The sequence below is a fragment of the Scytonema sp. PRP1 genome, assembly GCF_036697665.2.
Lineage (GTDB): Bacteria > Cyanobacteriota > Cyanobacteriia > Cyanobacteriales > Nostocaceae > Kalymmatonema > Kalymmatonema gypsitolerans.
In genome coordinates this window covers 1-44,840 of record NZ_JBAHYJ020000077.1, presented here as the reverse complement: position 1 = coordinate 44,840, position 44,840 = coordinate 1, and the positions used below count along the sequence as shown (strand labels likewise).

Annotated in this window: 30 protein-coding genes and 1 pseudogene; 15 read left to right on the top strand and 16 right to left on the bottom strand. The window is 43.3% G+C overall.

The window, feature by feature from the left end:
* A partial coding sequence (locus tag V5G28_RS17670; protein ID WP_332989236.1) for a response regulator occupies window positions 1–2,771 on the bottom strand: 2,771 nt, incomplete at its 3' end.
* An 892-nt stretch (window positions 2,772–3,663) separates the two neighbouring features.
* Here V5G28_RS17670 and ppsA point away from each other — a divergent pair.
* Both ppsA and V5G28_RS17660 read left to right on the top strand, forming a co-directional pair.
* The gene (ppsA, locus tag V5G28_RS17665; RefSeq protein WP_332989235.1) at window positions 3,664–6,177 is read left to right on the top strand and encodes a phosphoenolpyruvate synthase; all 2,514 of its coding nucleotides are present in this window, start codon (window positions 3,664–3,666) and stop codon (window positions 6,175–6,177) included.
* Window positions 6,178–6,293: 116 nt separating this feature from the next.
* Complete coding sequence (locus tag V5G28_RS17660) at window positions 6,294–6,821, top strand: universal stress protein (protein WP_332989234.1); 528 nt, start codon at window positions 6,294–6,296, stop codon at window positions 6,819–6,821.
* 298 nt (window positions 6,822–7,119) lie between these two features.
* Here the strand turns inward: V5G28_RS17660 and V5G28_RS17655 are convergent, their stop codons facing one another.
* Window positions 7,120–8,934 (bottom strand): right-handed parallel beta-helix repeat-containing protein, encoded by a 1,815-nt coding sequence (locus tag V5G28_RS17655; RefSeq protein WP_332989233.1) that lies wholly within the window; start codon window positions 8,932–8,934, stop codon window positions 7,120–7,122.
* Between the two features lie 737 nt (window positions 8,935–9,671).
* Here V5G28_RS17655 and V5G28_RS17650 point away from each other — a divergent pair.
* The gene (locus V5G28_RS17650) at window positions 9,672–10,382 is read left to right on the top strand and encodes a response regulator transcription factor (protein ID WP_332989230.1); all 711 of its coding nucleotides are present in this window, start codon (window positions 9,672–9,674) and stop codon (window positions 10,380–10,382) included.
* Entirely contained in the window at window positions 10,382–11,497 is a 1,116-nt protein-coding gene (locus V5G28_RS17645; protein ID WP_332989229.1) for a sensor histidine kinase, read from the top strand. Before V5G28_RS17650 ends, V5G28_RS17645 begins: the two co-directional genes overlap by 1 nt.
* 1,759 nt (window positions 11,498–13,256) lie before the next feature.
* Here the strand turns inward: V5G28_RS17645 and V5G28_RS17640 are convergent.
* The gene (locus V5G28_RS17640) at window positions 13,257–14,510 is read right to left on the bottom strand and encodes an HhoA/HhoB/HtrA family serine endopeptidase (RefSeq protein WP_332989227.1); all 1,254 of its coding nucleotides are present in this window, start codon (window positions 14,508–14,510) and stop codon (window positions 13,257–13,259) included.
* A 581-nt stretch (window positions 14,511–15,091) separates the two neighbouring features.
* On the opposite strand from V5G28_RS17640, the gene V5G28_RS17635 reads away from it, so the two are divergent.
* On the top strand, window positions 15,092–17,242 hold the full coding sequence (locus V5G28_RS17635) for a caspase, EACC1-associated type (protein WP_332989225.1): 2,151 nt from the start codon (window positions 15,092–15,094) through the stop codon (window positions 17,240–17,242).
* Between the two features lie 587 nt (window positions 17,243–17,829).
* Here the strand turns inward: V5G28_RS17635 and V5G28_RS17630 are convergent.
* Window positions 17,830–18,624, bottom strand: coding sequence for a hypothetical protein (locus V5G28_RS17630; RefSeq protein WP_332989222.1), 795 nt, complete (start codon window positions 18,622–18,624; stop codon window positions 17,830–17,832).
* A 431-nt stretch (window positions 18,625–19,055) separates the two neighbouring features.
* Window positions 19,056–19,894, bottom strand: a pseudogene (locus V5G28_RS17625) (prephenate/arogenate dehydrogenase).
* Between the two features lie 318 nt (window positions 19,895–20,212).
* On the opposite strand from V5G28_RS17625, the gene V5G28_RS17620 reads away from it, so the two are divergent.
* The 3 genes from V5G28_RS17620 (at window position 20,213) to V5G28_RS17610 (ending at window position 23,498) form a co-directional block, all read left to right on the top strand.
* Window positions 20,213–21,445 carry an RNA-guided endonuclease InsQ/TnpB family protein gene (locus V5G28_RS17620; RefSeq protein WP_332989238.1) on the top strand — a complete coding sequence of 411 codons (1,233 nt, stop codon included), beginning with the start codon at window positions 20,213–20,215 and terminating at the stop codon, window positions 21,443–21,445.
* 484 nt (window positions 21,446–21,929) lie between these two features.
* Complete coding sequence (locus tag V5G28_RS17615; protein WP_073634501.1) at window positions 21,930–22,523, top strand: DUF1517 domain-containing protein; 594 nt, start codon at window positions 21,930–21,932, stop codon at window positions 22,521–22,523.
* A 69-nt stretch (window positions 22,524–22,592) separates the two neighbouring features.
* Window positions 22,593–23,498: a hypothetical protein gene (locus V5G28_RS17610; protein ID WP_332989218.1), complete on the top strand. Its 906-nt coding sequence runs from the start codon at window positions 22,593–22,595 to the stop codon at window positions 23,496–23,498.
* 35 nt (window positions 23,499–23,533) lie between these two features.
* On the opposite strand, the gene aroF is transcribed toward V5G28_RS17610, so the two are convergent.
* From aroF to rpsO, 3 genes are all read right to left on the bottom strand, one after another.
* Window positions 23,534–24,592, bottom strand: a complete 1,059-nt coding sequence (gene aroF / locus V5G28_RS17605; protein WP_332989216.1) for a 3-deoxy-7-phosphoheptulonate synthase — start codon at window positions 24,590–24,592, stop codon at window positions 23,534–23,536.
* Between the two features lie 604 nt (window positions 24,593–25,196).
* Window positions 25,197–25,664 carry a PAM68 family protein gene (locus tag V5G28_RS17600; protein WP_332989214.1) on the bottom strand — a complete coding sequence of 156 codons (468 nt, stop codon included), beginning with the start codon at window positions 25,662–25,664 and terminating at the stop codon, window positions 25,197–25,199.
* 12 nt (window positions 25,665–25,676) lie between these two features.
* Window positions 25,677–25,946 carry a 30S ribosomal protein S15 gene (gene rpsO / locus V5G28_RS17595; protein WP_332989212.1) on the bottom strand — a complete coding sequence of 90 codons (270 nt, stop codon included), beginning with the start codon at window positions 25,944–25,946 and terminating at the stop codon, window positions 25,677–25,679.
* 518 nt (window positions 25,947–26,464) lie between these two features.
* Between rpsO and V5G28_RS17590 the strand changes: the two genes are divergently transcribed.
* The 5 genes from V5G28_RS17590 to V5G28_RS17570 all read left to right on the top strand — a co-directional run bounded on the left by V5G28_RS17590 (window position 26,465) and on the right by V5G28_RS17570 (window position 33,695).
* Entirely contained in the window at window positions 26,465–28,960 is a 2,496-nt protein-coding gene (locus tag V5G28_RS17590) for a response regulator (protein ID WP_332989210.1), read from the top strand.
* Between the two features lie 126 nt (window positions 28,961–29,086).
* Entirely contained in the window at window positions 29,087–32,314 is a 3,228-nt protein-coding gene (locus V5G28_RS17585) for a response regulator (protein WP_332989208.1), read from the top strand.
* On the top strand, window positions 32,304–32,681 hold the full coding sequence (locus V5G28_RS17580; RefSeq protein WP_332989206.1) for a response regulator: 378 nt from the start codon (window positions 32,304–32,306) through the stop codon (window positions 32,679–32,681). The genes V5G28_RS17585 and V5G28_RS17580 overlap by 11 nt, the downstream gene beginning before the upstream one ends.
* Before the next feature lie 201 nt (window positions 32,682–32,882).
* Window positions 32,883–33,332: a hypothetical protein gene (locus tag V5G28_RS17575; protein WP_332989205.1), complete on the top strand. Its 450-nt coding sequence runs from the start codon at window positions 32,883–32,885 to the stop codon at window positions 33,330–33,332.
* Between the two features lie 75 nt (window positions 33,333–33,407).
* Window positions 33,408–33,695 carry a Mo-dependent nitrogenase C-terminal domain-containing protein gene (locus V5G28_RS17570; protein ID WP_332989202.1) on the top strand — a complete coding sequence of 96 codons (288 nt, stop codon included), beginning with the start codon at window positions 33,408–33,410 and terminating at the stop codon, window positions 33,693–33,695.
* A 92-nt stretch (window positions 33,696–33,787) separates the two neighbouring features.
* On the opposite strand, the gene V5G28_RS17565 is transcribed toward V5G28_RS17570, so the two are convergent.
* The 7 genes from V5G28_RS17565 to V5G28_RS17535 form a co-directional block, all read right to left on the bottom strand.
* Window positions 33,788–35,458, bottom strand: coding sequence for an alpha-amylase family glycosyl hydrolase (locus V5G28_RS17565; RefSeq protein WP_332989200.1), 1,671 nt, complete (start codon window positions 35,456–35,458; stop codon window positions 33,788–33,790).
* 411 nt (window positions 35,459–35,869) lie between these two features.
* Complete coding sequence (locus tag V5G28_RS17560) at window positions 35,870–36,712, bottom strand: cyanophycinase (protein ID WP_332989198.1); 843 nt, start codon at window positions 36,710–36,712, stop codon at window positions 35,870–35,872.
* A 360-nt stretch (window positions 36,713–37,072) separates the two neighbouring features.
* On the bottom strand, window positions 37,073–37,291 hold the full coding sequence (locus V5G28_RS17555) for a hypothetical protein (protein ID WP_332989196.1): 219 nt from the start codon (window positions 37,289–37,291) through the stop codon (window positions 37,073–37,075).
* A 239-nt stretch (window positions 37,292–37,530) separates the two neighbouring features.
* Complete coding sequence (locus V5G28_RS17550; protein WP_332989194.1) at window positions 37,531–37,704, bottom strand: hypothetical protein; 174 nt, start codon at window positions 37,702–37,704, stop codon at window positions 37,531–37,533.
* Between the two features lie 228 nt (window positions 37,705–37,932).
* Window positions 37,933–38,139, bottom strand: a complete 207-nt coding sequence (locus tag V5G28_RS17545) for a hypothetical protein (protein WP_073634512.1) — start codon at window positions 38,137–38,139, stop codon at window positions 37,933–37,935.
* Between the two features lie 12 nt (window positions 38,140–38,151).
* The gene (gene def, locus V5G28_RS17540; RefSeq protein WP_332989192.1) at window positions 38,152–38,715 is read right to left on the bottom strand and encodes a peptide deformylase; all 564 of its coding nucleotides are present in this window, start codon (window positions 38,713–38,715) and stop codon (window positions 38,152–38,154) included.
* A 227-nt stretch (window positions 38,716–38,942) separates the two neighbouring features.
* Entirely contained in the window at window positions 38,943–39,896 is a 954-nt protein-coding gene (locus tag V5G28_RS17535) for a polyphosphate kinase 2 family protein (RefSeq protein WP_336231097.1), read from the bottom strand.
* Window positions 39,897–40,193: 297 nt separating this feature from the next.
* Here V5G28_RS17535 and V5G28_RS17530 point away from each other — a divergent pair, with 297 nt between their 5' ends.
* Complete coding sequence (locus tag V5G28_RS17530; RefSeq protein ID WP_332989189.1) at window positions 40,194–41,039, top strand: DUF3598 family protein; 846 nt, start codon at window positions 40,194–40,196, stop codon at window positions 41,037–41,039.
* Window positions 41,040–41,197: 158 nt separating this feature from the next.
* On the top strand, window positions 41,198–43,009 hold the full coding sequence (locus V5G28_RS17525) for a sigma-70 family RNA polymerase sigma factor (RefSeq protein WP_332989186.1): 1,812 nt from the start codon (window positions 41,198–41,200) through the stop codon (window positions 43,007–43,009).
* Window positions 43,010–43,055: 46 nt separating this feature from the next.
* Here the strand turns inward: V5G28_RS17525 and V5G28_RS17520 are convergent, their stop codons facing one another.
* Window positions 43,056–44,423, bottom strand: coding sequence for a pentapeptide repeat-containing protein (locus V5G28_RS17520; RefSeq protein WP_332989184.1), 1,368 nt, complete (start codon window positions 44,421–44,423; stop codon window positions 43,056–43,058).
* Between the last annotated feature and the right edge of the window lie 417 nt (window positions 44,424–44,840).

The window sequence follows — 44,840 nt, the reverse complement described above, 5'->3', positions numbered from 1 at the left end:
TCGGCACTTAACCAAACTGTAGAACCAACGGGCGAAAATTTGATGGCATTACTCAAAAGATTAGTTAAGGTTTGGACAATACGATCCATATCTGCCCATAGCTGTTGGGATATGCTAGAAACTGATAGGGTAACTCCGGCTTTGTCGGCGAGAGGCTGCACTACATTCACTGCTTCTTCTATCACTTCAGCGACGTTGCAGGTTTGTTTTTCCATCTTCACTTTGCCGGACTCAATGCGCTCAATGTCAAGGATGTCGTTGATCAACCTGACTAAGCGTTCAGTACTGTCCACAGCAATTTGTAGCAGCCGTTTCCCCTGATCTGAGTCTGGCTTAAGTAAACCACTTGCCAGCATTCCCAGAGAACCATGAATCGAAGTTAACGGCGTGCGGAGTTCGTGGCTGACGACAGAAACGAACTCGTCTTTCATCCGTTCCACTTGCCTGCGATCGCTAATATCGTGTAAGTAAACTGTATATACAATTTCTTCCCCTAATTTTAACTTAGAGATAGAAGCCTCTGCGGGAAATTCTGTACCGTCTTTGCGACGACCATAAATCTCCCGACGTTCTCCCATCCTGCGAGCAACGTTTGCGGATTGACCAAAATCAGCGACGTGCTGGCGATGTGCCTGGGTGGATCGCAATGGCAATAGTATGTCTAAAGGTTGTCCAAGAACTTCAGCAGCCGAGTAGCCAAAAATTTTCTCGGCTCCTTGATTAAACATGGTAATGCATTGGTTGCCATCAATGGAAATAATAGCGTCATCTGCAATTGATACAATACCAGAAAACCGAGCTTGAGAGTTTCGCAGTTCTTCCTGTGTCCGCTGGTACTCATTGAGTTCTGATTTCGCCTGGTGGGTGATACGCTGTCGCAGTTTAATCCTCTCAAGACGATTAATAATCCGCGTCACTAATTCCGGACCAATAATCGGCTTGCTGACAAAGTCATCTGCACCTGCTGCAAACACCTGATTCACTATGTTGGCATCGCTGTGAACTGTTAAAAATAGAATTGGCAACTCACTCCAACGTGGATCATTACGTACCACTTGGCAAATTTCTATACCATTAATTTCATCAATTTCTACATCTAAAATCAGAAAATCTGGCTTCAAAGCTTCTAAAGTTTCCCAGAAGCGTTGCGGGTCTTGGAGATTTGTCACTTTGATTCCCCAAGGACTCAGTAAAGTTTGCAACACTGCACCTATCTTAGGATCATCGTCAACAGCCAAAACGTGAGCCTCTGCATGGGGAGCGTCTTGTAATACTTGTGTCACTGCCTCTAGTACCTGTGAAATAGGCATGGGTTTTTGTAAAAAGAAGTGCCTACCACTGCGAGCAACTTGCAATCGATTCCTAAAATCGCTTTGTTCAGTAAAAACAAGCACTGGTACGGGAGGTTTGCGTTGGTTTAATTCTGCTAATAAGCTAAAGCTGTCGTCATGATTGGGGAAAGCGCTGGGGTCAATCAGTACAACACTGGGATGTTCATGATAAAGTTGATGCCTTGCCTGTTCAATATCAGTAGCAATTGCAACTTTTAACCCCCTGTTTGCAGATTCTTTTTCAATTTGTTCAGCAAAGGTGCATAGATTCGGGGCATCTTGGTGATAGGCATTGCGGTCAACCACCAACAACAAGGGATGCTCATCACCAGTTGGTGACAAAGGTAAAGTTTCGTTATCGTTTTGCTCAATTTCTTGACGCAATTGCTTTACCAAACGAGAAAACTCTTTCGTTTCATCTAGAGTTAATGATTTACTAGATTTGAGCAGATGCTCAATTTTTCTTGCTACTTTTGACCCAACAGAAAAGCCAAAAGTACCCAATGAGCCAGCTAGTGTATGAGCTTCTTTTTGCGCTTGCTTGCGGAGTTTTTGAGTCAAAGTTTTCTGGGCTGAAGCACTTGCAGCATTCTCCAGCAGAGTCACCTGTTCATCAACCCGCCCTTTGAATTTGTTCCAAACTCCAGCGACTCCTGAAAGTATTTGCCGTTGAGTTTCATCAACAGAGGAAGAAGTGAGGGGATGAGGAGGCGAAGCTTCTCCCTTATCTCCCTTATCTTCTCTATCTCTTGGCTGTTTCGCTGGCGCTTGTTGGTTGAGCCGATAGCCAATACCATAGACTGTTTCAATCAGATCAGCGGACGCTCCTTGTGATTTTAGTTTCTGTCGTAACCCTTTAATATGAGTGCGAACGGCTTCTTCACCAGGAGTGTCCTCATAAGACCAGAGATGTTCCAAAATCATGCCACAGCTAAATACGCGGCGACTGTTTCTTAAAAAAAGTTCTAGCAGCCCATATTCCTTTGGCGTCAATGACAGAAGCTTTCCTGCATAAGTTGCTTCACAGCTTATAGGATCAAGCTGCAAATCACCCCAAGTGAGCACTGGTTGTGATGCTACACTACCGCGACGCAATAGCGCTCGTATACGAGCAACTAATTCCTCTTCATCAAAAGGTTTCACCAGATAATCATCTGCACCTGCATCTAATCCAGTGGCTTTCTCGTGACTACTACCGCACCCAGTCAATAGCATGATTGGCATCGCCAAACCTTTAGATCGGATTTGGCGGCAAAGGCTGATACCATCTATCTTTGGTAGGATGACATCAAGAAGTATTAAATCGTAGTCAAAGGTGTCAATTAAATCCCATGCTGCCTGACCATCGCAGGCAACTTCGATGGCATAGTTTTGGTTGGTGAGGACAGCAGCGAGAGCATGGGCAACAAGCTGATCATCTTCTACAACTAATATCTTCATTGTAAAATATAAAAATGGAACTTAACAGTTATCAACCTTAAGAATGTTAATACAAGTATAAACAACTATAAAAAAGCCCTATCAATGTTCATTTTAGAAGAGCTATCGTAGATGGTTAACCTGAAATCACAAATATCACAGACAAATTTACAAAACTTAAAATAAAAAACCCTCGATTTGATTCGAGGGTGTCATGCAAGGAACAATTGGAAATTTCTTTTTTAGAGAGAGAACCTAGGCAAATTACCAAAAATCCGTGGTTTTTACAACTTTACTTTATACCAAGCAATTTCTAACCACTTCGCTCGTGAACCGCTTGGTATCAGGTAAGTTTTGTTTACGCTCCTATCCACCCAGTTCTAACTCCGCGCTCATTCAAACAAAGGACATTGCTCTTTTCTCTTTTCTCAACCTTGCTAGGAAATTCTCTGACATAAACCTCTGGTAACGAAGTACACTTTTCCTGACTAAATACTGGCATTGCTTGCCAGCAGCTACGACAAAACCAGTAAACTTCCTGATGACGTATATGGCGTAAAAGTGGGCGGGAGCAGCAAGGACAATTATTCATGGTGTATTAAAATTTTTATACTAAATGTGTTTTTCGCCAAAGGGACAGTCAGTTGAGAACTAAACCTTTTCATGCTTTAAGAGTAATTTGCAATTGTGAGGAACTTGTGAGCTATACCGAAAAATTTTTGATTCTCGTAACACAAGTACACAATTTATGAGTTATACCTCCGCAGAAATATCAGATTAAAGAAGTTTTCGTTGACCAGTATCCTCACAAGATTCTCAACTTTTCTTCTTATAAACATTAAATGTGGGACAAGCGAAGCATTTGCTTACTGCATGATCCTCTCAGGTTGATGTGTCATAAGGAAGCAAAACAATGGTAGAAGTAGAAACAGCAGTTGATCAAAAAAGCGATCGCGAAGTCTCTAAAGAAAAAGCTTTTGTATTGCCTTTAGGTAAAGTTGGCATTGCAGACATTCCCTTAGTAGGTGGAAAGAATGCTTCTTTGGGAGAAATGATTCAGCAACTGCGCCGCAGAAGCGTAAAAGTCCCCAATGGATTTGCGACGACAGCATATGCATATCGCTACTTTATGCAAGCAGCAGGGTTAGAACCAAAATTACGCCAGATTTTTGCTTCTTTAGATGTGGAGGATGTCCAAAATCTCCAGCAACGAGGTAAGCTTGCTAGATCTTTATTGCTCCAAACTCCTTTTCCTATGGAATTACAGGAGGCGATCGCCTCTGCTTACCAAGCACTAGAACCACAGTACGGAGTCGCTCCCGATGTAGCCGTTCGCTCTAGTGCGACTGCTGAAGATTTACCCGATGCTAGTTTTGCGGGACAGCAAGAAACTTACTTAAATATTCACGGGTTACAAGCAGTACTGGAAGCCTGTCACAAATGCTTTGCCTCAATTTTTACAGACCGTGCGATTTCCTACCGACAAATCAAAGGTTTCGACCACTTCAACATTGCCCTCTCGGTAGGCGTGCAAAAAATGGTACGTTCCGACTTAGCAGCGTCTGGTGTTATGTTCTCCATCGACACTGAGACTGGTTTCAGAGATGCGGTATTACTGACTGCGGCTTATGGTTTGGGTGAAAACGTGGTGCAGGGAGCAGTTAACCCAGATGAATATTTAGTATTTAAACCTACTCTAAAACAAGGTTATCGCCCAGTTCTAGACAAGCGGCTAGGTACAAAAGAAATCAAGATGGTCTATGATGTAGGCGGCTTGAAACAGATAAAGAACATCCCGGTTCCACCTGCTGATCGCTCCTCATTTGCTCTCAATAATGAGGAAATTTTGCAACTTGCTCATTGGGCGTGTCTTATTGAAGAACACTATTCCCAAGTTCGTGGTGTGTATACACCAATGGATATTGAATGGGCAAAAGATGGCATCACGAATGAATTGTTTATTGTTCAAGCACGCCCAGAAACAGTGCAATCTCAGAAAGCACGCAATGTGTTGCGGAGTTATCGCCTGGTATTGGGGACTGGGGAGTTGGGACTCGGGACTGGGGAACAGTCTGCCCAATCCCCAATCCCTAATCCCCAATCCCTAGTTTCCTTAGTTACGGGACGCGCTGTTGGTAATGCAATCGGGCAGGGCAAAGCCAGAGTCATTTTGGACGCGCATCATATTCACCTGTTTCAACCAGGAGAAGTGCTGGTCACCAACCGTACAGATCCAGACTGGGAACCTATTATGAAAAAAGCCAGTGCGATCGTCACTAACTCTGGTGGACGGACCTGTCACGCGGCGATTATCGCCAGAGAAATGGGTATTCCAGCAATCGTCGGGTGTGGTAACGCTACTACTGTGTTAAAAACTGGGCAAGAAATCACTGTTTCTTGTGCAGAAGGCGAAACCGGAAAGGTTTACCAGGGTCTATTGCCTTACGAAGTCCAAGAAGTACCACTCGAGAAATTGCCCCGCCCCCGCACTAAAATTATGATGAATGTGGGCAATCCTGAAGAAGCCTTCGGCTTAAGTGCCATCCCAAATGATGGAGTTGGGTTAGCGCGGATGGAATTCATCATTGCCAACTACATCAAGGCTCACCCATTGGCATTAATTCATTTTGACGAATTAGAAGATGAGCTTGCTAGGTATAAAATTGCAGAGTTAACTGTCCAGTATGAAGACAAAGCGCAATTCTTTGTCGATAAGCTGGCGCAGGGGATTGGTACAATTGCCGCCGCTTTTTACCCCAAACCCGTCGTCGTCCGCCTGTCAGACTTCAAGAGCAATGAATATGCTAATTTGTTGGGTGGCAGACAGTTTGAACCAATAGAAGAAAACCCGATGATTGGCTTTAGGGGGGCTTCTCGCTACTATGATCAGCGCTACTGCGAAGGTTTTGCTTTGGAATGTCTAGCGATGAAGCGAGTTCGTGACGCGATGGGCTTAACCAACGTGGTTTTGATGGTTCCTTTTTGCCGTACCCCAGAAGAAGGTCAGCGAGTGCTGGCGGAAATGGCAAAGCATGGTCTTGTGCGTGGCAAAAACGGCTTGGAAGTCTACGTGATGTGCGAGTTACCCAGCAACGTGCTATTGGCTGATGAGTTTAGCCAAATCTTTGATGGATTTTCCATTGGGTCGAATGATCTGACACAATTGACTCTAGGACTCGATAGAGATTCTGAGTTGGTCGCACATTTATTTGATGAACGCAACAAGGCTGTGCAGTGGATGATAGCTAATGCGATCGCTACTGTTAAACAGTACGGACGCAAAATTGGTATCTGCGGTCAAGCCCCCAGCGACTATCCCGAATTCGTCCACTTTTTAGTGGAACAGGGAATAGACACCATTAGTCTCAACCCAGACTCTGTGTTAAAGACGTTGTTGGAAGTCGCTGCTGCGGAACAACAGAGTTAGGAGTACGGGTACAATATTGCACCCGTAGAGTGATCAGTTATTCATTCAAAATTTATAACTCATGACTGAAAGCTTCTGACTCATAACTAAAAACTAATGAATAAGGACTAATAATTATGTTTCAAAAAATTCTCGTTGCAATAGACAATTCTGAAATTGGTGAACACGTTTTCAATGAAGCTATATCTTTGGCAAAAGCAGTTCATGCAAATGTCATGTTGCTGCACGTTCTCTCTCCTTTTGATGGGGGATACTTAAACCCTGTTTTGCTGCAACCGAATGGTGTTTACCCAACTTTGCATACAGAAGCTGTCAATAAATATATGCAGCAATGGGAACAACTCAAGCAAGAAAAACTAGATATGCTGCTCTCTTTTGCCGAGAAAGCAAAGCAAGCAGGTATCATCACTGAATTTTCTGAAAATCTTGGCGATCCAGGTCGAGCAATTTGTGAAGTAGCTCGTAGTTGGCAAGCTGACTTGATTATGGTGGGTCGTCGTGGTCGCAAGGGGTTAAGTGAGTTTTTCCTAGGTAGTGTCAGCAATTACGTATTGCATAATGCTTCTTGCTCAGTTTTAACGGTACAAGGACCAATTCAAGATCATACGGAAGTTCCTGAAGCTACCAACGCAGCATCAGCTTAGTTTTACTTGCAGTTTGAGAAATAGGGGAAGGCAAGCCTTCCCCTTATTTGCAAGGAGGGCAAGGAGCGATCGCTCTTTGCCATGAGAAACTTTAGTAGGAGAGGGCAATTCCACTAAAGGTGAATCAGCTTTGCGAAATTGCTCCTTTTATGAACAACGTTTCATGGATGAGTGCAAGTCCATGTATGCATTAGAAACACACTAAATAGTCAGCACCTAGCCTACCTTCATACAAGACTTGCCTCATCTGTGAGCGTTGCTTCAATCATCAACGAAAGCGGTATTCTCAAGCACGACTTCAAGACTCATAAGCACCTATATCAACGCCAGCACCTTGAGGTCGTTGTACACCGTTTTTATCGCGCTGTGCATACTGACCAATATCTGAGGAACCAGCATTAATTGCTGCCGAACCAGATGTGAGACGGTAGTCATTGCCACCTGGGTTGACAAATCCAACTGACGCAACCTTGGTGTTGTTGTTAGCGTTCAGGTTGTCAATTCCAGTCCCACCTTCATAAAGCTTCTCATACTTGTCCGTGAACAAGTTACGATCCAAAGTCACGTTGCCCGCATCTTCGATCAACGCATTCCGATAGGTGCTATCAGCAAAGATATTGTTGCGAACTAGAACGTCAGTCGGTTTATAACCACCAGCGAAATAACCAGTGCCATCGATGTCAAGGGCTTGGACATTATTCGCAACGGTATTGTTGACAATCTCAACGTTACGAACGTTACTGGTAACGACAATTCCTCGACCAGGGTTCACTCCTTGTAGTCCATTTCCATAAACAAGGTTGTTGTAGACTCGGACATTAGATAGATCTCCTTTATCAGTCACTTCATCTGCAACGACAATTCCATCAGCAACGTTCCCAGTGACAACATTGTTGTAGACATCAATGTTAAACGAATTAGAACGGTTACCCTCTATGTAGAGAGCAGGACCACCTTGATAGCCCTGATATGTACCAGAGATCGAGGCTTGACCAGTTATATAGTTGCCATGGACAGAGCCATTGCGAGAACCAGTTTTGATGTCGATGCCTTCACGTGTGCCATCTTTAACGGTATTATTAGCCACTTCAAAACCATCGACACCCCAGATGCTTAGCGACTCTTGCGTTCCAAGTGGATCAGAGATTGAATTGTCGCCGGAGCCACCTTTCCATCTCGCATTGGCTTTTTCGACGGTGTTGTTGAGCACCTTGATATTTTTACTGGTGACCTCGGCTTCTCCACCCTCAAAATAGCTGTCAGGCATGGCAATGATACCTGAGGAACCAGTATTGTAAGTATGGTTGTTTTGAACAGTTATATCGTTGGAATCACGCAGAGAGATTCCAGCCCAAGACGTGTCCTCAATGCGGAAGCCATCAATGACCCAATGACCCTTGCCAACAGACTGGATAACCCCTTCCCGGAAACCTCCTTCAATAGGGTCAGGATCGCGCACTGTGACATTACCATTGGCTTTGAGTGTGATATTACCTTCGCTATTACCAGATTTACCAAGGGTGACTAGTTCTGTGTAAGTACCTGGTTGAACTAGAATAGTGTCACCAGGTTTGATAGCGGACTTCTCACCGACCGCGTAGTTAATGCTTTTCCAAGGTTTATCACTTGTACCTGGATTGGTATCACTACCATCTGGTGAAACATAGTACACAGTACCAGAGTTATTGCCTGTTGCAGTTGGTGCAGCTCTTCCGGCTGGTGAACCGCTACCAAGATTGCTGGAACCCTGAGTGAACTGGTCTACATCAGAGTCACCAACGAGGGTGTCTTTGCCTTGCTCTCCAATCAAAAGGTCTGCATTGCTGCCACCATTAAGCTTGTCGTTGCCATTGTTGATCAAGCTTTGATCATTACTAGAGAAACCAAACAGGGTACCGCTTTGAGTGTTACCATCAATCCCGATGTCTTTTCCGCTAAACCTGTTGTTGGTCCAACTACCGATGATATCTTGTACACCTTTCCAATCCACACTACCTTGTCCATTGCTAGTTAGAGTGGAATTTTGAGGGTTGCCCTGATGAGTAATCACATCAGGAATTTGAGTCAAGGGATTGGTTTGAAGTGCCTGAGATTGAGAGTCTGTAAAGCTCATTATTTTGCCTCCATCAAGTTCTTCGTTAACGTCGTAACCGCAGATGACCCGAAGAAAGGCAGAACCCTGAATCTTAGAGCAATTGAGTTAAGCCCTAAAAGCTTTTAGAGATTTCGTGATTATTGAACCAGAGCAGATGAAACTTTAAGCTTTAACATCAGAAGTATATGTTCTGGTGCTAAAGTTTTTTACAGTCAGATGACTGTGCGGCAAGAATTAGGTAAATGCTTGATGAGTTATGGGTCTAGCCGTTGCTTGTGAATTTATAGAGATAACCTGGCTTAAACACCCCAAAACTCGCGAGGATTTTTGCCTCTGTAAAATAGTATATCACGATTGAGGAATTTTTCCTCCTTGAATACTATATCACGAGTGAGGAATTTTTCCTCCTTGAATACTATATCAGGATTTACGCAAAGATCAGAGCAATTGAAAAATTTTTCGGTGGGTAGATCAGGCGATCGCACGGCAGACCATATTTAAAGGGACAATTTTTCTATTTCATCAGAGGTTTGCAGGGCTATAGGATCCCAGTCTCAACAGGAACAGATAGGCTCTGGGAGAGCGAAAAGACTCGTCCGCATCTCGTAAGTGTCCCGTTAACGCTTGTTCAATACCAGGCAAGTTGGTCAAATCCCTGCATCTTTCTGTAGACTCTCCGTATTCTAATCACAAAATTTCAGTTACAATGGCAAGCCAGGGAATGACTCTGTAGATTTTGCTTGCCTCCTATCAGTATGGACATTCTAATCGTTGAAGATGAACCTGAAATTGCCCAGTTAATCGAAATTTCTCTGCAAAAAGAAGGTTTTTCCTGTCGCAGTAGCAGCGACGGTTTGAATGCCTTGCAAATGTTTCAGGAGCAATCAGCAGATTTAATCATTCTAGATTTAATGATTCCTGGCTTAGATGGTTTGGAAGTCTGTGCAAGAATTCGGCAGAAACCAGGTGCCAAAGATCCATATATATTGATGCTTACGGCTAAGGGTGAAGAAATTGATCGCGTTATTGGCTTGTCTACAGGTGCAGACGATTACATGGTCAAACCCTTTAGCCCCAGAGAGTTGATTGCTAGGGTGCGGGCGCTATTGCGACGTAGTCTCCGCCATGGAGGACAAAATCAAGTATTTCGCACCAAACACTTTATCGTGGATATAGAGCAGCGGACGATAAGTCGCCAAATGAATTTTCAGCAACCAGAAATGCTAGATTTAACTGCCCTGGAATTCAACTTGTTAACCACCTTTATTAGCAATCCTGGTCGAGTTTGGAACCGCGCTCAACTCATCGACAAACTTTGGGGCGATAACTTTTTTGGTGATGAGCGCGTGGTGGATACTCATATAGCCAGGTTGCGAAAAAAAATTGAGCCAGATCCTGCTAATCCGACTTTTGTGAAAACTGTTGTTGGGGTAGGCTATAAGTTTGAAGACTCTCCTGGTGTGTGATGAGGAAGATCGACTGGCTTTGGGCAAAGTCATTACCTTTGGCATCACGCCTATTTTTCTCCCACTTGGTAGTGATGATCGTGGGGGTACTTAGTCTCGTGATTATCAGCAAAGTCTCTTCCCCCCGCTTTTTTGTTCTGCATTTGGAACGATTGGAAGAACGAGGGTACAACTTATTCGATGTTCGTGCTGAGTTAGTTGACGGATTTGAAATTGCCTGGAGACGAAGCACTGTATGGTCAGTGTTGGTAGGTGCAACGGCTGCTGGAGGATTGAGTTATTGGGTGTCCAAACTGCTCATGCAGCGGTTGATAGAGATGGAACAAATTACGCAAAAGTTTGCTGCTGGTCAATTTGATGCAAGACTGCCTTTATCAGATATTCCAGAACTGAATCGGTTAGGTGTTAGTTTCAACCGCATGGCAACAAGTATAGAGGGGGTGGAAGCGCGACGCCGGGAACTGATTGGAGATCTGACTCATGAGCTGCGGACACCACTAACAGTCGTACGTGGTTACTTGGAAGAACTGGCTGATGGAACTATTGAACCTTCTCCAGAAATTTATTTGCGGCTGACAAAAGAAACTAAGCGTTTAGAGCGGTTGGTCAATGATTTGCAAGAACTGTCTAAGGCAGAAGCTGGTTATTTACCGATCAATATACAGTCAGTAAATCTGCGTCCTTTATTAGAGTCTTTAGTAGAGAAATTTGCCGACCAACTGCTAGATGATGGACCAGTTCTGCGTTTAGAGTGTCCATCCAAACTACCTTTGGTATTGGCAGATCTTGACCGTACAGAACAGGTGCTGGTCAATCTACTTGGTAATGCAGTGCGTCATACTACTAAAGGCTCAATTACTGTCCGTACTTGGACTGAAGCTTCTCATCTATGGATTGCAGTCATTGATACAGGTGTGGGTATTGCTAAGGAAGATTTACCTTATATATTTGAGCGCTTCTGGCGAGCTGACAAATCTCGCGATCGCCATTCCGGAGGAACAGGCATTGGTTTAACTATCTCGCACCGTTTAGTGGAACTGCAAGGCGGTCAGATTCACGTGGAAAGCGAGCTAGGATTGGGCAGCACTTTCCGTTTTTTCCTGCCTTTAGCTTAAGTTTAGCTCTGAGAATTCATCTGCACTAAATATACAAGCTATTGACACAACGGGGTCACACCTGTGCCATATCCACTTGGTAGTTTAAAAGTAGCTAAAATTAAGCTTTTCTGAAAGATATTGAATTTTCATTTCAGAATTTTTATCACAAGCTGTTAGTAAATAACACTGAGATTTGGTTACATAATTATGTTTACTTTTTTCTTTGCTGCCTTTTTGGTGAGTTTACTAACTTTATTTGGTGGAGCTGCAATTGCTTACCTGTTCCCACAGAATCATTCCCAAGATTAAGGAACACTCCATAAATCAATTCAAAATTCAAAAATGGAAAACCCATAACTAGCAAGCACCTACCTGTTGAGTGCCTAGCAATTAAATGCATAACTGCCGATTTATCTATAAGTTTAGCTTCAGCACAACTGACCCATAGTCCAAATCCTTGTGTAATATAGATACCAGTTTTCCTGCGTTATTCACATAGCGCGGGGTTTCTTTTTTGGTAGGTAAATGTATCATTAGTATCAAAGAGTGTTGAATAATGAAATTTTGATATAAAAATAAATACAGAACAGCTAATTATGGTAAATAAAACTAAAAAATATATATTTTATTTTGTTCTGTACCTATGTAATTCCCTTTATACTTATAACGATTGGTTTAGTTTAACTGTAGTATGGGTTTGGCTCAATTTAACTTATGATAAATCAATTTTCTTTTTCCAATGTTGAAACTTCAGGGTATACAAAGGGTAGGATAGTTATGATTAGTCAGTAAAATTCCTAGTTGGTTAAGTGTACAAAGATAGAATAATTATGATGAGCCAGTAAAATTCCTGTTTCCTTCAATAATCTATGAATTAGGTGTATGTACTGATTTGGAAATTTTTCGGGTTATATTAACATTTAGCTAACTAATAGATGAATCGTTTGTACCAGCTTCAAGATATAGTAGTTGTTTTACAAACCTCTAGCTCATACTGATAAATTTCTGAATCTTAGATAACTTAAGGAGTCGCTACAGTGAACAAGATGCTATTGGCTTTGGTTATTAGTTACCTACTGATGACAAGCTATTTTTTTATTAACTGGTTAAGATTTAGCCTTCGTCACCCTAATTTTTCTCCGGAAGACAAATTTTTGTCTTTTGTCATGCTTCTCATGACTACTGTGTTATGGCCCATCGTTCTTCCTCTGTCTTTTGTAGAAATCTTGAGGACACGAAAAGTTGAGTTTAGTGCTGTGATCCCTGTTCTTGTTGTGATCTGTGCGTTCAGTCTTGCATTTTACATAGGTTAACTACTTGAGCGCGTACTTCTTGCTATTACTACTGGGTGCGCCTTACGCGCCATACATAATAGTTGTATGATTAAACAGAGTGCCTTGATTCCATCTATAGCAGGGGACTAGGGACTGGGGACTGGGGACTGGGTGAAAAGTCTTTCTGTGTCTAGGTTTTATCATTTGTTGATGTCCTAACCACCTTGGCTGTTGCTATACCACTACACCTCAATCTATACAAGCAAAATTCTTGCGTTTTACTTGTTAATATGTGTCAAAATTTGCTTTCTTCTTGCTATATTGTGTGTTAAATATTCTTTTATACTGATGCGGGGTTGCTGGTATTCTCAAGACTTATCAACCCCTGTCACAGGTAAAAATAATTTGTAGCTGTAATGAACCTGAATTGGTAAAACAGATAAGAAATAAGGATGAGCCGTCCGGCTCATCCTAGAAATCAGGTCTACATTGAGGCAAAAGGCTTATTGCAATTGACTTGGTTGAGTTGGAAAAGCACCTGGGCGCACAGCTAAGTTGAGATTTTGCCCATTACGACGCAACTCCATGCGCACATCTCCCCCAACTTGGCTATTTTCCACTGCCTTTTGGACAGAGCCAGCGTCAGCCACTGCTTCCCCGTTGAGTTTTTGGATAACATCACCAGCACGTATCCCTGCTTTGGCTGCTGGTGAATTGGGCATAACTTTGACAACCAAGACGCCACGGTCTTCATCAACACTCAAACCGCTGTTGGGGTCGGAGTTGATGTTTTGCTTCAACTCAGGCGTTAATCCTACCATCTGAATTCCTAAATAAGGATGTTGTACTTTGCCTGTCGCTATCAGTTGACTGGAAATTCGTTGCGCTGTGTTGATAGGAATCGCAAAGCCCAATCCTTGTGCTCCTTGGATAATAGCTGTATTCATCCCAATGACCTCTCCTTGGGCATTAAGCAGAGGTCCGCCAGAGTTACCAGGATTGATCGCGGCGTCTGTTTGAAGATACTCTACTCGCTTATCGGGAGCACCAATCAGATTGCTGGCGCGTCCGGTAGCACTGATAATGCCAGTAGTGACAGTATTATCCAAACCAAGGGGGTTGCCGATCGCGATCGCCGCTTCTCCAGGTTGTAGCTTTTCTGAGTTACCCAACTTTACTGTAGGCAGCTTATCTGCTTGAATTTTGACAACAGCCACATCTGTCAATTCATCTCTCCCTAGCACTTTACCTTGAAAAGTGCGCCCGTCCTTGAGTGTCACTTTCACCGTATCCGCACCAGCGACGACGTGCGCATTAGTGAGAATGCGACCATCAGCACTCATGATGAAGCCCGAACCAGTACCGCGTTCCACCCGGTTTTCTGGAATTGGCATTTGAGATCCAAAGAATTGGCGGAAAAATGGATCCTTAAATTGCTCTGGTAACTGAGTTTTGACTGTTCGGGAAGCATCAATCCGCACAACAGCTGGTCCAACTTGTTGCACAACCCCAATGACAAAGTTAGGATTAGTCCCAGCTTGTATTGGCAAAGCAGCATTTACCGGGCTCACCGCCAGGTTAGACGCGGTTTTAGACACCTGTTGATAATGAGAAGCTAGATAGCCGCCTGCGAAGGTCATTCCAGATCCTAGCAATACCAGTGATAAATGAAATGCTGGTTTTTTCCAAGAAGAACTGTTTAAGATTTTGTTGTATGTTCCTGACTGGTTATCACCATCACGCGGTATTTTATACATAGTGTTTCTATAAGTGTCGATACATTTCCAATCTAAAGACGCTTTGTGTCAATGCTGTGACACAGAGATGACGGACTTGTGAAAACCCTGGCTGCGTAAGTCCTATATCTATATATATCTATAGAAGTTGTGTTTGTGTTGCTGCGGGAGATGCTTTCTAGAAAAACCCTTAAATAAAAAGTAGAAGCAATAGTAAGACATTCAAAGGAAAAGTCACCAAACAGGAACAATAGAATTGGTGCCAACAGTCTAGACAACACTGAAATTATATCTATAGAAGTTGTGTTTGTGTTGCTGGGCGATCCCCTTTGTGGAAAAACCCCTAAGCAACGCGGATTTAATAAAGTACAAAACCTCACCCCGCCTTTAACTGTCGTTAAAGTCTCCCCTCTCCGCGAGTTCGGAGAGGGGTTGGGGGTGAGATCAAACGAGTGATTTGTATGTTATTTAATCCATGATCATAAATAAAAAGTCGAAGCAATAGTAAGACACTCAAACTAAAAGTCAGCAAACAGGCACAATAGAATTGGTGGCAACAGTCGAGACAAGACAGAAATTTGTAGAGGCGTAGGCAGGCAAAGATGGGGAAGCTAGCATTGCTGATAGGGGTGAGCGAGTATCAACCCGGATTAAATCCGCTACCATCTGCGGTTAAAGATGTTGAAGCAATGCGACGAGTACTGACACACCCAGAAATAGGAAATTTTGCTGAGGGAGATATCACAGCACTCAAAAATCCCCAACGTCAGGAAATGGAAGATGCTATTTACAATTTGTTTGCCCATCGCCAGAAAGAAGACTTGTTATTATTTTACTTTTCTGGTCATGGCATTAAAGATGATAACGGCAGGCTTTACCTCTCAACTCGTGCTACTAAAACACAGAATGGCAGATTGGTCAAGCCTTCAGCCGTAGCAGCCAGTGTTCTGCACGAAAGTATGAATGAGAGCCGTTCCCAAAGACAGGTCATTATCTTAGACTGTTGCTTTAGCGGGGCGATCGCTCAAGGGCTAACCGTCAAAGATGATGGTACTGTAAATTTACAGGAACAGCTAGGGGGTAAAGGGCGGGCAATCCTCACCTCTTCCACATCCACCCAGTACTCATTTGAACAAGCAGGTTCAGATCTTTCCATATACACCCGCTACTTAGTCGAAGGTATGGAAAAAGGTGCAGCGGATCGCGATGGGGATGGTTGGATTTCGATTGATGAACTGCACGAGTATGCTAACAGCAAGGTAAAAGAAGCAGCACCAGCAATGACTCCCAAGTTTTACCCAATTGAGGAAGGTCATAAGATTCTGCTGGCAAAATCACCAAAGGATGATCCTAAGGTGAAATATCGTAAGGAAGTAGAAACTCGTGCTAAGGAAGGTCACGAGTTTTCTGTCTTTGCTCGTAGAATTTTAGACGGAAAGCGGAATGAGTGGGGATTAACTCCAGGAGAAGCCGCTGCAATTGAACAAGAAGTTTTGCAACCTTATCGGGAGTATGAACGTAAGCGCGATGAGTATGAGCGCGCATTAATTGAGGCAATTGCTCAAGAGTATCCGTTCAGCAAGACAACCCAAAAAGATTTAAAAGAATATCAGCAGTATCTGGGACTGCGGGATGAAGATATTGCCTCAATTGAACAACGGGTCATTACTCCGAAACAAGCAGAATATGAGCGTAAGCAACAGGAAGCACAGAGGTTACAGCAAGAGCAAGAAAGAGCTAAGCAACAAAAGCAGCAAGCAGAATTACGAGAACTACCTGAAACTCAATCATCACCAGTTTCTCAGCCAAAATCTCCCTCTGTTATTCAAACTAATATTCCAACTAATATTCAAACTCAACAGTTTGAGTTCGAGTATGCCACAATAACCGTAAAATCGGGATTTTTAGGTATAGGAAAAACAACCTGCAAAATTAACCGTCATGCAGGTCGAGCAGAATTTTTCACAGAAAACCTGGGCAATGATGCGTTGCTGGAGATGGTGGCAATTCCTGGCGGTCAGTTTTTGATGGGTTCTCCAGAGAATGAGCCAGAACGTTTTGATAATGAAAGTCCACAGCACACCGTCACCATTCAACCCTTCTATATGGGTAAGTTTCCAGTGACGCAAGCTCAATGGAAAACCGTTGCCGCTCTTCCTAAGGTCAAAATAGATTTAAATCCAGATCCATCCTTCTTTAAAGGGGCTAATCGACCTGTTGAGAAGGTGTCATGGGACGATGCAATAGAATTTTGCGTTCGGCTTAGCCGCTTCGTAGAAGGTCGGTTGTCTCACAAAACTGGAAAGCCCTATCGTTTGCCCAGTGAGGCAGAATGGGAATATGCTTGTCGAGCGGGAACAACTACCCCTTTTCACTTTGGCGAAACGATTACGACAGATTTAGCAAACTACAACGGCAACTCTATTTATGGTTCTGGACCAAAGGGTGAATATCGTCAGCAAACAACAGAGGTAGGAAAATTTCCACCAAATGCTTTTGGTTTGTATGATATGCATGGTAATATATGGGAGTGGTGTCAAGATGGCTGGCATGATAACTACAAGGAAGCCCTAGCAAATGGCACCGCTTGGATGAGTAAAAATTATAATAATAATTATCGCCTGCTGCGTGGCGGTTCGTGGGACGACACTCCGAGGAACTGCCGTTGCGCCTACCGCTTCAGGTACGCGCGTGCTCTCATGAACCTCAGCGTGGGTTTTCGTGTTGTGGTTGCGCGGTTCACGACTTCTTAGCCCTTTACAGTCTTTCCCTTTTGCACTTTGCGCTTTATTCTTTTCTCTTCACTTTCCGCGCGAAGCGCGAGCAAATTTTTCTAACTTTTTGGATTATTCAGAATTAGTAAATCTTAAGTAGGGTGCGTTAGGCTAAAGCCGTAACGCACCATGTTATATCATCGTGGTGCGTTAGGCGCTTTGAACATGTTTTTCGTTAAAATCATGTCGAACGGGTGCGCCTAACACACCCTACAAGAATTTTATTTTTACTTCACAACTGGGTAGGACAAGATATACTTCAAAGTTATAAATTGAGTTTTAAAACGCTCAAACTTAAGTGCTGTAATCTATTTCACACGCTCATAGTACTTTAGTTCTAAAATGTAAGAGAGGATTCAACCATAGCAAAAAACGCAGCTACTCTTGATGATATTCGCAAGTGGTCGCAAGAAACACCATACGGCTGGCTGGCATTTACTGCGTCTATTGTTGGCTTTATAATTACTTTCCTGTCGTACCTTCAAAATTATTTTAAACAAGGGTAAATTACAAAAAGGCTCACGACTTTAGGCTTATGAAGTATTAAAGTTTTACTTTCCCTAAATTTATTTAGGGAAAAACAAAACTGCTAACCCAACAATAGCACTAATAAAACTGATAAGGCTAAATATCCAATGTTCCTTGAGAAATTCTCCTAAAGCTGCTGGATAGCTTCCGTAAATATCTTTCCATTTCGCATTCGTTTTGAGAACTCCGTTGCCAAGTCGTTCGGTAATGTTAGCAATGACATCAACTTTTCTCAGGGTAGACTGATGAAGTTTGACGTACTCTTTTTTTTGAAAGGCAGTTGCTTCGTCTGCTCCACTCAAAAAGTCTTTGTCAGTTATTTTATTTTTCTCCATCAGTTTTTGTAAACGAGGGTGGCTTATGTATTTAGTACCATAAATAGCAACAAGCAACCTTGCTAAGTCAACCATATTACTTTCATTTATTTCCAAAGGATTTCCACCTAAAACTCTGTAGCGATGAGCTATGGCGGGAAAACCATAATTTATATCTCTCATATTCCAATGCACCCAGGTGTAATGCTGATGGCTAGAAACATATTGATAAAAATCATCTAGCATCAACTTTTCAAGAGAATTATAATTAATCTCTATATCATCTTTAGAATATGCTTTAATTTCTGCAACTTGATGTATCGAAAAAGAAGTTGTTTGACCGGAGTAAAGATTTCTTACGGCGATAGACGTGATTCTGGGTGAAGAACCATCAGGTCTGTCATAGAAACTCTCACAAGAATAGTGAATAATAGTTACGTTTTTTGGGTTATTGATAATATCAGCAAGCTGTTTTCTTACTTCTTTAAGCCTTTGAATTCTGTTTATAGCTTCGCCCATTATCGATAAGTGTCCTAATCATTACAGGATTACTTAATATATTTTATAACTTACAAAAACTTATTTAGTAGAAATTACTTACGCACGTGTCATCAGTTCAGTAAATCTTAAGTAGGGTGCCTTAGGCTAAAGCCGTAACGCACCACGACATAAGATGGTGCGTTAGGCGCTTTGAACATGTTTTTCGTTCAAATCATGTCGAAAGGGTGCGCCTAACACACCCTACAAGAATTTTATTTTTACTTTATAAGGATTTCCAACAAAGAAATTATCCCCTAACAGTGGGGTGGGCATCCCTTGCCCGCCCAGTTTATAGGACGGGCTAGAAGCCCATCCCACAAGAAAAAGTTAGATATTTTTTAATTTGGAAGTCGCTGGGTGACTTAATAAGTCTCAGAAACCTGGTTTCTCCCAGAAACTAGCCTTAAATATTACTCAACAAACTCAGGTCTTACCTTGTGGTTAGACTGTAACTGTTGTTCTAAAGCTGTCCAATTTTCCTGCTCAATTAAGCTAATCAATTCGTCGAGATTATGGCGATACTGCTGGAGTGAATTGAGCAATGCTTGCCGATTGTACCGCGCCATCATCACTCCTAATTCTGGATTGCCGCCACCAACACGACTTGTATCTCGAAAGCCAGAACTAGCAAACTTTTGGGCTAATTCCAGCACATTTGAGTCAGTTTCACTCATACAAGCAGCAATCAATGAGGCACTAACCATCACGGGCAAATGGGAAATCCAACTGACTGCTCGATCATGCTCTTCTGGGGAACAATGGTAGAGAGTCGCCCAAGTTCGCGCACTATTTTCTCTACAACTGTAATGGCAGCAGTTGGTGTTGTTTCTGTTGGTGTCAGCACGTAAGGCTTATTTTCAAATAAATTGGGGATAGCTGCTTCTATACCACTATCGGTTCTTCCCGCCATTGGGTGTCCACCGATAAAATTGTCCCAGAGGGGAGCGATCGCCTTAACTATCGGAGTTTTTACCGAACCTACATCAGTTATGAGTGTGTTGGAAGGCAGATGAGCGATGAGCTGCTCAAATGTGGGAATAATCAACCCTATAGGTGTACAAATAAATACCACTTCTGCGGCTGTAAGCAAGCTGATGTCAACTGACGCCTGATCTACGCTACCTAGGGCTAATGCTTTGTCACACGTTGATTCTCGACGGCTGACGCCCAAAACATGATGTCCTTGCGATCGCAAATCCAAACCCAAAGAGCCGCCTATCAGTCCAAGTCCTAAAATACCAATATTCATGTATCTGTGATTTTGAGATTCTATGTCATATCTTCCACCTCGCCGTCCCCAGACTGGAAGTTTATGGTTCTAAAGCGAATTTTGCTGCCTTCGGGTGCTTATTCCCAAATTGCCAAGCAAGCAATGCCCGCAACTGAAATAACCTCATAATATAGAAATTCGGCGTCGCTGTAGGGGGTTTGTACGTTCCTTTCTCAATAGCCACTAAAGTTTATTTCCCAGAGCTTATCAAAAATTTGGGTTTAAAACCTTGCCCTTTTAGGGCGACTTTATGTTAAAGGTGCTAACATAAGGAAAATTTTGGTTAGGTCGAAACCAGTGATAATTTACGAGTTCAAAGTCAAAGGGAAAGACTTGCAGTACAGAGCGATAGACGATGCTATCCGTACTAGTCAATTCATCCAAAACAAGTGTTTGCGTTACTGGATGGATAACAAAGGTACTAGTTTAAATAGATACGACTTAAATAAACATTGTGCTGTACTAGCTGCCGAGTTTCCCTTTGCGGATGAACTTAACTCAATGGCTCGACAATCTGCGGCTGAACGTGCTTGGAGTGCGATAGCTCGCTTCTACGACAACTGCAAAAAGAAGGTTAAGGGTAAAAAAGGATTCCCAAAATTTAAAAAACATTGCCGTTCTGTTGAATACAAAACTAGTGGCTGGAAGCTTTCAAATACCCGTAAAGCCATAACCTTCTCAGACAAAAAAGGTATTGGGATCCTCAAATTAAAGGGGACATACGACCTCAATTACTACGATGTCAAACAGATTAAGCGTGTCAGGTTAGTACGTCGTGCTGATGGGTACTACGCTCAATTTGCAATTGATGTTGACTTGAAGGTTGAGACTCAGCCAACAGGACAAGTAGTAGGTATTGACTTGGGATTGAAATATTTCATTGCTGATAATAAAGGCAATGTAGAACAGTCACCCCAGTTCTACCGTAAGTCTGAAAAACAGCTTATACGTGCTAACCGCAAGAAATCTAAGAAGTACGATAAGACGAGAAAAAAAGCCCACGAGCCGCAATCAACCAACTACCATAAAGCCAGAAATCGGTATGCCCGGAAGCATTTAAGAGTAAGTAGGCAACGAAAAGAGTATTGCAAGAGATTGGCATACTCCGTCATCCAATCTAACGATTTGGTAGCCTATGAAGACTTGAATGTCAAGGGCTTGGTACGTAATCGACATCTGGCTAAGTCAATATCTGATGCTGGCTGGTCAACTTTTCGGTCATGGTTAGAATATTTTGGTCACAAGTATGGGAAGGTTACAGTTGCCGTGCCTCCCCATAACACAAGCCAGAATTGTTCTAGCTGTGGCGAGAAGGTGAAGAAATCTCTATCGACTAGGACTCATGTCTGTCCACATTGTGGATTTGTGGAGGATAGAGACGTGAATGCAAGCATCAATATCCTGAGGCTGGGACTCAGTACCGTGGGACACACGGGAACTTACGCTTGGGGAGATTTGCCCTCTTGGGCGATTGGGGTAACCCTGTCGTCTAATGGCGAGTCAAGGAACCAAGAATCTCCTACCCTTTAGGGCGGAGAGTGTCAAATAGCTATTCTTTCATTTAAAGATGTAGGAACTACCTAGAGAAATATTTCTGTTGTAATGAACTTCCAGCCAAAGACATTTTTAACCTCGGTTTCAAAGTTCCTCAATAGGTAGAGTTATTAAATAATCTTTAAGAAAAAGCAATAAGTAACGCTACTATGATAAAAGAAACGATTTTTTTTTGCAAATAGCAGATACCGACTTTTTCCAAGCCCACATACAAACAATTTTAACTAATTATAGTACTCCAAATTTAATTTGGCATGACCACCCTAACGAAAGGAAAACGATTTAATAGAGAGGATACTACTCATATCTATAATGATAATTTGACTGAAATAGTAAAATCAATGACTTCATCGTTGAGTAGAATTGTTGATTTTGTGAAAGGATTCCATTATATAAGTCATTAGTTAGTAGTTAGTAAGCTACAACTAATAACCAACAACTTTCACTCAGGAGGAAAAAGATGCGTGATACCTTTAATAAAATGATGGGTCGGACTCGGTATGTGGTCTGTCGCATTATGCTGCATTTAAGTGGATCTGAGGTAGCACCAATTCTGGGAGTTTTAAATCGTGCTGCAAGGGAAGCCATAGATACCGAAGGTGACATAGAAGTTTTGGGAGAAGGATTGGTAGAAATTTGCCAAACCTTATTGCAGTACGATGAATATTGGCTTTCTGCTGCTAATGAAGGTGACGTATTTTGGACCGAGGGGGAAGCAGGAGACTACGTGAATGAATTATTTACAGACTCCGCCCAACGTTACCTCAGTGAACCAGATTTTGGTTCTGACTCTGGATACGATGAACCTTTATCTATTCCTGTCACACGTAATGTCGTTGTGATGATTACAGTGGCTTTTGAGGGAGAAGTCCCAGATTTGGAAGCTGACTTGGCTAATATTACTGCACTCAAAGAAGGCTTGAAAGCTCTAATAAACTTACATTACAAGCATAAACTACGGGCAATTCAAGTGCATTTTTCACCAGCTCGGTTGGGCGACGAGCTCACTAACGACCAGCTATTACAATATTACCCAGAATTAATTCCCTTGTAATTGGTTGGGTCGTCCACACTTATCACCCAATTGAGAAATTGTTAAGCTCGGAGATAGGATGATAGTCAAATGTTCATGACAATCGTGCGTAAATTCACAGCAATTTTTTTAGCTTTTAGTTTGTCTTTGACAACTGTCGCCTGTGGTGGCGGCGGATCAAGCCAAACGACACCTCAAGCTAGCAACACCAATCAAACGACTGCTATCAGTAATGCTACTACCAAGCTAGCTGATGGTCAGTATCCGGTGCAGCAAGCAACTTTTAACGATGCTGACGGGGAGTACACAGTGTTTCTACTCAACGCTAACCCCCCAACTTTGAGAACCCAAAATTTACAAATGGCGCGGCTGACCGATGATGAAATCAAACAAGGTAAGAAAACTTATCTAAAGGTAGAGAGTGGACAGCCAGCCTTATACCTAACAGAAGATTTCAAAATTGAGTACGTCCACAACGTTACCGAGAATAGAACCAACCCCCAAACGGGACAACAGGAAACAGTCGTAGTCCGTCAACAAAATAGCTTTTGGGCACCTTTTGCTGGCTCTGTTGCTGGATCTTTGGCAGGTCAGGCGATTGGTAGTATGTTGTTTAGACCGCAATATTATGTGCCGCCTGCATATCAGCCTGGTGGAGTGCTGACTGGGTACGGTGGCTATGGTCGCAGCTATGGAGATGCGGTTCAAAGTTATCGCACACGCTATAATGCGCCGCCTGCAGTAGAGAGAAACCGGACTGCTTTCCGCAGTACAGGAACGATTAGAAGGTCATATCCTGGTGGTTCTTCCACTGTACGGCGCACTGTCCCAAATACCAATACGGGCAGCCGCGCTACTGGTTCCGGTTTTGGCGGTAGTACCCTAAGACCCTCTGGTAGCAGCACCACCAGACGCAGTCCTGGCGGTAGCAGTTTTGGTAGTGGTGGTCGTTCTCGAACCCCACGCTCAACTGGTTTTGGTGGTAGACGCAGATAATTGTAGAGACGCGCCATGGCGCGTCTTTACATAATTTATGCTACGGCAACAGCTGGGTTCTGCCAACGCCCAACTGCTTTGCCAACCACTGCAAGTTCTTGCATCAAGCGGTCGAAACGTTCTGGAGTTAGAGATTGTGGACCATCAGATAAGGCTTTTGCCGGGTTGGGGTGAACCTCAATCATCAAAGAGTCACATCCAGCGGCGATCGCCCCTAGAGACATCGAAGGTACATGTGTAGCCCAGCCTGTGCCGTGGCTAGGATCAACCATAATAGGTAGGTGAGTCAGGCTTCGCAACACTGGTACTGCTGATAAATCCAGCGTATTCCGGGTGTACTGGTGGTCAAAGGTGCGAATTCCCCGCTCACACAAAATCACATTTGGATTTCCTGCTGCCAGAATATACTCAGCAGCCATCAACCAATCTTCAATGGTTGCAGCCATTCCTCGCTTCAGAAGAACTGGTTTTGACTGCGCTCCCACTTTCTTCAATAGGGAGAAATTCTGCATATTCCTTGCGCCTACCTGAACGACATCCGCTGCTTGGGCGATTTTCTCCAGGTCTGCACTATCCATGACTTCTGTGATAATGCCCAGTCCGGTTTCTTCCCGCGCCTTTACCAACAATTCCAAAGCACTCTCGCCGTGTCCTTGGAAGGCGTAAGGCGAAGTTCGGGGTTTGTATGCGCCACCTCGTAAAAACTGTGCCCCAGATGCTTTGACTCGCCGCGCTGTCTCTACTATCATTTCTTCATTTTCTACTGAGCACGGACCAGCAACGACAACCACAGGGTGATGTTCACCAAAAAAAACTGGTCCATTGGGAGTGTTCACCACTACCTCAGAAGCTTCCCCGTGACGAAACTGGCGGCTAGCTCTTTTGAAAGGCTTTTCTACCCGCAACACCTGTTCGATCCAGGGGCTAATTTCCTGGATTCGCAAAGGGTCTAAGTCAACGGTGTCGCCAACCAGACCAATTACTACCTTGTGCTGACCAACAATTTTTTCTGGTGTCAGCCCCCAAGTGCCGAGTTCCTTGCTCAGACGGTCTATTTCCGCCTCAGGGGAACCAATTTTCATGACTACAATCATGTTAAAGTTCCTGCTTAGTTGAGTTGTATCTTAGAATATATTGCTAGTTATATTCCGTCATTAGATCTTTGATTAAGTCTTTCTTAATGAAATAAAACTAAATAAATCAAACCACAGATAAAGTTTGGTGTTCATCTGTGGTTCAAAATCATTAAGACAAGATGATTGGAAAAAGTCCACCAGCAAAGAAAAATCAATTATTCAATAATAGCGTTTAGCAGTTTCGTGACTGAATATTGCAGCGAAACAAAGCATAAATTTTGAATTAGTAATGTTGAAGTTACAAAATTTAAACTTCAACATTATTTTTTTCAAATCTACCCAACACCGCAGTTATTTAGTCTCAACGCTGCTCACGCCCTTAGCTGAACTCAAAATTATTAATTCAAAATTGAAAATTATTTTTAAACTTTGAATTTTGAGAGAAGTCTGATCCGAGGTTGACTAGCATCACAACTTCGGTGCTTTTGAATGTTTGAGCAGCGAGTGGGGGCTTGTATTCTTTTTTTGAATTTTCATAGCACCTAGCACTTAGGGCGTTAGCGCGTGCCGCAGTGAAGGTGCCATACTTTGAATGCCCAAATTTGTGGCTAAATGTGGCTTACTATACATTCTTTTGGCGAGTTTCACGCCAAACTGCCACCATTCGCCCCAAATTGGTCCTAAACTCATTCCAGCCGAGCAGACTCCCGACTCTGTCTTCATCCCACGAGGCTGAGAGAACACCATAAGTTATCCCCAACACCCCCAAACCAAAAAATCCCATGTTCACCAGTAACACCGCGATGGAAGGTAGTTTGATGCCAGCGTAGATTAACAGCAGATAGCTGACAATGAGGCTACTGATACCCAAAGCTGTTGGTATACCGGAGAAGCCAGCCACTCGGCGAATCATCCGCTGGCTGACCACCTGGGGGATTGCTATTTCTTCTTTGGTGAAAGGTGGCTTCTTCTGATCCTGTTTCCCAGATTCCTGCTTGGTCTCTGGTTGTGTGCTTTTTGCTTTAGCTGGTTTTTGGCGCTTTTTATTTGGTTCAAAAGGCAAGCGGCTGCGTTCAGATTCGGCAGACATAAGCAGTATTCTCTATCCACGAATACCGAGACGACCAATCAAAGCTTGATAACGTTCCCGGCTACCCTCCTGAATATAAGATAAAAGACGCTTGCGTTGACCAATCAGCTTCAACAATCCCCGCCGCGAAGAATGGTCTTTCTTGTTTGCCTGGAGATGTTGGCTAAGACGGTTAATGCGCTCCGTCAGCATAGCCACTTGGACTTCAGCGGAACCAGTATCGGTTTCGTGAACTTGGTACTGTGTGATTAACTCTTGTTTGCGCTGTTGCGTTAAAGTCATGACCCAATGAATTAATTTCTAATTTCTGCAGCAGTTTCCCATAATATCATAGCCATCATCTTTAGAGTGTGGGGTATTAGGAGGATGAGGGAGATAAGGAAAATGAGGAGAATTTTCTTTGCGTCCCCGCATCCATGTATCGCCAGGAAAGCCCTTCGGGTATCTCCTTTGGAGACGCTACGCGTATGCCTAGCGGCACGCTTTGCGCTTATGCCAGTCGCCTAGGTCGGGAAACCCTCCCGAAGTTTGCCCGGAGGGAAACCCTCCTTGCAACTTCTCTGGTGCAGCGCTCGACTCACCGTCATTCGCGATCTCCGAGCGTGTCTCCCTTTCCCCGTGTTCTCCTCTGTATTCCCCTAGACTTTTCGCAAAATATAGTGTTCAGCTTTACAAAGCATATTGAATCCTAGCATCTACCTTAAGCTTGAGTTATGGTAGTGGGTGCGGCTAATTGTTGTTCAGTTGGTTCTAATTTTTACAGTCAATTCTTTAGAGAAGCGCGAGGTCCGCACGCTGTTATGAGAATTTTAGTCATTGAAGATGATGAGCTAATACTTAATCCGCTTGTCGAATTGCTGACAACCCAGCATTACGCTGTTGATGTTGCTAGTGATGGTGAAGTTGGTTGGGAGTTAGCAGAAGCTTTAGTCTATGACCTAATAGTACTAGATGTAACGCTACCCAAACTAGATGGACTCAGCCTTTGTCGGCGAGTGCGATCGCAGGGGATACAATCACCGATTATCCTGTTGACCGCTCAGGATAGCAGTACAAACAAGGTCGTTGGTTTAGATGCTGGAGCCGACGACTATGTGACCAAACCTTTTGATTTCCAAGAGTTACTAGCACGTATCCGCGCTTTACTGCGACGGGGAAGTCCAGCCTTATCTCCACTGCTAGAGTGGGAGAATTTGCGGTTGGACCCTAGTGTTTGTGAAGTGACCTATGATGGGAACCTACTACATTTGACTCGGAAAGAGTACGCTTTGCTAGAGCTTTTCCTTCGCAATCCCCACCGCATATTTAGCTGTAGCGCAATCATAGACCACCTCTGGTCTTTTGAAGAAACTCCAGGAGAAGATACAGTGAGAACGCACCTCAAGGGGTTGCGGATGAAACTTAGAAAAGCGGGACTTGCCAAAGATCCGATTGAAACCGTGTACGGTATTGGCTACCGCCTGAGAGGAGCAGAGGAGCAGAGGAGCACAGAGAAGTCCGAGCGGAGGCTTCCTCCGCTCGGAACTTTGGAGGAAGCAAAGGAAGCAGGAAAGGACACGAGGACACGCAGACAAGCAGACGCGGTGAAAGGAGAAAAACTTTCCACGTCTGATCCATCTCCATCCCCCTCATCTACCTCATCCCCCTCATCATCCCTCACACCTGAGGAGATAAAACAGCAGACTCAGAGAATAACTGCTGGCGCTTGGGAGCGTACCAAAGACAAGTTGAGCGAACGAGTTACGGTCATTGAACAGGCTACGACAGCATTGCTTCGAGATGCACTCTTAGATGAACTGCTCTCAAAAGCACATGCAGAAGCTCACAAGCTAGCGGGTTCCCTAGGTTTATTTGGCTTTGGCTATGGTTCGTCTTTGGCTCGACAAATAGAAGAGTTGCTCGAAGCTGAAGAGCCATTGGTTCAACAGCAAAAACTGCACTTGTCAGAACTGGTTGTGGCGCTACGCCGGGAGTTGCAACTTGCAACTGCAAACTCTACCCCTGAAGAATCATCAGCTGATGAGCGTCCCTTTATGTTGGTAGTTAGCCAGGATAAGTCACTGGCCCAGGAGTTGGTCAAGTCAGCCGTCAATAGGGAAATGCGCTCCCAAATAGTCATAAATCCAGCACTAGCCAGGGAGGAGCTAAGTAATAATCGCCCCGATGCGGTGGTTCTTGACCTTTGTGGTAACACCACTGAGGATGGTTTGAGGTTGTTAGCAGAACTCAACTGTTGTACACCTCCAGTACCAGTATTAGTGATCACAAATCAAGATAATTTGCTTGACCGAGTACAAATAGCCCGTCTGGGCGGACAGGGTTGTTTACAAAAACCAGTAGCTTCAGCCCTGGTAATGGAGACAGTCACAAATCTGCTACAGCGATCGCGTAAGGCTGCAGCTAAAGTCCTGATTGTGGACGACGATCCGCTTATACTATCGGCTGTATCTTCTTTGTTACAGCCTTGGGGTCTTAAAGTTTCGACTTTGGAAAATCCCCTGAACTTTTGGGAAACCTTGGAAGCGACAACACCAGATTTGCTGGTTTTAGATGTAGATATGCCTCAAATGAACGGGATTGAACTGTGCCAAGTTGTGCGTAACGATCCCCGCCATTGCGGCTTACCAGTACTATTTCTAACTGCACGCACTGATGCGGATACGATGCGACGCGTGTTTGCTGCTGGCGCAGATGATTATGTCAGCAAGCCCATTGTCGGTCCAGAACTGGTGACTCGCATCCTTAACCGCTTGGATCGAACACGTATGCTGCGGACTATGTCTGAAATCGATGCTTTGACTGGAGTGGCTAATCGTCGCCAGTCAACCCAAGAACTCAACCAGTTACTGACTCTAGCCCATCGCCACAATCAGCCTTTGTGCTTTGCTGTTCTAAAAATCGATCACCTTCAGCAAATTAACCAACAGTACGGTCATGCTGTGGGCGATGAAGTGTTGTCTAGATTTGGAAGACTGTTACGACGACATTTTCAAAGTGAAATTCTTTGCCGATGGGGTGGTGCTGAGTTTGTTGTAGCAATGTATGGAATGACACAAAAATACGGAAGACAATGGATAGAGGAAATATCTGTCAATTCAGGCAAAGAAAAGTTTCTCACTCCTGACGGAAAAGATTTTTCCGTATCATTTAGCGCAGGAATTTCTAGTTATTTACACGATGGCACAGACTTGGACACACTGTATCAAACAGCATTGGCAAGATGTGATCGTGTGTTATCACAGAGAAATCTGAGCAGTAGAAGTTCCCGTCCCCAATCGCAACTGCGTACAAAATAACCCTACTCATACTAAGTTGCTTAGAAATTTAATCGGGCAGAGTGGAGAAAAATTCAAAATTCTTTTTTGAATTGTCAAAGCCTGTCTTCCAATCCCAAAAATCATGCATAGGGCTTTCATCTAACCATGCAAGCAGACACAAGTACAACTCAAACAAAGCTTCGGCAAAGGCTATTCACGCCTGTACTTACAGGCATCAGCGTTTTCATTGTGACTCTGGTATTTTGGCGGGAGTTACTCTTTCAAGAAGACGTTGATATCAACAGAAACGTTGAATTAGCAGCAGCTAGTGTTAGTTATCAAATCACAGCCCCGCTTGAAATTCGTACACAGGCATTGGTTCGCATGGCTAAGCGGTGGGAGAGACGAGGTGGAACTCCTCAAGCAGAGTGGGAAGCAGATGCTTTCAACTTTTTTCAAGATTTTCCAGGTTTTCAAGCAATTGAATGGGTAGACGAATCATATTATGTACGTTGGATTGTTCCTTTAGCAGGAAATGAAGTCATAAAAAATCTCAACTTGACTTTTGAGAAGCGTCGTCGGACTGCTTTAGACAAAGCCAAAGAAACCCGGAAGATGACAGTAACACGTACAGTCACTTTTCCTCAAGGAGGCAAAGGATTTTTAGTGTGTATACCTCTGTTTTCAGACAATGACTTTAATGGATTTGTAATCAGCGTTTTTCGCACACAGTTATTGTTAGACACTATATTAGACAAGAATCTAACGCAGAAATATAATGTCGCTATTTTTGATGGTAGCGAACAAATCTACGCCAGTCATCAAGAAGCTATCAACAGCCAGAGGCAAACTCGATGGACACACAACTCAGAAATCAAAATTGATGGTGTCACATGGAGTGTTCGCGTTTCGCCAACAGCGGCATTGCTAGCTCAGCAACGTTCCCCTCTTGCCGATGTAGTCCTAGGTTCAGGCTTGCTAACCGCCGTGCTTTTGGCATCGTTCGTGTACCTAAACCAGAAGTCCAGACGCTATGCTCAACAGGCGAGGGCAATGAATCAGGAATTAGCTCATGAAATCACCGAACGCCAGCAAGCAGAAGCAGCATTACAGAGGTATGCAGCAGAGCTTAAAGACTTGTATGATAATGCACCTTGTGGCTATCACTCTGTAGACATCGAAGGTATCTTCATTGGCATAAATGATACCGAACTCAAGTGGTTGGGTTATACACGCGACGAATTGATTGGAAAGAAAAAGTTTTCTGAGTTGTTGACGGAATCTAGCATCGCAACTTTCCAAAAATGCTTCCCCATTTTCCAGGAGCGTGGTTGGATGAATGACGTGGAATTTCATATGATTCGCAAGGATAGCACCATTTTACCCGTGCTTTTAAGTGCAACTGCCATCAAGGATGAGGTAGGTCAGTTTGTGATGAGTCGGACTACAGTTTTTGATATCAGCGATCGCAAAAAAGCAGAAACAGAACTGGGTAACCTAGGTTCTGCTTTAGAAAGTGCAGTGGAAGGCGTCTCCCGCTTGGATAAGCAAGGACATTACATTTATGTCAATCAGGCGTATGCCAGAATAATGAGCTATCAACCAGAGGAGATGGTGGGTCTGCAGGGACAACTCACTGTTTATCCAGAAGACCGGGAAAAAGTGATGGTAGCACATCAAAAAATGCTTAATGACGGTAGGGCAGAAGTAGAAGCCAGAGGTGTGCGTCAAGATGGCTCGGTATTTGATATGCAAGTGGTTATGGTCAAAGCCCATGACATACAGCAGAATTACATCGGTCATTACCAATTCATGAAAGATATTAGCGATCGCCGCGAAATAGAAAGGCTTAAAGATGAATTTGTCTCCATCGTCAGCCACGAATTGCGGACTCCTTTGACTTCCATTCGGGGTTCCTTGGGTTTGATGTCTAGTGGTGTACTGCAGACCCAACCCGAAAAGGCTCAACGGATGCTGGAAATTGCAGTCAATAATACTGACCGTTTAATCCGATTAATTAACGACATCCTGGATATTGAACGCATTGAGTCAGGCAAGGTCACAATGACGAAACAAACTTGTGATGCTGCTAGCTTAATGCTTCAGTCAGTAGATGAAATGCGTTCTATGGCAGACAAAGCAGAGGTAACTTTGTCTGTTTGTCCTGTATCAGTTCAGCTTTGGGCAGATCCCGACCGGATTATCCAAACTTTCACCAACTTGCTCAGCAACGCTATTAAATTTTCACCTCCAGGTAGTACTATTTGGCTCAGTGCTGAAGTTTGTCAGGACACAGAGACACGGGGACACGGTGAGACAGCTTCTCCATCCTCGCAGCCCTACATACTGTTCCAAGTCAAAGACCAAGGAAGAGGTATTCCGGCTGATAAACTCGAAACCATATTTGGACGTTTTCAGCAGGTTGATGCCTCTGACGCACGTAAGAAAGGCGGTACTGGCTTAGGGCTTGCAATCTGTCGCAGTATTGTGCAAAATCATGGCGGACGCATTTGGGCAGAAAGCAACCCAGAGGGTGGTAGTACTTTCTACATTTCGCTGCCTATACAGCAAGAACAACACGAAAAGCCTATTATCCCACTCACTGAATCTGACTCTAATTATCCATTGGTGTTAGTCTGCGATGATGAGTATTCAGTTCGTATCATGCAGACGATGCTAGAAGAACGTGACTACCAAGTAACTACTGTCGCTTCGGGGGAAGAGGCAGTACAAGTGGCACAACAACTACAGCCTGATGTCATTTTACTTAACCTGATGATGCCTGGTATGCATGGTTGGGAAACTCTAGCAGTTTTGAAGCAACAGCCGCAAACTAAAGATATTCCGGTGATTATTCTTAGTAGTTTGATGCCGGATGCTACAGTAGCTCTTCATCCAGAAGTGAACGACTGGATTGTTAAACCGCCGGACGAAGGGTTGTTGTTTCAGGCTTTGGAACGAGCGCTCGCAGGAGAACACAGCCAGAGTATTAAAGTTTTAATCGTAGAAGATGATTTAGACTTGGCACAGGTGTTGATTGCGGTATTTGAACGTTATCGCATAGAAACTTATCATGCCAAGACAGGACGAGAAGCCTTGCACCTGAGCCAGCGTCTTCTCCCTGACTTGTTGGTGTTGGACTTAGAACTGCCAGAGGTTGATGGTTATGCAATAGTAGATTGGTTGCGACACCATAGGCGTTTATGTTCAGTGCCTATGGTTGTGTATTGTGCTAAAGACCTAAACCAGTTAGATCGGGAACGACTAAAACTAGGACAGACTTTATTTTTGACCAAAGGTCGTGTCACGGCAGATGAATTTGAACAGCGTGTCATGACTCTGCTTAACCGGATTATTTCAGCCCACAAGGGAGGCAACAGTAGTGATAGCTAAACGTGTTCTTATCATTGATGATGAAGAAGATATCCGAGAAGTCGCCCAACTGACCTTAGAAGCTGTAGGTGGTTGGCAAGTCTTTACTGCTGAATCAGGCTTAAAAGGGTTGCAGTTAGCTGAAGCTGAAAAACCTGATGCGATCGTTCTAGACGTGATGATGCCAGAGATGGATGGTATTGCGACTTTCCAAAAACTACAAGCAAATCCTGCTACCCAAAACATCCCCGTGATTTTAATGACAGCTAAAGTTCAATCTAGTGAGCAACGCCGATTTGCTGAACTTGGCGTGACGGGGCTGATTGCCAAACCTTTCGACCCCATGACTTTAACTGACCAGTTGGCAGAAGCTTTGGGCTGGCATTAGGCATTGGAAAAAATTTCTCCCTTCTCCACAGGTTCTTCATTTTTAGACTTTAACTTTAGAAATATCAGGTGACTCCGGTTTGGAAAATCACCAACTGCAATAAATAAACTACTACGGTCAATTGACTGAAATTACCTTTGGTAGTGAATTATTGCAGAATTCTTAAGGGAATAAAACATTTCTAGAGAAGGGACAATATTCATGTACGAACAAGATTTTGAACAAGAATATCACGAATTTTATTCTGCTGTCGGTTTGTTCGCCTATATTTCAAAGTTTAGAGATAAAGCATTAGTAGAAATTTGTGAACAGACATTAATAATGATACTAGGTTTAAAATACACAACCAATGTCATGAATGCGGCAATGTTTCAGCTAGCTGAGTCTGCTCCTGAAACTTGCCAATGGATTTGGCAAAATTTACCTGAGCATGAAGCGTGCATTTCATTAAAAGAGTATTTTGTTATGCTTGCTATACAACAATTAATTAGCCAAGGTTTCGTTTTAGGTCAAGATTTTAGCGCTACTACTCACGGTACACTACTAATTAATGAAAATGCTAAAGTTGCATTAATCCAAAGTCTTTCTCATCAAAATTTGCTTTTACTTGAAGAACTTATTCAAGTGAAAGAACAGGTAGCTTTTTACTAATTTAGGACAAGAGTTAAAACACAAAGATATTGCACAAAATCAAAAATTATTCTTCAATATTGGAAAAGCTCTCTTATGCAACTGAGAAATTTGCTCAATCTCGGAATAAACCCTTTGCAATTCCTACGCCAATGGCTTGAGTCTTTGGAAGTTCGTAACTACAAAGCCGCTCAACTATTATGCAAGCTGATTCCGTCTCAATGTCCTTTTGAGCGCAAGATTAAACTCTTTAATCAGACCATTGTGTACATTCCTCCGTTGTGTAAGCTAAATCCTTTCTACGAACAATTGGTTATGCTTCGCTTCAAGTCTTTAGTTTATCTTGCAGATGAATGTGGTGAGGATGTTACGGTTTATTGTTGATAAATATATAGACATAAATACACTAGAAATAGTGCAGGCAAGACGCCCACACTACAAAACAAGAAACCCATAAGAAAAATAAAAAACTTTTCCTACCGCCAAACACATACTTTCGCTTGGTATGGTTCTATATCAATCATAATGCCATCTTCCCCAGCTTCCACGTCATAATTACCTGTCCACTCGTGCCATCTGCCAGCACTGGGAAACTCAGGAACGTGATATCCACTAAGGTTTTGGTCTGAGAAATTTGCCAAGACGACAACACGAGAACCTTCTTCATTCCAACGAACATATGCCAGCACTTTGGCGTCTACATCCTCATGGAAAAACTCAATGTTATCACTTTGCAAAGCGGGATTATGTTTGCGTAAAACAATAAGTTTTTTATAGTACTCAAATAAATCGCGATTTTGGTCTTTCTCCAACAAAGGCCATGCAATCTTTTTGGGCTGAGTTACAGTTTCACTTTTGCGTTTGTGTTCCCCAAATTCTTCCCCCATCCACAGCATCGGTATACCCATTGCCGTGATCAAGAGTACTGCTCCTAACTTGGCTCGTCTAAAGGCATCCTCGTCAAAGATACCGCGTTCGCCCAATTCTCTCAAAAGATGTTCGCGATCGTGAGTTGCCAAGTAATTTACTACATTTATACTAGCCGCATAACCCTGTCGCCTTGGATCTAAAACCTCCTTAAGCTTTTCAGGCTCAAACTTTTCACCGCAAATATGTGGAATTACAAAATAGCGAAAACTTTCATGCCAACAAGCATCTAGCGGTCCTTCTGGAGTAGTAATGGTACTAGTATCAGGAATGTGTTCAGCAATGTTATAAAACGGTTTAGGTGCAGTATTCTTTTTCGCTTGAGTTGCAAGCCAGTTTAGGAATTCATTGTTAGCTAATTGGCGCACTGCATCAAAGCGAATTCCGTCAATGTGATACTCCTGAACCCAAAACCGGACTACATCACCAACGTATTTCCATGCAGGCTTAACGTCTAATTTTTCGTCATAGTTATCATAGTTAAACTCGGGACCCCAGTAATTATTAGGGTCTTCCGGATAATGCATATGTTCGTAATACCAGTAATTCCTGTCAATTAGCATTAACGGGCATTCTTCATCAGTATGGTTATAAATTCCATCAACAAAAACGCGAATACCCCTAGCATGGCACTCGTCTATAAATCGCTTTAAATCTTCTGTTGAGCCGTAGCTGGATTCTGTAGCGAAGTAATGACGAACTTTGTAGCCCCAACTATAATCGCCAGGATACTCATTTACTGGCATCAATTCAATTGCATTGATTCCCAATTCTTTGAGATAATCTAACTTTTCAATTGCATCTACATATTTTCCACGTTTGTAAGAGACAACTTCGCCACCAGTAAAATCAGCAACGTGCATTTCGTATATGACTAATTCATGATTTTCTGGTAACGGCGTATCGTCGTGCTGCCAAACATAAGTATCAACAATTTTTTTGCCGTCTTTAATTCTTACTATACCGACTTTTCGCTCTTCATCAACGTCTGTTGCATAGGGGTCGATAAGATCTACCCATTGATCCGGTTCAAAATTTGGACTTTTAGTTTGAACACGGAACTTATATTGATAGACACCATCTTCTAATTCTACTTGAGTGCGAAAATAACCATCCTCTGCTTTTTCCATTGGTATCTCTTTCCACTCCAAAAAAGACCCAATTAAAGCAGCTCCTTGATTACGAGGAGCAAACAAATTAAATTCAATTAAACTTGCCATTTCAACTGCTTAATAAATTGAATCAAGTCAATGACAGGAAATGTAAATATTTTGTAATATACATATCAATAAATCTTCTTTCTTGAGTTATATTTATTTTTTATTGAAAATACACCCTACATTTTTCGACAATTGGATGGCAGGAAAGAAGTAAAAAGTGAGAAAAAAGTGGGAAATAGCATTCTCTAATTCCCACTTTATTTAGCAATCCTCAGCACATTTGTGTGAAAGTGCCTGCGCGTTCAAACAAAGTAGCGTGCCGCAGCGCCTCCGCGAGTGCGTATCCAAAGGACTCAGCGCATAAATCGAAAAGCTCAGATTCCCGACTTCTTAAAGAAGTCGGGAATCTTGTTGTTCACAAATGATTTACGATTGCTATTTCAATGCATTTATGAAAAGATAAGTATTTTTTTAAGCAGCTGGTGCAGCGGCAGTTGTTACAGTCCGATTCTCTAGGATAGGCTTGCGGGTTTTCAGGTCAAATTTATATCCATGTGGCAAAATATGAAGCCTTGCTCCGCAAACTGCCAAAGCCTCATCCTTCAGGATTTCGTCAACATTGCTGTGTATAACCTCTGAATCATCGACAACTGTAACAGAGCCTTCCCCAATCACTTCAAACTGGCTATCAGTCACAACGATCGCCGTGTTCTCGTCAATGCCAAATCCTAAAACAGCAGGCTGCTGTGCCAAAGCTGCAATTAAGCGTCCCAACCGTCCGCGTTGCGAGAAATGCTGATCAATGACAACCCCTGGTAGGAAACCTAAACCGGGACCCATGTCCACAATTTCCATCCGAGGGTTTGTCTCTGAGTCGCCTTCCACAATCATGACATCTGGCATCACAGCGGCTCCCGCGCTTGTCCCTCCCACAACTATGCCTTCAGAGCAGCGTTTGTGAATAGCTTTATCAATTTCAGTGTCCTTAAGGACGCTGGTGATCCGGGCTTGGTCTCCTCCAGTAAAAAATACACCAGTGGCTTTATTAATCGCTTCTAACGCTGTAGACGAAGACGCATCTTCTCGGCTTTCGGTGTCAAGTATACGAACATCCTCGGCTCCTAGCCGCTCAAATACTCTAATATAATTCTCTCCGACTTCTCTTGGCAGTTCTGTCGCCGCTGTCATAATGGCAATCCTGGCTTTCGTACCCCCAGCACGGCGAACGAACTCGCGAAGAATTTGGCAATCCCCCTCCTTATCTTCCGCTCCCCCAATAATGACCAATTGTCGTTTAATTTCACTGTCTACCATAGAGCCTCTTCATACGAGTTATTTATTTCTATAAAACATGATAATTCAAGCTATAAAAACTCCCATTTGGTAGAGTAAAATACAAAAAATAAATATGTATTATGTAGTAGGTAGTGTTCAGCCGCTAAAGAGTACTATATAAAAAAGAATAGAAATAACAACTCTGTGATCACCGCAAGTTAAAACAAATAAAAAGTCAAAAGTCACAACAGTTAAGAGTCTTTGACTTTGAATTGCATAAAGCTTGTATCTACTTCGTTATTGGTCTTAAGCGCAGCTTTTGCAATTGACAAGCCTCTAGAAAACTTCTCTAGAGGCTTTGTTGTCTTGACTAATTTTTGAAACTAAACAAAAAGAGTGTTAGTTATCCACTCTTTGTCCATTACCATTACTCTTAAGCCACTTTGAATACAAATCTTCTTTTATCGAACTGGTTTGATTCGTCTCATTCTGGTTGGAAACTAGTACTTTGAGGGTCGTTTGGTAAGCGTTATTCACTAGTTCATGACCGTAACCAATCACTACACCAGATTCGCCTGTTTTTTGGTGAATTGCACAATCGCCAACAGTAAGCATCATGACTGCCTTGTTGTTGAATTAATTTGTCCTTTGTATTGTTCTGCGAGTGTTCAATGAGTTACCTCAACCTTTTGACAGATTTTACCTAATTAATATTTCTTAACCAAATAAATAATTCTAAAGGTAGGTAACCTATTTACTTTAAAGGGCTTCTAAAGAAAAAACATTGCGGGCTGAGGTAAAGACTATAGCGGTTTTTAATTGGGTTCAATACATCAAACAATTAAGAAACCGCAGCCTTAGGCGATCGCTGTAGCAGATGTAGACGCCTGAAAGGCGGTGAGCCAGTCCGGTGGACAGGTACCCTGGTATAAAGGAACCGACTTTGACGCAGACTCCCCGTAGGGCTTCCGGCAGAGTAGCTGTACTTTATCCGGATGAGAATCGCTGTGTAAAAAATATCCAAAAATCATCTAACCAAATTGGTTAGCTAATTCCCATCCAGATCTGATAAACGTTGAATAACAAAGTCAAGCTGTGGGAGATGTCAAACTTGTACTTGATTCAATTTTTCAGAATTTTTAGCAGGAATTGCAATAAAACAATGATCAATAAGTAAAAGGCAAAAGGTAAAAGGTAAAAAGTCAAATGATTTAGTTTTCCTTTTTCCTTTTTCCTTTTCCTTACTCTACACCTGATGCTTATTTAATATTAGCTCTAGCATCCCTAACTGCAGCAACGAAAAATAATCCTGTCAGTGGAATGCTTAATGCCAGAATAATTGCAGTTGTTTGAGTACCCAAGTCCGGTTGTCCAGAAGCGAGTTCAAAAATTGAACCTACAGCTGCTATAGCTGTGATACAAGAACCAGCCAGAAATAAACCGCTTTTTGGAGTAACTGTATTCACTACCTGACCACCCTATGCTACTGGTTTTACAGCTTGATGTGAAAAGCCATGCTTAGATAGCTCTTGTGCCAAAGCCAAAGAATTATCTACACGATCTACAAATACCACACCATTGAGGTGATCCATCTCGTGTTGAATACAGCGTCCGAGCAAATCTCCAGCTTTTAATGTCCGGGGACGCCCATACTCGTCTTTGTAAGAAATTTCTACAACTTGCGGGCGCTTGACATCCATGTAGACTCCTGGGATGCTCAAACATCCTTCCTGCGCCACACAAATTTCGCGACTAGCCTGCTTGATACTCGGGTTAATCAACACCAGTGGTGGGTTAGCTGGGTTATCTGGTTCGCAGTCAATGACAATGAGCTGTTTGTGAATTCCCACTTGGGGTGCAGCCAAACCAATGCCATCCTTACTGTACATGGTTTGCAACATTTCACGTACCACTTGACGAAGTTCCTCATCGACTTTAGACACGCGCTTAGCTGCTTGACGGAGGACGCGATCGCCTAAGTAATGAAGTTCTAATGGTGGATTTTTTAACTTTTTCTTTTCAACGGCGATTTCTATAGGCATGATGCTGTAACTCGCTCTTTTAGGCTTGGTCTTATATAGTGTAAGTTCTTTAATCTTAACAATTTCAGCCCCCCAGTTCGATTCGGTAAAACCCACCATCAAGGGATGCGACACCTACACCTACCGATGTTATGTTATCCCAGTTCATCGAGAGTGCAAACTTTATCACCTCGACTGTTTCACCTCGCCCTTAAGGGGCTTTGCGGTATTGATAGAGAGGTTCAAGCTCAATCTGGAACCACAATATTTTCTAAGCCCACCTCCGCTGGCGGGTATTGTGGGTTCATTGACTCCAGCGTATCGGCAATTGTACGAGCAACAACGAGATTACGATACCACTTTTTATTAGCTGGCACCACATACCAGGGAGCATATGCAGTTGAGCAATTATTAATTGCATCTTGAAACGCTGCTTGGTAATCATCCCAAAACTGACGCTCTTTGATGTCATTGCTAGAAAACTTCCAGTGCTTATTTGGGTCTTTTAGCCGACTTTCCAAGCGTCGTTTTTGTTCATCTTTAGAAATGTGGAGAAAAAACTTAATCACTCTGATATTGTTAAGAGTTAGCATATGCTCGAACTCATTAATCACGTGATAGCGCTCCTGCCAAACCTCCTGGGGTACTAACTGCTTCACCCTAACAATCAACACATCTTCATAGTGGGAGCGGTTGAAGATAGAAATCATCCCGCGTTGCGGTGTCCGCTGATGGTAACGCCAGAGAAAGTCATGACTTGACTCCTCATCACTTGGCTTTTTGAAAGACCACACTTGGCAACCTTGGGGGTTCAATCCGCCAAAAACGTGTTTGATTGTGCCATCTTTACCACCTGTGTCCATTGCTTGTAGCACAATCAATAAGCTGCGATTATGTTCGGCATACAACCGTTCTTGCAAATTCTGAAGGCGCTGGCGCTGGTGTTCAAGTTCATCTTCAGCGTCTTTTTTGTTTTTGTAGCCTTCAGAGGTGTTCGGATCAATAGCAGCTAAAACAATTGGCTGTTCTGGTCGAACTCGATAGCGGGCATAGTTTGGTTTTGGTGGCGGGGATACTACAATTTTCTCTGGAGCCATTTCTGATGCCACTTCGGTTGTCGCTTTTGCTGCTGCGTGCAAAGCTTCAGAGCCACGCTGTTTTGCACTCAAAATGTTGTCTGGTAGATTGCTTGGTGTATTCATAGCAATTTCCTTATGAAAAGAATTTTGTAGTATTGTTTCTTAACTTAAGAAAATTGAGTGAACACTACCTCTATCAATGGTCAACCAAATTAACTGTTGTAGGAGACATATTGTAGGACTTTATATGAAGCTTAGTACGTGGCGATCGCGCGTAACGGATTGCTATGCAGGGCGATCGCCCGTTTAAACTTAATGAACCACAATTTATTAAAAGTGGCGTGCCAGAAGGTAAAAAATGATAATAATTGTTACTCTTTATCATTTATAATTCTTCCTAATAATATAAGAATTATAAATATGCACTCTCAATGGGATGCTTTGCTGAAAAATCTCGGTGAATGGCAAGGTTCATTCACCCGCCTCTCGCCTCAAGGTGAAATTCTGGAAGATATTCCCAGCATAGTTTCTTTAGAAGGGTTGAACAACAACCAAACAATCCGCCAGACTATAAGTCTGGGGGGAAGTGAAAAGGTTTTAGAATACTCTTCTTTAGGACGAGGTGTACTTTTTTTTGAAAATGGGGCGTTTTCGCAAGGTTCGATCCAGCTAGGACCATTTTCTGAATTTGGGGCAGAACTTGGGTTAATTCACGAAAATCGCCGCTTACGCCTCGTTCAGTTGTTTGACAAAAACCTCCAGCTAGACAAACTCACCCTCATTCGAGAACATCTTGCCGGAACTCAACCAGAACAACGTCCACCTTTGAAAGTAGATGATCTTCTGGGAGAATGGCAGGGTGAAGCAGTCACAATATATCCAGATTGGCGTTCTTCCCAGAGTTACCCTACCAAAATGCAATTAGAACTTAATGAGTCTGGGCGACTAAGGCAAAGCTTAACCTTTGGCGATGTCTCACGACACGACGCTACGCATCTACGCACGATTACTTCAACCGCGACTGTTAAAGACTCTATTATCCACTTCGACGAAGATCCGCACAAGCAAATACAAGTATTACTCCTACCCGATGGCGCTTCTGCCACTTCTCCACTAAAACTACAATTACGTCAACCACTTTTTCTTGAGGTAGGTTGGCTTATCCAACCCGACTTGCGCCAACGGATGATTCGCAGCTACAGCGACAAAGGCGAGTGGGTGAGCGTGACGTTGGTAACAGAACGCCGAGTTCCTTGTTCCAGCTGAAGTTTGTAGAAATCATAAGGAATACACGAACATGACATCGTTTGTAGTCATCTCGCCGCTACAAGTAAGATATTAGATCAGCAGAAAGTACCGCTTCGTAACTACTAAACCAAACTTAGACAAGTTGGGACTTATGAATAGGGAACCATAAGTCCAAGATGAATAACAAGCTGAGCATAGAAGAGCTAACAACACTGGTCGTTCAATCTCAAGCAGGAAACCTCAACGCCTACAGCAAGATTGTCCGGAACTTTCAGGATATGGCAGTCGGATACGGCTACTCAATTGTGGGTAGTTTTCAGTTAGCAGAAGATGCGGCACAGGAAGCATTTATTGATGCGTATTTAAACCTAGAAAAACTCCGCTCAGCCGCTGCCTTTCCTGGCTGGTTAAAAAAAATTATCTTCAAGCATTGCGATCGCCTAACACGGGGGAAGCGCGTCTCAATCGTGCCATTGGAAGATACAGCTCAATTGCCCTCAATTCATCCCGAACCAGCCCAAATCGCTCAACAGCGAGAGGTGAAAGACAAAGTGCACCAGGCTATCCAGGCACTGCCAGAAAGCGAACGCATCGTGATCACACTCTTCTATATCAGTGGTTATTCACAAAAAGAAATCAGCACATTCCTAGATATACCAGTATCGACAATCAAAAACCGCCTGCATTCTGCACGTAGCCGACTAAAACAAAGGATGATTGATATGGTGTCAGATAATTTGCATGAAAAGCGCCCCTCCAAAAACGAAACATTTACTGCTCAAGTGATAGAGATACTCGACGCATCTGTTAGCGGCGACAGCACAAAAGTGGAGTTTCTGCTCCAACAAGAGCCAAGATTGGCGAACATCAAGAGTAGAGAAATCAAGAGTACGCCTTTGCATTTCGCCGCCCATCGGGGGCATTTAGAGGTTGTCCGGTTCTTAATCGCCGCTTTTGCAGATGTTAATGCTAAAGAAGACAATGGCAGCAATAGCACGCCCCTACACTGGGCGGCAACGGGTGGATATCTGGACGTATCGCAACTGCTAGTTGAAAACGGCGCTGACTTAAATGCAATTGACGGCTGGTACAACCTCAGCCCACTAGGTTGGGCAACAGTCGTCAAGTGCTTTACAAAAGACCAATCGATTCCTGGTGAGCAGTACTCTCAGGTGTCAGAGTATCTTCTGGCACAAGGAGCTTCTCTGGATATATTTTCGGCGATTGCCCTGCAAAAAGTCGATGAAGTCCGGTGTATGGTGAAAGCAAACCCAAATTTACTTTCCCAAAGGCTTGGTTTTGCTCACAACGAATGGCAGCCACTGCACTTCGCAGTGGTCGAAAACCTGCTTGATATGGTGCAACTGCTCTTGGACTGCGGGGCTGATATTCATGCCCGAACTGCCTGGGGTATGACTGCTTTATGCCTTGCTATTCATGCCAAGAACGAAAAAGTTGCAAAGCTGCTAACCGAACGAGGAGCCAAAGTCGATTTGTCTGCGGCAATTGTATCAGCACAATGGCAGCAAGCCAGAGCCATTCTTGATGCCGACCCCACCCAAGTGCAGCCAGGAGGGCAAAATCAGTTGCTGCTACATTACACAGTTCAACAAGGTCTTGTCGAAGGGACAAAAATGCTTCTAGAGTACACAGATGCCAACATCAGAACCAGGCATTTGTTTGGCGATTTTGTCACCAATCTCACACCTTTGCATATGGCGGCTCTTTACGGTCATGCTCAAGTGGCTGTTGCTCTGCTGGAGCATGGTGCCGAAGTTAATGCTAAGGACACTGAAAGTTTGGAGATAACGCCGTTACACCTTGCCGCAATGAAAGGTTATGTGGATATGATTCGACTTTTAGTGGAGCATGGCGCTGACCTAACGCTTTTAGACAGCGTTCATGGCGGCACGCCCCTAGGGTGGGCAAATCATTTCTGCCAGGATGCGGCTATGACCTTGTTGAAACAATTCGGGGCAAAAGAGTAATACCTACCTTTTAACCGATCAGCGGGAGATTAAACAAGGAGGAATATCAAATTTTTGATACATTTGACGATGGGTTAATAAATTGAGTAAATTCACCGTCTTTAAATGTCTCTTCCCAATTCGCTGGTACGCGATAGGGATTAGGATTGTCTTTTGTGGGTACATACATGAAGATGTACTCACACTGAACTCCATCTAGTTTAGTCTCCGGAGTTATACCCCAATCTCCAATATATGCGCCTGTAAGAATTGCACCTCTAAAATCAGTTCTGTCTAATTGCGCTTTTGTCAGGTTAGCTCTGGAAATATCCGCATTTTGCAAGTTAGATTCATTCAGCCTAGCTGCAATCAAGCTAGCATCTCTGATATTCGCTCCCTGCAAATTGATACCTTGCAAGTTCCAGCCATCGAAATTTTTGTTCTGCAAGTCTTTTGTAATCAGCAATTCTCGTATTTTTTCATCTTCAAGATACGTTGTCCTAATGTCAGCAAAATTCAGCTTTTTCGCCTGAAACCAACAGGTACGTGTCAGGATAGATTTGATGAAATAGGTGTTTTTCAGCCTTGCCTGCGTAAAGTCGGCATCTGTCAAATCGCTTCCTTGAAAACTGGTTCCGCGTCTTGTTACTAAGCCAAAAGCAATATTGCGAACCCAGCTTTGCTTCTCATCTTCAAATAAAGCACGGCAACTAACCTCAGCAGACAGGATTAATGTTAATACTGCTACTATCACTGACGGTGCTCCTGCTGTTACACCACCTACCTTTGCCCCTGCGACAACCACTGCTCCGGCTACCGCCCCTGCCATTGCTACTGTCACTGCTACTACAAATAATCCAGCTATAGCCCCTGCCACTACCGCAGCCCCGGCTATGACTACTAGCCCTGTTGCAGCCACTATCACTGCTACAGCCCCTATGATAACTACTGTCACAATCGCTGACAATTCCATGACCCGTGTCTGGGTGCCTGTGCCAACCCATGCTACTGCCACGACTCCTGCCCATACTACTGCTGCAACCCCAGCACATACAACTGCCACTGCCAAAAATCCACAGGCTGCAGCCACGCCTCGACGCATAGTGATGAGAAAAAAGAGTAACAATACTATGCAGCTGATGACAGCAACATAGATATTTTCACGGTTGCCATTTACTACAATGAATCCTAACAGAGAGCCACCGACAGCCGATAGCAATCCTGATACTGCTGACAGCAGTAATGCAGATATTAGTATGGTAATTGCCCAACGGCGTTGTAGTCCCGCTCTCGCATGGCTGAAGTTTGCTCCTCTAAGGATGGCATCTGTGAAGTCAGTACCTCGGATATCGCAATAGGAGAAATCTGCACCTGTTAAGTCTTGCCCTTTGAAGGATTTGCCTCTGAGCTTAGCACGGCGGTAGTTTTGAGCCACGTTCAATTACAACAAAATTGGGGGTACTTTTAACTACAAGTTGTAGAATATCAGTTTTTGGCAGCTTTAGATATCTGTCAAGTGCCTTAATATTTTAGTTGACACCTGAAGAAGTTGTCAGAACTGCGGCTAGCTTACAGCGGTTTTTAGGTAAATGAACCACATCACAAGACCTCGCTTCCATTCCTCTGTCCACCTCTCCCTAACCCTCCCCTAAGAGGTTTGGGAAGAGGAGCAGCTTTTATTACTGAGAGAGGCTTTAAATCTTCCCCACTTCCCTTGTAGGGAAGGGGGGTTGGGGGGTTAGGTTTGGGGGTTTCATTAAAATTACTCAAAGTTGGTCAACCTTGGCAAAATGCCCAACTTGAATACTCGTTTTTGATGTTAAGAACGCATGTTTGGTTGGGCATTTTGCCA

Bases quoted from the DNA above. Each gene is read 5' to 3' on its own strand.
- ppsA (WP_332989235.1), top strand. From the start codon at position 3,664: ATGGTAGAAGTAGAAACAGCAGTTGATCAAAAAAGCGATCGCGAAGTC.
- V5G28_RS17660 (WP_332989234.1), top strand. From the start codon at position 6,294: ATGTTTCAAAAAATTCTCGTTGCAATAGACAATTCTGAAATTGGTGAA.
- V5G28_RS17655 (WP_332989233.1), bottom strand. From the start codon at position 8,934: ATGAGCTTTACAGACTCTCAATCTCAGGCACTTCAAACCAATCCCTTG.
- V5G28_RS17650 (WP_332989230.1), top strand. From the start codon at position 9,672: ATGGACATTCTAATCGTTGAAGATGAACCTGAAATTGCCCAGTTAATC.
- V5G28_RS17645 (WP_332989229.1), top strand. From the start codon at position 10,382: ATGAGGAAGATCGACTGGCTTTGGGCAAAGTCATTACCTTTGGCATCA.
- V5G28_RS17640 (WP_332989227.1), bottom strand. From the start codon at position 14,510: ATGTATAAAATACCGCGTGATGGTGATAACCAGTCAGGAACATACAAC.
- V5G28_RS17635 (WP_332989225.1), top strand. From the start codon at position 15,092: ATGGGGAAGCTAGCATTGCTGATAGGGGTGAGCGAGTATCAACCCGGA.
- V5G28_RS17630 (WP_332989222.1), bottom strand. From the start codon at position 18,624: ATGGGCGAAGCTATAAACAGAATTCAAAGGCTTAAAGAAGTAAGAAAA.
- V5G28_RS17615 (WP_073634501.1), top strand. From the start codon at position 21,930: ATGCGTGATACCTTTAATAAAATGATGGGTCGGACTCGGTATGTGGTC.
- V5G28_RS17610 (WP_332989218.1), top strand. From the start codon at position 22,593: ATGTTCATGACAATCGTGCGTAAATTCACAGCAATTTTTTTAGCTTTT.
- aroF (WP_332989216.1), bottom strand. From the start codon at position 24,592: ATGATTGTAGTCATGAAAATTGGTTCCCCTGAGGCGGAAATAGACCGT.
- V5G28_RS17600 (WP_332989214.1), bottom strand. From the start codon at position 25,664: ATGTCTGCCGAATCTGAACGCAGCCGCTTGCCTTTTGAACCAAATAAA.
- rpsO (WP_332989212.1), bottom strand. From the start codon at position 25,946: ATGACTTTAACGCAACAGCGCAAACAAGAGTTAATCACACAGTACCAA.
- V5G28_RS17590 (WP_332989210.1), top strand. From the start codon at position 26,465: ATGAGAATTTTAGTCATTGAAGATGATGAGCTAATACTTAATCCGCTT.
- V5G28_RS17585 (WP_332989208.1), top strand. From the start codon at position 29,087: ATGCAAGCAGACACAAGTACAACTCAAACAAAGCTTCGGCAAAGGCTA.
- V5G28_RS17575 (WP_332989205.1), top strand. From the start codon at position 32,883: ATGTACGAACAAGATTTTGAACAAGAATATCACGAATTTTATTCTGCT.
- V5G28_RS17570 (WP_332989202.1), top strand. From the start codon at position 33,408: ATGCAACTGAGAAATTTGCTCAATCTCGGAATAAACCCTTTGCAATTC.
- V5G28_RS17565 (WP_332989200.1), bottom strand. From the start codon at position 35,458: ATGGCAAGTTTAATTGAATTTAATTTGTTTGCTCCTCGTAATCAAGGA.
- V5G28_RS17560 (WP_332989198.1), bottom strand. From the start codon at position 36,712: ATGGTAGACAGTGAAATTAAACGACAATTGGTCATTATTGGGGGAGCG.
- V5G28_RS17555 (WP_332989196.1), bottom strand. From the start codon at position 37,291: ATGATGCTTACTGTTGGCGATTGTGCAATTCACCAAAAAACAGGCGAA.
- V5G28_RS17550 (WP_332989194.1), bottom strand. From the start codon at position 37,704: ATGATTTTTGGATATTTTTTACACAGCGATTCTCATCCGGATAAAGTA.
- def (WP_332989192.1), bottom strand. From the start codon at position 38,715: ATGCCTATAGAAATCGCCGTTGAAAAGAAAAAGTTAAAAAATCCACCA.
- V5G28_RS17535 (WP_336231097.1), bottom strand. From the start codon at position 39,896: ATGAATACACCAAGCAATCTACCAGACAACATTTTGAGTGCAAAACAG.
- V5G28_RS17530 (WP_332989189.1), top strand. From the start codon at position 40,194: ATGCACTCTCAATGGGATGCTTTGCTGAAAAATCTCGGTGAATGGCAA.
- V5G28_RS17525 (WP_332989186.1), top strand. From the start codon at position 41,198: ATGAATAACAAGCTGAGCATAGAAGAGCTAACAACACTGGTCGTTCAA.